Below are 57,671 nucleotides of genomic sequence, written 5' to 3' on the forward strand. Positions count from 1 at the left end.
GCCTTTGCCGAGTTATGCTCGCGTCACCAATCTTGCGAATGGCAGCTCGGTCATTGTGCGCGTGAATGATCGTGGTCCGTATGAATTCGACCGCGTTATCGATCTTTCCCAGAAAGCAGCCGAGATGCTCGATTATCAGCACCATGGTACGGCTAATGTGAAGGTCGAATATGTCGGCAGAGCGCCATTGGATGGCAATGACGACGCATTCCTCATGGCGTCTTACCGCCCGGCTGGTGGCGATACGATCGGCCAGCCTGCAACTGGCGTCATGATGGCTATGAACGGGCCGACGCCGACTTCGCCGAAGTCGCGTGTTCCGATGCCGGTAATGGATGCCGTTCCAGCTTCTGCGCCTATGCCGGAAAACTCGCCTTTTGCCGTTGATCCTGCATATAGCGATCCGTCCGGTGCCGCAGCTCCGTTGTTGCCGGCGAATGTGCCTGTGCCGTCGCAACGCCCCGGCTCAAGCTTCGGGGTAGCGAATGCTGCCGGTGTGAGTGGATTGGCTGGTTATGCTACGGACCGGCTGGCTGTAGCGGCTTATGCCGAGGAGCGCGCCTATAGCAGCATCCTGACCAAGGATGCGATTTCGAGCGCCTGGAAACGTCGTGAGGCCGAGGAACATGGCGAATATGTCGAGCTTGGCACGTTCAGTACGCTCGAAGAGGTGAAGCAGCTTCAAGCCTCATTGCCTCGAGCGACCAGATTTACGCTTACCAAAATTCCGACCGAAACTGTCGAAACCTACGAGCTGATAGCTGTGGCGGAGAAGGGCGGAAACGACGCCCTCCTACGCGCGGCCTGGAAGGCGGGCGCAGTGAATGCGTTTGTCGTTCGTCTCGATTGAACGCTCACGATAGGGTGATAAACGCTGGCATATTGATTTTGGGCGGATTCGTTGCGTAAGCTCTATTTCTCTGCTCACGTAACGGGATTTGCATGGGGCTGATTTCAAAAACAACGGTACTTGCGCGCGCCGCGTCCGTCGGCGTTTCTCTGGCTGTATTCGTGCCGGTTATAAGTCTGGCGGCCCCTGTAGAAACGGCGTTTGTTTCAAAGGCTCCACAGGTCTTGTTGGTCGACGAGCGAAGCGGAACGGTGCTTCTCTCCAAGAGTGCCAATGTTCCTATTCCGCCCGCATCTCTCGCCAAGCTGATGACGGCCGAAGTGGTTTTCGAAGCCCTCGATAAAGGTGCTACGACGCTCGATACATCTTACATCGTCAGCGAGAATGCATGGAGAACCGGTGGCGCGCCCTCGGGCACATCAACGATGTTCGCGCGCATCAAGTCTGCGCCAACGGTCGCCGATCTGTTGCAGGGTATGATTGTTCAGTCGGCGAATGACGGCGCTATCGTACTGGCCGAAGGCCTGGCAGGCAGCGAACAGGCTTTTGCAAAGCGCATGAATGATCGTGCGCACGAGCTGGGCTTGACCGCCTCCAAATTCGTCAACTCCACAGGGTTACCTGCTGAAGGGCAGACGGTTTCTCTGCAAGATTTGGTCAGACTGGCGCAGCATATCCGAACCGCCCATCCGGAATACTATAAATTCTATTCCCAGCCGGCTTTTACCTGGAACAACATCATGCAACGCAACCGCAATCCATTGCTGCGGCTTGATGTCGGGGCTGACGGCATGGGAACTGGGTTTACGGAAGCGTCCGGCTTTGCCCTGGTCGTGTCGGCAGAACAGAACGGCCGCAGGCTTTATCTGGCGATGAGCGGCCTTGCCACCATCAAGGAGCGTGAAGAAGAAGCAAGGCGTCTCCTACAATGGGGGATGACGGCGTTTGACGATGTGCAGCTTTATCCGGCAGATGAAATCGTGGGGGAGGCGCAAGTTTTCGGCGGTGCGCTCACGCATGTACCGTTGAAGGTCAAGGACCGTGTTGAGTTGTTGCTGCCAAAGGACGGTCGCGACAAGCTGAAAGCTCGCATTATCTATAATGGACCGCTTGATGCCCCTGTCGCCGACAACCAACGGGTCGGTGTTCTTCAGTTAAAGCTTAATGGCAGTATTCTTCGTGATGTCCCTGTTTTCACAGCCCAATCTGTTGATGAGGGAAGTCTTTCAAAGCGTGCCTTAGGTGCGGCGATGGAGCTATCCACCGGTTGGCTGAGGAAATATCTTTAGATTGCGCGACGCGTAATGCAGGCTCGACCTGTTGACCAAAGGCCGATATTAACTTTCACAGAAGTCCGTTCGGGCATCGATTCAAACATTTGGAAGTTGGTTTGTCGGGATTGTTCATCACATTCGAAGGCGGCGAAGGAGCGGGCAAGTCGACGCAAATCGCGTTGCTGGCCAAGCACCTGCGGGCAAGCGGCTTCGATCCGGTCATCACGCGAGAACCGGGCGGTTCTCCTGGTGCGGAAGCAATTCGCCATGTCATACTGAGCGGCAATGCAGAGAATTACGGCCCAGCGATGGAAGCCCTGCTGTTCGCAGCTGCGCGGGCAGACCATGTGGACCAGCTTATCCGTCCGGCCTTGAACGAGGGGCGGGTGGTGCTTTGCGACCGTTTCATAGATTCAAGCCGTGCTTATCAAGGTGTTACTGGCAATCTCGACGGCGTCTATATGTCGGCGGTGGAACGCATTGCCATAGACGGCACCATGCCTGACATGACGATCATTCTCGATATTCCTGCGCAGAAGGGGTTGTCTCGCGCCGGAAAACGGCGTGGCAGTGAAACTGCAGACCGGTTCGAAAAGGAAGATATTGCGGTGCATGAGGCGCGACGGCAGGCTTTTCTGGCAATTGCCGAAGCGGAGCCTGAGCGCTGCAAGGTCATTGATGCTGACCGCCCGCAAAACACGATTGCGAATGATATCGCTAAAGAAGTTGACCGTGTACTGACGAAAAGGGGGCTGTTGTGATCGAGGAGCTCGACGTCCCTAAAGCCCACGATTCCATTGAGGGTGTGCCAGAGCCATCGGCAAGCGATTATGTTGCCGGGCACCGGGAGATCAGTCATTTTCTGGCACAAGCCTATCGTGAGGGGCGCATGCATCACGCGCTGCTCTTTGAAGGTGCGCAGGGCATCGGCAAGGCAACGCTCGCCTTTCATCTGGCGGGCCATATGCTGGCGCATGGCAACAATGGCGAAGCGCCGGAACATATTGCCGCTCCGGATTTCGCGCGACCGCTTTGGCGGCAGATTGCGGGCGGCATGCATCCCGCCGTTCTGCATATCAACCGCCCGTTCGATCAGAAGACGGGAAAATTCAAAACGGGTATTCCGGTAGAGGAAATCCGCCGGGTTACGCATTTTCTGTCCCGGACGGCCTCGGATCACGCTTGGCGCATCGTTATTGTCGATCCTGCCGACGATATGAACCGCAATGCGGCCAATGCATTGTTGAAGACACTGGAAGAGCCCCCCGCACGGGCGCTCTTTATCCTGATTTCCCACTCGGCGGGGCGTTTGCTCCCGACAATCCGGTCTCGCTGCCAGAGTATCGGTTTCAAGCCGCTTGACGATAATGCACTTACGGACGCCTTGTCCCATGTCGGTGCCGGTATCGGAATGGGGGCTGATGCAGTAACGGAAACGCTGCTCAAACGTTCAGAAGGCAGTGTGCGCAAGGCACTTCTGCTGGTGGCGAATGGCGGTATTGAAATCGCCGACACAGCCGATTCCCTTCTTGAAGGGCAGGCTTTCGATTTGCCGAAGGCACAGGCGCTTGCTGGCATATTGAACGGACGTGAGTCGGAGATTCAGTATGAGCTGTTCCGCGACCATCTGCTGGGGCGGGTTGCGACGGAAGCTCGGCGTCGAGCCGAGGCAGGGCAACTGCGTGATGCAGACCGCTGGTCGCGATTCTGGAGCGATCTGTCACGCGAAACCGTGGATGCCGAAACCTACAATCTCGACCGCCGCCAGGCTGTGGTAATCCTTTTGGAAAAAACGCATCGCGCTTTTCGGTCCGGTCAGCCTCCGCTTGCGTGACATGGCCGCTGACATGCGTTATGTCAGCGCTGATAATTTTCTCCTCGTGTGTCTGCTAGTCATTCAGGCGCGCTTTCAAACTTCGAAAGACCGGGTCCCTAATGAGCCGCGAAAAATATTACATCACCACCGCGATTGCTTATCCGAACGGAAAGCCGCACATCGGTCATGCGTATGAACTGATCGCGACCGATGCGATGGCACGTTTTCAGCGACTGAACGGCAAGGATGTTTACTTTCTGACCGGTACGGACGAACACGGCATCAAAATGCTGCAGAGCGCGCGCAAGGAAGGCATCACGCCGCGGGAGCTTGCAGACCGCAATACGGCTGCGTTCCGGCAGATGGCAGACGTGCTGAACAGTTCGAATGACGATTATATTCGCACCTCGGAAGAGCGCCATTACAAGGCCAGCCAGGCTATCTGGAAAGCGATGGCCGACAATGGCGATATCTACAAGGGTGGATATGCCGGTTGGTACTCCGTGCGTGACGAAGCCTACTACGGCGAAGAGGAAACGGAAGTCCGCGACGATGGCGTCCGCTACGGCCCGCAGGGCACACCCGTCGAATGGGTCGAGGAGGAAAGCTATTTCTTCCGTCTCTCAGCCTATCAGGACAAGCTGCTTGACCTTTATGAGAAGAATCCGGGCTTCATCATGCCTGCGGAGCGCCGCAACGAGATCGTGAGCTTCGTCAAGTCCGGTCTGAAGGATCTGTCGATTTCGCGCACGACCTTCGACTGGGGCATTCCGGTGCCGGGCGACGAGAAACATGTCATGTATGTCTGGGTCGACGCCCTGACCAACTACATTACCGCTCTCGGCTATCCCGACACTTCGGATGAGAAATGGAGCTATTGGCCCGCCGATGCGCATATCATCGGCAAGGATATCTCGCGCTTCCACGCTGTCTACTGGCCCGCATTCCTGATGTCGGCTGGTATTCCGCTGCCGAAGCGGGTTTTCGCACACGGCTTTCTGTTCAACCGCGGCGAGAAAATGTCGAAGTCCCTCGGCAATGTGATCGATCCGTTCGGTCTCGTTGAGCGTTATGGGCTCGATCAGTTGCGCTATTTCCTGATGCGCGAAGTGCCATTCGGTCAGGATGGCAGCTACAGCCATGACGCTATCGTCAACCGCACCAACGCCGATCTGGCGAACGATCTCGGCAATCTTGCCCAGCGCTCACTGTCAATGATCGCCAAGAATTGCGAAGGCAAGGTTCCGGTTCCGGGCGAGTTTTCGGACGCGGATAAGACTATTCTCGATCAGGCCGATGCGGCGCTCGATACCGCGCGTAAGGCAATGGACGATCAGGCGTTGCATCTTGCGCTCGGAGCGATTTTTGCTGTTGTTGCCGAAGCCAACCGTTATTTCGCGGGGCAGGAGCCTTGGGCGTTGCGCAAGACTGATCCAGCACGCATGGGCACTGTCCTTTATGTGACGGCCGAGGTGATCCGGCGCGTTGGCATCATGGTGCAGCCGTTCATTCCGCAGTCGGCGGAAAAACTACTCGATATACTGGCTATCCCTGCCGACAACCGCCAGTTCTCTGACGTTGCGGCAAGCCAGCTTGTCGGTGGCACCGATCTGCCAGCCCCGCAGCCGGTGTTCCCGCGCTATGTGGAAACAGAAGAGTAGAACTGAGTTCGATGATGCTTGTCGATAGTCATTGTCACCTCGACTTTGCCGACTTCGAGCCGGAGCGCGACGATATCGTTCGCCGCGCTCTGGATGCCGGAGTCAGGCGCATGGTGACGATTTCCACGCGGGTCAGGAAATTCGACGCGATCCGCGCACTCGCTGAAACCTATGATTCCGTTTATTGTTCGGTTGGAACCCATCCGAACAATGCGCATGAAGAACTGGACGTGACCGCCGATGATCTCGTGCGTCTGGCCGAACACCCGAAAGTGGTGGCCATTGGCGAGGCGGGGCTCGACTATCACTATGATTATGCGCCACCGGAAGCGCAAAGGCAGGGCTTTCTCGTCCACATCGAGGCAGCGCGCCGTACCCAATTGCCGCTGGTCATTCATGCCCGCAGTGCGGATGAAGACATGGCCGATATTCTGGAGCGAGAAACGGAGAAGGGCGCTTTTCCGTTTATCCTGCACTGCTTCTCTTCCGGTCGTGCGCTGGCCGAAAAAGGCATCGCGCTCGGTGGCTACGTTTCTTTCTCGGGAATTCTGACTTTCAAGAATTCAGCCGAAATTCGTGAAGTTGCCTCCATCGTTCCACGCGATCGTTTACTCGTTGAGACGGATGCTCCTTATCTGGCGCCGGTTCCTTATCGTGGCAAGCGCAATGAGCCTGCATTTGTTCAGCACACTGCTGCCGTGCTTGCCGAAACGATCGGCGTGAGCAGGGAAGAGATTGCGCAAATCACCAGCGAGAATGTCTTCCGACTGTTCACCAAGATGCCCATGCCAGATGACTTGGCTGCAAAAGGAAGCTGATCGTGTCAGTGCCGCGTAACTGCCTGCGTTTTACGCTTCTGGGCTGCGGGTCGTCTCCCGGCGTGCCGCGTATCAACGGTGATTGGGGCAAATGCGATCCGCAAAACCCAAAAAATCGGCGTCGCCGGGCATCGCTTCTGGTGGAGCGGTTTGACGATGCGGGTCACAGCACAACGGTTGTGATTGATACGGGGCCGGATTTCCGCGCCCAGATGATTGATGCCGGAGCGCATAGCCTCGACGCGGCTGTCTATACCCATCCGCATGCGGACCATATTCACGGTATCGACGATCTTCGTACCTATGTAGTCGAAAATCGCCGCCTCATGGATGTTTACGCCAATCGGCTAACGCGTAACCGGCTTTTCGAGGCATTCGGCTATTGTTTCGAAACGCCTGCCGGGTCGAGCTATCCGCCGATCCTCAGCATGCACGACATTGCTCCCGAGACGCCGTTTTCCATATCGGGAGCAGGAGGAGAAATCCGTTTCGAGCCATTCAGTCAGGTGCATGGCGACATTGAGTCGTTGGGCTTTCGCATCGGTTCCGTCGTTTACTGCACCGACGTGAGCGCTTTTCCTGAGCAAAGTCTCAAGTATTTGGGCGGTGCCGATGTGCTTATCATCGATGCGTTGCAATATCGTCCGCATCCCAGCCATTTCTCGCTCGGCGAGGCGCTTGAATGGATAGAAAAACTGGCGCCCAAACGCGCCATTCTCACGCATATGCATGTTCCGCTTGATTATGAAACCGTCTTGCGTGAGACACCCGACAATGTTGAGCCCGCTTATGACGGGTTGCGTTTCTGTGTTTAGGGAAAATAATATCAATCCTGATTGTTCTCACAGTTTTATATAAATATATTCCTTATAATATTTCCTAGCATTGTGTAAAAAAGGATTGCACTTATGGAAATATCAGATTTTATTCGATATAAAGGAAATGCAGAAATACAATCGTTTCATGATGTTAAGTATGGCCCTATTGTTTTTTCTGCTGGTGATTCATTAATTGTCTCTGCGCCTAATATAGGAGTATCTACTTTATACATGGCAAATACTGATTTGAGGGCAAGTTGTCGGGGAGAGTTGCACTTATTTAATCCAGAGATTGATCATAGCGGCTTTATCAGCGCTTCTAACAATACGTCTGTAAATTTTACTGCTAAATCAATTCGTATTGATGATGGCTCACGTATCGCTATTAATTCTTCTAGCAGAGTTTTTTTGGATGGAATTGACAGTGGAGTTTTCTTTAAGGAGGCTAAATTCCATTTTGATTTCGGATCTCAAGTGTATGAGGAAGGTGTGCATTCTGCACTCACATTGACGAATATGAATGAGGTTTATTTTTCTGCTCTAAAGTCCAATGGGTATATTAAACTTGACGGCGTTAGCGTTAGTGATGTTGATTTTGATACATACTTTACCGCCGATGCTAACTATCCAGAACTTACAATTCGTGTAAAATAATGAAAGCATCCTGAAATATTGGGGAGAGTTTCGCTTACCTGCGAGACCCTCCTTTGAATGTCAAGCGCGGGCCGGGAAAGGCATTACGTTGCTGCCCTCCACGACTTTGGCTGCCTTATCTTCCAGTTTGAGGCCACCGGCGCGCAGAAGGTCTGTAAAACGACCGCCGCGTGCGGCAAGCTCGTCGAAGCTGCCGCTTTCGACCAGATGCCCCTTATCCATGAACAGGACCAGATCGGCAGAACGGACCGTCGAAAGACGGTGCGCAATGATGAAGGTGGTGCGGTTGTGGCTCAGATCGTCCACCGCCTGTTTCACCTTCTCCTCGGTTTCGACGTCGAGCGCACTGGTGGCTTCGTCAAGAACGAGGATAGGCGAATCCTTCAGGATTGCTCGTGCAATCGCAAGGCGCTGGCGTTCGCCGCCTGAAAGCTGCGAGCCGCGTTCACCGACAACCGTATCGTAGCCATCGCTTTTGGCCAGAATGAAGTCGTGGGCAGCAGCAGCACGAGCTGCCGCGTGCACTTCTTCGGATGTGGCGTCGTCACGACCGACACGAATATTCTCTTCCACAGAGCGATTGAACAGTCCGGCGTCCTGAAAGACGGTTGCAATAGCATGGCGCAAGGAGCGGCGGCTGACGGTACGGGTATCGGTTCCATCGATTGTGATGCGACCCGCTGCCGGATCGAAAACACGCTGCAACAAATTGATGAGCGTAGTCTTGCCTGCACCGGTCGGGCCGACAATAGCTACAGTCTGTCCCGGCTTGATCTCGAAAGACACGTCATAGACGCCCTGACCGGAGTTCGGAAACTCGAAGGTGACGTTGTCGAAAACGATGTCGCCCTTGACGTCGTTCAGGTCCGAAACGTCTTGCGGTTCCTGACGGTCAGCAGTGGCGTCTTCCATCTGGAAGAATTCTTCCAGCTTGGCGCGTGCGGTGACAGTCTGGTTGATGAACGCGCTAATCTGGTCGAGGCGACCGATCATCAGTTGGGCGAAGCCGATAAAGGCAATCACGTCGCCCACGCGCATCTGGCCCTTGGTGACAAAATAGGCGCCCAGAACGAGAACTACGACCATTGAGAAGGTAGACGCCATGCGGTTCAGGCCGCTGGCCAGCGCCCACCAGTTGAGAACCGGAAACTGTGCTTTCTCAAGGTTCTTCGCATAATCGCGCAGGGACTGGGTTTCCGAGGCAATGCGATTGTAGCTTTGGACAACTGAGACATTGCTGATCGTGTCGCTGACATGTTCGAACAGTTTGTGATGGTGCTTTTCGACTGCGGTCTGACCGTCCTTTGTCTTGCGCATCACGAGCTGGCCGATCATCACATAGATGACGCCTAGTACGATGAGCACCAGCGACATGCGCATATCCATGTTCATCGCAACCGGGATCAGCGTTGATAGCGCCACGATTGTCGTCAAATGCTGGCGCATGAATTCGAGCCAGAGCGTGAAGAGCGAATCTGTTGCGCGGATCAGCGTGTGGAGTGCGTTGGATGTGCCGCGCTTCTGGTGCCACGAAAGCGGCATGGTGATGAGACGCTCATAGGAATCGATCATCACGCCCAGACGACGACGGTGCGCGAGACGGTCTGCTCCGCGCGCCACAAAGACAGCAGCAATGATATTGAAGCCGCCTAGCGCTGCCCACATTGCAAGTGGCGAGAAAATATCGCCCTTGTCGGAGATGGCCTGAATGACCCGGCCGAACAGGATTGGTTCGGCAAGGGTAACGAGGGCAACCAGCACGCTGGCGACGCACATGGTTATCGTCGCGGTCTTTTCAACCGCAAGATATTCCATGGCTCGCCAGTAGATTTTGAGCAATGACACTTTCGCACTCCCGCTCGCTCTATTTCACGGGACTAAATGGTATAGGCCCGTTCTTCTATCAATATCTGATGGCGTCAAGAAGTGGCGATTGGGTGTCAAGATCGACCATAAATTAAAAACGCATGTAACCGAGTGTGAAGATTCCCCCGTCGAAATCAAACTCATTGGAGGAGGGTGGGCCGAATATACGTCAAGCACCCAAATTGCAGTTTTGCGGATTTCTGCCTAGCAATCCTCGGAACTCGCGTCTATTGACAGGAACAAGCAATCGGTGCGCGCATGCGTACCGCATCAGGATGCATTGATCGGGTTTCTCCATGGCAGGCGTAGAGCAGAAGATTGTGGATACAAGCGAGGCGGGCATGCGGCTCGATCGCTGGTTCAAGGTCCATTATCCGGGACTGGGTTTCGGCCACCTGCAGAAACTCCTCCGATCGGGCCAAATACGTATCGATGGTTCCCGGGCGAAGGCCGATACACGTATTCAGGCCGGTCAGACTGTGCGCATTCCGCCTCTCGGTGTCGACGAAAAGGCAACTGGCCCGGTTACAGCGCGGACAATCCGCAGTCAGCAGGACGGTGACGTGCTTTCGCAGATGCTTCTCTATGAAGATCCGAAAGTGTTTGTTTTCAACAAACCCGCAGGTCTCGCGGTACAAGGTGGTTCAGGCGTGTCAAGACACGTGGATGGCATGCTGGAAGCATGGCGGAACAAGAAGGGCGAAAAGCCGCGTCTTGTGCATCGTATCGACCGCGACACATCAGGTGTGCTGGTTGTGGCGCGTACGCGCGGCGCGGCACAGGCTTTGACCGCCGCTTTTCGTGAACGCGATACCAAGAAGACTTACTGGGCCTTGGTTAAGGGCGTTCCGCGCAAGCGCGAGGACAAGATTTCCACGTGGCTTGTCCGGGAGCAGACACCGGACGGCGACAAGATGCGTGTTTGCCAGCATGGCGAACCGGATTCCGACCATGCTGTCTCCTACTATCGCATCATCGAGAAGGCGGGGAACAACCTGACCTGGCTTGAAATGGAACCTTATACCGGCAGAACCCACCAGCTGCGCGTTCATGCGGCCTATATTGGCCATCCAATTATCGGTGATCCCAAATATTTTGAAGCTGACCAGAATTGGGAGTTTCCGGGCGGGATACAAAAAAGGCTGCATCTTCACGCGCGCCGTATTCGCATTCCGAATCCGTCGGGCGGCATTATAGATGTGACGGCGCCTTTGCCGCCGCACATGGTGCAGTCGTGGAATCTGCTAGGCTTCGACGAGGAAAGCGCGGAAGAATAAAAATGTCAGGCGAAGCGGGGGGATCGTCCGAAGGACGAGTTTCGTTCAATGGGCTGGCCATCATGCTGGTCATGTTCATCATGTTCAGTTGGGGGCTTAATCAGGTTGCCATCAAGATCGGCAATCAAGGATTCAATCCCATGCTGATGGCAGCAGGGCGCTCCGCGCTCGGCGGCATGTGCGTCTTTCTCTGGTGTTATTGGCGTCGCATTCCGCTTTTCAAGCGGGATGGCACGCTGGCAGCTGGAATAGCTGCCGGATTGCTGTTCGGTACCGAGTTTGTCCTGATTTTTCTGGCGATGGAGCTGACGAGCGTGGGACGTGTAACGCTCATGATGAATGTCATGCCGTTCTGGGTCGCTATCGGCAGTCATTTTCTTCTAGGCGAACGCATGTCGGTTCGTGCTTTCATCGGCATGTGCATCGCCTTTCTGGGCGTGTTTCTGGTCTTTTCCGATCATGTCAGCCGTCCGGGGCCGCACGCTATCTATGGCGATACGCTGGCGCTTGTGTCTGGTGTGTTGTGGGGGCTAACCACGCTGGTTATCAAGCGGACCCGGCTGGCCTATACAGCGCCGGAAAAGACACTCCTTTACCAGTTGGTGATTGCAACTTTGGTGCCGTTGCCGTTCATTTCGTTGAGTGGCCCGTTGCTTCGCAGTCCGGATGTCCTGTCCATATCAGCCTTCCTGTTTCAGGCCGTATTCGTGGTGGCATTTACCTATCCGCTCTGGTTCTGGATGGTGCGCCGATACCCCGCGTCGAAACTTTCTAATTTCGCCTTCCTCACGCCCGCTTTTGGCGTGTTATTGAGCGGCCTCATTCTGAACGAGCCTTTGAGCTGGAAAATCTTTGCGGCTCTTGCGCTGATCGGTTGCGGACTGATGATTATCAATAAGCCGGTAAAGGTATCCAACGCCCGATGAAACTTGTACTGTTCGATTGCGACGGAACGCTGGTCGATAGCGGTGATTTGATTCACAGATGTATGGCGACCAGTTTTGCCGACGCTGGTTTGGAACCTCCCGCAATCGAGGAAACGCATTCGATCATCGGCCTGTCGTTGCATCTTGCTATTGCTAAGCTGTTGAATCGCGAGCCGGACGAGCAGGTTCACTGGCTGACGCAACGTTACAAGGAAAACTTTGTGATGTTGAGGCAGGCTCCAGACTTCGCAGAGCCGCTCTATGATGGAATTCTGCCGCTTCTGACAGAGCTTGGGGCGAGGGACGATCTTTTGCTGGGTATCGTAACCGGAAAGTCCCAACGTGGCGTTCGCTCTGTTTTCGAACGGCACGGCATCGGGCATCATTTCGTAGTGACACGGACCGCCGATGATTGCCCGTCAAAGCCGCATCCGGCCATGGTGCTTGAATCCTGCGCGGAAATGGGGATAGAGCCCAGCCGAACGATTGTCATTGGCGATGCCGTTTATGATATGCAGATGGCCCGTTCGGCAGGCGCTATGGCCGCCGGTGTCTCCTGGGGTTATCATAACAGGCAGGGACTGATAGAAGCTGGCGCCCATCACATTCTGGAAGCGCCATGCGAACTCCATGCATTGCTGCAGACTATGGACGAACGGGTCGTCTAGTTGTTGAGCCTTGCACCGAGTTAGCGATATAGAACTGGATAAATCTATGCGTGATATTTTGAGTGATCTTGAAGCAGGAAAGCAGCTTTCCGACGAGAACCCTATCGTGCGTGCGCAAAAGCAGATGCTGGCACAGCTGCCCAAACGCTTTTATGAAAAAGCAGAAGTAGCGGAAGTTGAAGGCGGTTTTGCCGTCCATCTGGATGGTCGCCCCGTCAAGACGCCAGCGCGCAGTCTGCTGCGGTTACCGACGAAGGCGGCTGCACAGATTGTGGCAGACGAATTCGCCGCTCAGGAAAAGGTCATCGATCCAGGTAAAATGCCCGCGACGCGGCTCGTCAATACGGCGATCGACGGAATTGCGCAGGACCCGCAAGCGGTATTCGAGGATATCCTCCGTTTTGCCGGTACGGATATGCTTTGCTATCGCGCCGATAGTCCGCAAGAACTGGTTTCCCGCCAAACCCGGCAGTGGGACCCGCTGATCGACTGGATGGAAGGGCTTGGAGCCCGTTTTTCGCTCGCCGAAGGTGTGATGCATATCGAACAGCCTCGGGAGGCAATAGCTGCATTCGGCGTTCATTTGGCTGCTTTCAAAGACCCGATCGCGCTGGCTTCGCTGCATACGATGACGACACTGACCGGATCAGCAATTATTGCATTGGCTATCGCAAAAGGCGAGGTGACCGCAGAACAAGGCTGGCAGCTCGCACATATCGATGAGGATTGGACCATCGAGCATTGGGGATCTGATGCTGAAGCGGTAGAGCGGCGCAAGAATCGCGAAATCGAAATGATGATGGCTGCCCGCGTGCTCCAGGCACTTTAAATATCAAGCCTATCATTTTGATCTAATAAAAAAATCCCGGCAATGCCGGGATTTCTTTTGCGCGCGCAATCAAATGTTGCGCGTCGTTCCCCTCGGCAAAGGCAAAAGAAATCGCGCGAACGGATTGCGCGTCCGCGCAGTGTTCTTAAACCGAGTAGTACATGTCGTACTCGATCGGATGCGGCGTCGTTTCGTAACGCATCACTTCGGCCATCTTGAGTTCGATGAAGCTGTCGATCTGATCGTCGTCGAACACGCCGCCAGCCTTGAGGAACTCACGATCCTTGTCGAGCGACTGCAGGGCTTCACGCAGCGAGCCGCAGACAGTCGGAATCTTCTTCAGTTCCTTGGCTGGCAGATCGTAAAGATCCTTGTCCATAGCCTGGCCCGGATGAATCTTGTTCTTGATACCGTCAAGACCAGCCATCAACAGGGCGGCGAAGCAAAGATACGGGTTCGCAGCCGGATCAGGGAAGCGAACTTCAAGACGCTTGGACTTCGGCGAATTACCGAACGGAATACGGCAGGAAGCCGAACGGTTGCGAGCCGAGTAGGCAAGCAAAACCGGGGCTTCATAACCCGGAACCAGGCGCTTGTAGGAGTTGGTCGACGGATTGGTAAAGGCGTTCACGGCCTTGGCGTGCTTGATGACGCCGCCGATGAAATAGAGGCAGTTCTCCGATAGACCGGCATACTCGTTACCGGCGAAAGTCGGCTTGCCTTCCTTCCAGATCGAGAAGTGAACGTGCATCCCGGAGCCGTTATCGCCGAAGATCGGCTTCGGCATGAAGGTTGCCGTTTTACCGTAAGCATTGGCGACCTGATGCACGACATACTTGAAAATCTGCATCTTGTCGGCATTGCGTACCAGCGTGTCGAATTTGACGCCAAGTTCGTGCTGGGCAGCGGCGACTTCGTGATGGTGCTTTTCGACCGTGACGCCCATTTCGGTGAGAACAGTCAGCATTTCCGAGCGCATGTCCTGCGCGCTATCGATCGGCGGAACCGGGAAATAGCCACCCTTGACGCGTGGACGGTGACCGAGGTTGCCCGTTTCATAATCAGTGTCGTCATTCGACGGAAGTTCGGTCGAATCGAGCTTGAAACCGGTATTGTACGGGTCAGCCTTGTACTTCACGTCGTCAAAGACAAAGAATTCGGCTTCCGGGCCGACATAGACGGTGTCGCCGATTCCGAGCGATTTCATGTAGGCTTCGGCCTTCTTTGCGGTCGTGCGCGGATCGCGGCCATAGGCTTCGCCCGAAATGGGATCGAGAATGTCGCAAAGGATGACGAGGGTAGACTGAGCGAAGAACGGATCAATATGGGCCGTAGTTGGGTCCGGCATCAGAACCATGTCGGATTCATTGATTGCCTTCCAGCCGGCAATGGAAGAGCCGTCGAACATCACGCCGTCGACAAACATGTCTTCGTCAACGAGGCCGATATCCATCGTAACGTGCTGCAGCTTACCCTTCGGATCGGTGAAGCGAAGGTCGACAAACTTGATGTCGTTGTCTTTGATTTGTTTGAGAATATCGTTGGCAGTCGTCATTTTAATTCCCTGTTTGCGCGACGATGGATTGTACGCAGGTCTTGTCAGATGGCATCCACGCCGGATTCACCGGTACGGATACGGATAACTTCTTCGATGTTGGAGACGAAAATCTTGCCATCGCCGATGCGTCCCGTCTGGGCAGCCTTGCGGATGGCTTCGATAGCGCTGTCCACGGTTTCGTCTGCGACGATAACCTCAACTTTCACCTTGGGCAGAAAGTCGACGACATATTCGGCGCCGCGGTAAAGCTCGGTATGACCTTTCTGTCGTCCAAAGCCCTTGGCTTCGATGACAGTGATCCCCTGCAAGCCGACTTCCTGAAGGGCTTCCTTCACTTCATCCAGCTTGAAAGGCTTTATGATGGCTTCGATCTTTTTCATCAGAGAATGGTCTCCGCTCTTCTTCGGAAATGGGCGTCGTGCCCGCTTCACCAGTACAGAAGCATGAAGTGTGCCAGTTTGAAGTCTTGTATGAATTTTCTTTGTTTTCATTCATCCGCAGGCACAGTGGCACTATTAACAACGCTTGTGCAAGCTGCAGTCTGCAGGTCGGCAATGAAATAGGGTCTATTGCCGCAATGCAACTGGCTAAAAATTAGTCATATTGCATCAAAACAGGGCAGGCTTGCATAAAGTCCGGTGCCGCGTATTTAATCATGGCCGTTAGCTGTGTTGAAAAGGGACGCGATGTACGAGTTGCTGACACCGCAGGAAATGGCAGAAGCTGACCAATATGCCATCGAGAGTGGAATCAAGGATGGTTTCTCGCTGATGCTTGCAGCAGGACGTGCTGTCGCAGATGTGGCACAACGGATGTTTCCGCGCAACGCACCTGTCGCGGTTCTGTGCGGGCCAGGCAATAATGGCGGCGATGGCTATATTGCGGCGCAGTTCCTTCTGGAGGCAGGTTTTGAAGTTGTATGCTTTACATCCGCTTCGCCTCGCAACGGTTCGGACGCCATGCGCGCATCGCTTTTCTACAAGGGGCCTGTTTCCAATTTGGGTGAATTTTCAGCCGCGAGTTTTGGCGGCGTGATCGATGCCTTGTTCGGCGCAGGGTTGGCTCGCGGTATTCATGGAGCCGAAGCCGTGGCAATTGACGCTGTCAATGCATCGGACTTACCGATTGTGGCGGTTGATCTGCCCAGCGGCATATCCGGCGCAAGTGGAGAAATTCTGGGTACGGCAATCCGCGCGCGTGCAACGGTCACCTTCTTTCGTAAAAAGCCGGGGCATCTTTTGCAGCCGGGAAGGGCTCATTGCGGCGTTCTTCATGTCGCGGATATTGGAATTCCTGATCACGTACTGACAAAGATCGAACCGTTTTTTTTTGAAAACACTCCTGACCTCTGGGAAAACGCTCTGCCAGTTTTAGGAGCCGAGGCATATAAATATAGTCGTGGCCATGCTGTGGTGTTTTCAGGTGGCGCTCATTCGACAGGCGCGGCGCGCCTGTCGGCTCTCGCCGCAGCTCGCATGGGTGCAGGGGCGGTAACACTTCTCTCTCCGCCTGATGCGATGGCGGTTAATGCCGCTCATCTCACCAGTATCATGGTTCGTGAAACGCGCGGTTTGAGAGATGTTCGTCAATTTTGTGCGGAACGCAAGGTCGCAGCAGCGGTTCTCGGCCCCGGTTATGGCAACCCCTTATTGGCGCGTGAGCATGCTCTGTATCTGGCGGGCGACGAACTGGAGGGATTTCATGGTCTCGTTCTGGATGCTGACGGGATCACGGCTTTTGAACAGAATCCAGCAGAGTTTTTTGACAAGCGCCAAGGATGCAGGACCGCGCTCGTATTGACGCCGCATGAAGGAGAGTTCCGGCGGCTCTTTCCGGATATAGCAAGGAGCAACGGCTCGAAAGTTGACAAGACCCGTGAGGCTGCAAAACGCGCCAATGCTGTCGTTATTTACAAGGGGCCCGATACTGTAATCGCGCATCCAGATGGACTTGCGGTCATCAATGCCAATGGAACACCCTTGCTGGCGACAGCAGGATCAGGGGATGTTCTGGCTGGTATTGTGTGCGGCCTGCTTGCGCAGGGCATGCCCGCATTTGCGGCTGCCTGCGCCTCTGTATGGATGCACGCCGATGCCGCCCGTCGTTTTGGCCATGGGCTTCTCGCCGAAGATCTGCCAGCTCAGCTACCTGCCGTCCTGTCGACGCTGGCCCGCGCCAGCCGAAATTAGCGGCGGGACGTGCGACTATTCCCGGTGCCGACATCGACGGTTATGCTGCCCGAAATCGACACGTCGGTATTGCCGATACGAAAATTCTTCCAATCGCCATTCGGTTTCTGATCTGGTTCCGGGGCAGGCGGTGGAGCGGCTACGATGGGCCTTTGAGGCTGGACTCCGGGCAGGCCCGGCGATCCGTCATTCGCAGACGCCGTTGATGTGATGGCTAAAAGAACGATGCTAAATATTAGAAAATGCTTCGTGATCATTTACCATTCTCCCTATACGGGATCGGCCACCGCATCAATCAGTTGCCCAGCCATTTCGAGAGTGAACTCGTCGAAATGCGAGATAACACGGCTTGGACCGTAATGTTGGACAGGAAGGTCGGTATATCCGAAATCAACGGCAACAACGGGGATGCCAGCTGCCTTCGCTGTGTCGATGTCGGTTCGGCTATCGCCAACCATGATTGCCCGTTCGCGATTGCCGCCTGCGCGTGCGATGGTGTCGGTAAGGTGACGTGGATCGGGTTTGCGATAGGCAAAAGTGTCGGAGCCGCAAATTGCCGCAAACCGTCCCGCTTCACCCATTGAGGTCAGCAGCTTGACCGACAGGGATTCGAATTTGTTGGTGCAGACGGCCAGCTCGTAACCGTGTGCCGTGAAACGGTCCATTGCTTCAAGGACGCCGGGAAAGAAAGTCGAATGTCCCGGCATATGATTGGCATAATGTTCGCGGAATTCTTCCACGAGATTATCGAGTTGGGCTTCGTCAGGCTGTTTCTGCTGGGCGGCAAAGGCACGCTCGATCATGACGCGTCCGCCTTGGCCGACGAATCTCCGCAACGATTCACGATCCGCTGTATTCAAACCTGAGATGGCGAGGCAGTGGTTGAGGCTGTCGAGAAGGTCGGGTGCTGTATCGACAAGAGTTCCGTCGAGATCAAAAACGATGATGGGCTTGGGATTAGCAGCAGACATTAGCTTCTCGTGTTTGAAGTAGGGACAAGAAGTTCCTATCTGATTGTCGCCTCGGGCTCAACCTCGCGATCAGATTTGCTTAAAAGTCGAAATTCTGCGTCATAGTTCGATTAGGCGCTTTGTTGTGCCGCGCCCGCATGCTAGAGGCGAACCAGGTGACAATGAGAATCCGCAGGGACCATCGGGAATTTGGGTATGGACGAAGCTCGCAAGCTGAAAATCGCTGCCGCCGCAGAAGCTCTTACGCACGTCAAGGATGGAATGCGTCTGGGGATCGGTACAGGTTCAACGGCCGAGGAGTTCGTACGCCTGCTCGCCGAAAAGGTAAATAACGGCTTCAAGGTAATTGGAGTGCCCACTTCCGAACGCACTGCGAAACTTTGCGAGGAACTCGGGGTTCCGCTTACGACGCTTGACGAAACGCCTCATCTTGATCTTACCGTGGATGGTGCCGATGAAGTTGATGCCGATCTTTCACTCATCAAGGGCGGTGGCGGAGCTCTTCTTCGTGAAAAGATCGTGGCTGCTGCCTCTGACGCGATGATCGTTATTGCTGACAGTTCAAAGGTGGTTGAAACGCTTGGACGTTTTCCTTTGCCTGTGGAAGTCAATCGCTTCGGTCTCGGCGCAACGATGCGCGCGATTGAAGAAGCAGCTGCAAAGTGTGGTCTTGCAGGCCCGCTGGTGCTGCGTTTAAAAGATGGCTCACCCTTCATAACAGATGGTGGGCATTATATCGTGGATGCATCTTTTGGCCGCATTCCCGATCCAAAGACACTATCTGACGCTCTCTTCGCAATTCCAGGCGTTGTCGAGCACGGACTTTTCATCGGACTGGCGCGTGCGGCAGTGATTGCTGGCAACGACGGCATCCGCACCATGAACCGATCCTGAACTGATTGAACGGAGTACTGACCATATGATCCCGGCAACTGGCTTTCGCCGTCTGATTGCACCGTTTTCCGCACTCGTACTGATGTCGGGCATTCATGCGGCATCTGCACAGGAAATCACTGAAGCTCATCTGGAAGCGGCCCGCGCTGCTATTTCCGCGATCAATGCTACCGAGCAGTTCGACGAAATTCTGCCGAATGCTGCCCGTGCACTAAAGGGTGAGCTGATCCAGAAAGATCCGAACCTGGAAGCCCTCATTACCAAGACGGTCGATGACAAGGCTCTTGCTCTCGCTTCGCGTCGTTCTGATCTCGAAACCGAATCCGCTCGCGCTTACGCCAAAGCCTTTTCGGAAGACGAATTGAAGGCTATCGCAGCGTTTTATACGTCGCCTGCGGGCAAGAAGCTTCTGTCGGAAGGCCCGATTGTGACGCGTGAAGTCGTGAAGGCCGCAAATATTTGGCAGAACGGCATCGCGCGCGATCTCGCAACCAGCGTGGCTGAGGTTCTGGCAGCACAGGCTGGCGCTGCTGCGGCTCCGGCGCAGCCCGCACAGCAGTAATTTCTGACGGTAACGCGGAATTTAAAAGCCCGGTCACTTGGCCGGGCTTTTTGTTTTGCCTACATATCGGCCAATGTAATATGGATTGGAGACTCCCATGACCGGCTTCGACTATGATCTTTTTGTTATCGGCGGCGGTTCCGGTGGTGTCAGGGCTGGGCGCCTGGCCGGAGCGATGGGGAAAAAGGTCGGTCTTGCGGAAGAATACCGTATGGGCGGAACCTGCGTTATTCGTGGCTGTGTGCCCAAGAAGCTTTTCGTCTATGCTTCCCAGTTTCCGGAACATTTTGAGGATGCAGCCGGTTATGGCTGGGAGGTTGGTGCTTCCGCATTCAACTGGAAAAAGCTGATAGATGCCAAGGATAAGGAGATCGCCCGGTTGGAGGGCCTTTATACCAAAGGCCTTCAGAACTCGCATGTCGAGATTTTCGCCAGCCGTGCCGAACTGATTGATGAACATACGATCGAACTGAAGGCCGACGGTCGCCGGGTCACGGCAGACCAGATACTGATTGCGACGGGCGGTCATCCAAGCATGCCTGAAACCATGCCGGGGCATGAATATTGCATCAGTTCCAACGAAGCGTTTCATCTCGCTGAACTGCCGAAGGCAATCGCGATCGCGGGTGGCGGGTATATCGCCGTTGAATTCGCGAACATATTCCACGGCCTCGGTGTCGAGACGACACTGGTTTATCGCGGCCAGGAAATCCTCTCCCGTTTCGACCCTGACCTGCGCCATCTTTTGCATGAAACGATGGAGGCAAAGGGCATCCGCATCATCTGCGGCGCAGTTTTCGAGAAAATTGAGAAGCAACCCGATGGCGATTTGAAAATTTCGCTAAACAATGGTGACACACTCGAAGTCGGCCAAGCAATGATGGCCATCGGGCGCAAGGCCAATACGGCCGGTCTCGGACTTGAGAGGGCTGGCGTGGAGATGGATGAACTGGGTGCCATCCTTGTCGATGATTATTCGCGCACCAATGTCGCGAATATCTGGGCGGTAGGCGATGTCACCAATCGTGTTCAATTGACGCCGGTGGCAATTCATGAAGCCATGTGCTTCCTGGAAACTGCTTTCAAGGACAATCCGACGAAGCCTGATCACGAACTGATTGCGACCGCCGTGTTTTCGCAGCCAGAGATCGGCACGGTTGGTTTGCCGGAAGATGAGGCGGCGAAGAAGTATCCTGAAATCGAGGTTTACAGGGCGCTTTTCCGCCCGATGAAGAACACGCTTTCCGGCCGCAATGAAAAAATGCTCATGAAACTCATCGTCGATGCGGCGAGCCGTCAGGTCATCGGCGCCCATATTATGGGGCCGGATGCCGGAGAAATGGCCCAGCTTCTGGGTATTTCGCTCAAGGCTGGTGCCACCAAGGATGACTTCGATCGCACCATGGCCGTGCATCCGACGGCAGCCGAAGAGCTGGTCACGATGTACAAGCCGACCTATCGTGTCGTGAATGGTAAGAAAGTTGATGACTGAATCTTTCGCAGCCGGTTTCTCCGGTTAACGAATATTGCTGGCATAAAATCTCAGCGTGCATTATATCAGCGCGACCACGCACGCCGGTTTTCCGGGGCAGGCTGTCATCTGTGTCAGATTCGGGCTGCCGCTCAAGGAATTCCGGCTTTCGTGTAAGGAGGATATAATCCGAGAGAAATCGAGCGGATAGAAGCAAACAGGTGCTCAAATGACGAAGAACTGGACCCCGCATTCCTGGAGAAACAAACCGATCAAGCAAGTGCCGTTTTATCCAGACGCACAGGCTTTGAACGACGTTGAGGCCCGTCTTCGTACCTATCCGCCGCTGGTTTTTGCAGGTGAGGCGCGCAAGCTGAAGCAGCAACTGGCCGAAGTGGCGGAAGGCAAGGCATTTCTGCTCCAGGGTGGCGATTGCGCGGAGAGCTTCGCGGAACACGGCGCGGACAATATTCGCGACTTTTTCCGCGTCTTTCTTCAGATGGCTGTCGTACTCACATTCGGTGCTTCGAAGCCGGTTGTGAAGGTCGGTCGAATTGCCGGTCAGTTTGCCAAGCCACGCTCGTCGGATATGGAAACGCTGAACGGGGTGGAGCTGCCGTCCTACCGCGGTGACATCATCAACGGTATCGAGTTCGACGCGGCGTCGCGTATTCCGGATCCACAGCGCCAGGATATGGCATACCGCCAGTCGGCGGCGACGCTTAACCTGTTGCGTGCATTCGCTCAGGGCGGCTACGCCAATCTTGAGAACGTTCATCAGTGGATGCTCGGCTTTGTCGGCAAGAGCCCTCAGGCGGAACGCTATGCAGCTTTGGCGCAGCGTATCTCCGAGACCATGAACTTCATGCGTGCTATCGGAATTACGGCGGATAGCAATCACTCGCTACGCGAAACCGATTTCTACACCAGCCACGAAGCGCTGCTTCTTGGCTATGAAGAAGCGCTGACCCGCGTGGATTCGACCTCCGGTGATTGGTATGGCACGTCCGGCCATATGATCTGGATTGGTGATCGCACACGTCAGGCTGACCATGCGCATATTGAATATTGCCGGGGCATTAAGAACCCGCTTGGTCTCAAGTGCGGTCCGTCCTTGCAGCCGGATGATCTCATCCGCCTGATCGATCTGCTGAATCCGGAAAACGAAGCCGGGCGTCTGACATTGATTGCGCGCTTTGGCTACGACAAGGTTGGCGATCATCTGCCGCAGTTGATCCGGGCTGTCGAGAAGGAAGGTCGTAAGGTCGTATGGTCTTGCGATCCGATGCATGGCAACACGATTACCGCCGGTGGATACAAGACGCGTCCGTTCGACCGTATTCTCAAGGAAGTGGAGTCCTTTTTCGCGATCCATCGCGCCGAAGGTACGCATCCAGGCGGCATCCATGTTGAGATGACCGGCAAGAATGTGACCGAATGCACGGGCGGCGCGCGTGCGATCTCGGCAGAAGACCTGCATGATCGTTACCACACGCATTGCGATCCGCGTCTCAACGCGGATCAAGCGCTGGAACTGGCGTTCTTGCTGGCTGAACTGCTGAAGAAGGAACGCGACGCTGGTGTCGACAAGCAGGTCGTAAGCGCCTGACCAGATTCGCATATAATGGAGCTTGCAGGGCGGGAGGCGATCCCGCCCTGTTGCTTTTCAGCAAAACTCACCTATTGATTGCGTTGGTGTGTCATACGTCCGAACAGACGTATCAGGACGCTCTAACCTATTGAATCTACGCATCGTGTTTTCCAAAATCGAATCCGATCTGCGGGCTGATGACGTAACCAGTTTGATTGAGGGTAATGATGCAGCGCATTTTCCTGGCTTTTCTCAACTCGATGCGGGCACTGAAATACCTCGCAGGACATGAAAAGGCAGTTCAACAGGAACTGGTGCTGCTTCTTCTATCACTTCCGGTGGCGTTCTTCTTCGCGCCGACCTGGCTTACTTTCCTCTTGATGACCGGATCGATCCTGTTTCTCATCCTTGTGGAAGTGCTGAACACCGGTATTGAGGCGACATGCGATGCCGTCTCGCGGGATTTTCATAAGGAAATTCAGATTGCAAAGGACTGCGGATCGCTCGCCGTTCTTATTTCCATCCTGTTCGTCGTCGCGGTCTGGGGCTATATCCTAGCCAGCACGTATCTCGCCTGACAAACAAAGTGGTCGACTGATTGCATCCGTTGCATTTGTTTGCGCAAGCGCGCTAAACCTTGAACATGTTAGCCTCTTACGAGAATCTTGCCATGCTCCGTATTGCCGTTGCGCAGCTCAATCCCGTCATGGGCGATATCGCCGGAAACCTGGCCAAGGCACGCGCGGCGCGCGCTGAAGCCGCCAGGATGCAGGCCGATCTCATTTTGTTTACAGAACTGTTCATCTCCGGATACCCACCGGAAGATCTGGTTTTAAAACCGTCCTTTCTGGCGGCGTGCGAAAAGGCCGTGCGGGAACTCGCAAGTGATACCGCCGATGGCGGTCCAGGTGTTATCATCGGTACGCCCCTTAAGCGTGAGAGCGGACTGCACAACTCTATCGCGGTTCTGGACGCGGGGGAGGTGATTGCCGAACGGTTTAAGGTTGATCTGCCGAATTATGGCGAGTTTGATGAGAAGCGCGTATTTGAGGCAGGCCCAATGCCGGGACCGATCAATTTCCGCGGTGTCCGCATCGGCATTCCCATCTGTGAGGATATTTGGGGCGATCTCGGTGTCGCCGAAACGCTGGCGGAGAGTGGCGCAGAAATTTTACTCGTGCCGAATGGTTCGCCCTATCACCGTGCGAAGATGGACCGACGGCATCAGGTTGTTCTGAAACAGGTAATCGAAACCGAATTGCCGATGGTTTATGCCAATCAGGTTGGCGGACAGGATGAACTGGTATTCGATGGCGGTTCGTTCGCGTTCAATGCCGACCGCTCGCTCTGTCTGCAAATGCCGCAGTTCGCGGAACAGATTTCGCTGACCATTTGGAACAAAGACAATGATGGCTGGCGCTGCGAAGAAGGGGAGAAGGCCATTCTTCCAGAAGGGCTCGAAGCCGATTATTCAGCCTGCATGCTGGGCTTGCGTGACTATGTGAACAAGAACGGTTTCAAGGATGTCGTGCTCGGCCTCTCGGGCGGCATTGATTCGGCAATCTGTGCGGCCTTGGGCGTCGACGCCTTGGGCAAGGACCGCGTTCGCTGCATCATGCTGCCTTACCGCTACACCTCCGACGAATCGCTGAAAGATGCCGCTGACTGTGCAAAGGCGCTCGGTGTTCGATACGATATTGTTCCAATCGCCGCACCGGTTGAGGGCTTTCTTGAAGCGCTGCATCCGCTGTTTTCGGGAACCGAGAGTGGTGTTACCGAAGAAAACCTGCAGAGCCGTGCACGCGGAACCATTCTGATGGCGGTTTCGAACAAGTTTGGTTCGATGGTTGTCACCACAGGCAATAAGTCTGAAATGTCGGTGGGCTATGCGACGCTTTACGGCGACATGAATGGCGGATTCAACCCGATCAAGGATGTCTACAAGATGCAGGTCTATGCGATGTCCGAATGGCGTAACAGCCATGTACCGAATGGCGCGCTTGGCCCATCGGGTGAAGTAATCCCCCACAACATCATTTCCAAGGCTCCATCCGCTGAGCTGCGCGAAAACCAAACGGATCAGGACAGCTTGCCTCCCTATCCGGTTCTGGACGATATCCTTGAATGCCTCGTCGAGAATGAAATGAGCAACACCGAGATTGCTGCTCGCGGTCACCCGCTCGAAACGGTTCAACGGATAGAGCATCTGCTTTATCTGGCTGAATATAAGCGCCGACAATCGGCACCCGGTGTCAAAATTACCAAGAAGAATTTCGGACGCGATCGCCGCTACCCTATAACGAACCGCTTCCGCGACCGCTGAAAGACATTGAAATGACCGTAATCGTTCGTTTTGCTCCGTCGCCGACGGGCTATATTCATATTGGCAATACGCGCACGGCGCTTTCAAATTGGCTTTTCGCTCAAAAGAATGGCGGCAAGTTCATACTGCGCTATGACGATACCGATGTTGAGCGATCCAGGGAAGAGTACGCACAGGCAATTGCCGTCGATCTCGATTGGCTCGGTGTCAAACCTGATCGTGTCGAATATCAATCGAAGCGTTTCGATGTTTATGCCAAGGCCGTGGAGAAGCTCAAACAGGCTGGCCTGCTCTATGCTTGTTATGAAACGGCTGAAGAACTGGAGCGGCGCCGCAAGTTGCGTCTCGCACGCCGGCTTCCGCCGGTATATGGCCGTGAAGGCTTAAAACTGACTGAGGAAGAGAAAGCAGCCTTTGAAGCCGAAGGGCGCAAGCCCCACTGGCGTTTCCTGCTGCCCAATTTTGATGTCGATCCCTTTAACACCAAGCGTACCGAGGTACATTGGGACGATCTGGTCCGCGGCCCGCAAACTGTTGATCTGGCTTCAATGTCCGATCCGGTGCTGGTGCGTGAGGATGGCACATATCTCTATACCCTGCCGTCTGTGGTGGACGATATAGATCTCGGTATTACGCATATTATTCGTGGCGACGATCATGTGACGAATACAGGTGTACAGATCGCGATTTTCGAAGCGTTAGGAGCCAAGGCGCCGGTTTTTGGGCACCATAATCTGCTGACGACGATTTCGGGCGAGGGGCTTTCAAAGCGGACCGGCGCTCTATCTGTTGGTTCACTACGCGAAGCAGGTTTTGAGCCTATGGCAGTCGCCTCACTGGCGATTCTGATCGGTACGTCGGAAAGTGTTTCGGCAGAACCCAATATGGCAAGTCTTGCCGAGCATTTTGATCTGGCCTCGATATCCAAGTCTTCTGCAAAATTTGATCCCGCAGAGCTGGATACGCTCAACCGCGCCCTGCTGCACGCGATGCAATTTTCAGAAGCCGAGCCGCGCCTGGCAGCCTTGGGCATTTCTGGCGACAAGGCGGAACCATTCTGGATGGCGGTACGGGGAAATCTCGACCGTTTCAAGGATGTGGTTCACTGGTGGTCTATCGTTGACGGTGAACTACCTGAAATGCCGGACCTGTCTGAAGAAGATCGTGCTTTCCTGCGCGAAGCATTCACCCTTCTGCCACCTGCTCCCTGGGATCATCAAACCTGGAAAAGCTGGACGGAGACTGTAAAGGCTGCAACGGGACGCAAGGGCAAGAACCTTTTCATGCCCCTGCGGTTGGCGCTTACGGGGCAGGTGCATGGGCCGGAACTGGCTGACCTGCTAGTGCTGATTGGTCCGGAAAGAAGTCTGAGCCGACGACCCTGACTTTTGTGTTTTCCGTATAAGGGCGCTCAACGGGTGGTGTCGATGTGACGGGGGCGACATAGGCCGGAGTGTTTGATGTTTGCACCGTTGAGGCGGGGATATAGTCAACCTTCTCGGCTTTGATGGGGGCGGAATTTCATAGACAGGCAATGCTATGGCGCTGGCTATTTTGGCCTTGGGCCGGGTTATGGTTTTTGACTTCTGCTGCGGTATGAGCACAGTTTTTGATCGCGGCTTCTTGGGAGTTACGATCCAAGAAGCGCGGCACGATTTGACATGCCTGGATGGTGACGGACGTCCAGCAAGCGCCATATTCAATTCGTGAATGCGCTCGCGTAGAGTTTGCGTTTCAGTTTTCAGTCTATCTGTTTTTGTGAGCAGTTTGACGCACTGCACTGATTTGACGGCCGGTGTAAACAAACTTCCCATGCAGCGATCCTGAGTTGCAGTCGCTCTCAAACGAGAAAGACTGGCTTCCCTTTGGTCAAGAAGCGACTGGGTCGAGAGAAGATGCTTCTTCAGTTGTTTCTGCTCGGCTGGCGTACACAAATCTCTGGGGGCTGTCGTCGTGCAGCCAGCCAGCGCTGCCGAGGCTATCAAAAGTACTGAATAAAACAGCTTTCTATTAGAACAGAATGAAATAATAGACATGATGACCCCGCAAGAAATAACTATGCCATCATGTTTGAAAAATATAGTTAATTAAACATTAATGGCGAGTATATTTAAGTATACTCGCCATCTAATGTCATTATTTTAAATAAAGCTAACTTAGCTCTTCTTAATAATTCGCTTGTTACGCAGGGTTTCTCCCGATTTTTGCAATGCTTCAACCACTGCCAGCGCAGTCATGTTGACGACGCCGCGCGAGGTAACGGAAGGAGTCAGAATGTGTGCAGGTCGCGCCGCACCGAGCAGAATCGGCCCCACGTGCAAAGCATCCGTTACCATTTTGACCACATTCAGCGTAATATTTGCAGCGTCGAGGTTCGGGAAGACAAGAAGATTGGCCTCACCTTTCAGCCGCGAATTCGGGAATACGCGGTCGCGCAACGCTTGGGAGAGAGCAGAGTCTCCATGCATTTCACCATCGGATTCGAGTTCCGGTGCTTTCTCGGCGAGAATTGCGGCTGCTTCGCGCATTTTTTCTGCGCTGGCTGACTCTTTCGATCCGAAATTGGAATGCGATACCAAGGCCGCTTTTGGCTCAATACCGAAGCGGCTGATTTCCTTTGCGGCGAGAATTGCCATTTCGGCGACTTCGTTTGCGCTTGGTTCGACGTTGACATAAGTGTCTGTAAGGAAGAGGGCGCCACGCTGCGAGATCAGCAGGCTCAATGCAGAATAGTCTCGGATGCCTGGAACCTTTCCGATGATCTGGCGCACGACGCGGAGGTGGCGTTCGAACCGGCCTTCAAGACCACAGATCATGGCGTCAGCTTCATCACGCATAACGGCCAGAGCGGCAATTGCGGTCGAGTTTGTACGCACGATAGTACGTGCGGCTTCCGGTGTGACGCCCTGTCTGCCGGTATAGGACAGATAGAGGTCGACATAGTCGCGATAACGCGGATCGTCTTCGGGATTGATGAGTTCGAAATCCGTCCCCGGACGGATTTTCAAACCATAGCGACGCAGGCGTGTTTCGATGACCTGTGGGCGGCCTACGAGAATCGGTGCGGCAATCCGCTCCTCGATCACGACCTGAGCAGCACGCAGCACGCGCTCATCTTCACCGTCAGCATAAATAACGCGTTTCGGCTTTTCTTGAGCGCGAGCAGCAGCGAACACCGGCTTCATGATGAGACCGGAACGGAAGACGAAACGATTCAGGCGATCGAGATAGGCTTCCATGTCTTCGATCGGCCGCGTGGCCACGCCTGTTTCCATGGCGGCTTTCGCCACTGCCGGGGCGATGCGCAGAATCAGGCGCTGATCAAATGGCGACGGTATGATGTAGTCCGGCCCGAAAGTGGGCGTATCGCCCGAATAGGCACGCGCGGCGACATCCGAAGGCTCTTCGCGGGCGAGGGCAGCGATGGCGCGCACAGCAGCCAGCTTCATTTCCTCGTTGATTGCTGTTGCTCCGACGTCGAGCGCGCCACGAAAGATATAAGGAAAGCACAGAACGTTGTTGACCTGGTTCGGATAATCCGAACGACCGGTACAAATCATGGCATCGGCGCGAGCCGCACGTGCCTCTTCCGGCATGATTTCCGGCTTTGGATTGGCCAGCGCCATGATCAGCGGGTTTTCGGCCATTTGCTTCAGAAGTTCGGGCTTCAGAACACCGGCAGCGGAAAGGCCGAGGAAGACGTCAGCACCACCAATAACGTCGGCCAGAGTGCGGGCGTCCGTCTTCTGCGCGTAAACTTCCTTCCAACGATCCATCAGCGTGTTACGGCCTTCGTAGACAACACCTTCGAGATCGCAGACCCAGATATTTTCGCGCTTTGCGCCGAGGTTGACCAGAAGATTAAGGCAGGCAAGAGCCGCTGCACCTGCACCGGAGGTGACAATCTTGGCATCACTGATTTTCTTGCCGGCCAGTTCCAGGCCGTTCAGCACTGCGGAAGCAACAATAATCGCCGTGCCGTGCTGGTCGTCATGGAAGACAGGGATGTTCATTTTTGCGCGAAGCTGCTCTTCGACTTCGAAGCACTCAGGTGCCTTGATATCTTCGAGATTTATACCGCCGAAAGTTGGTTCCAAAGCGGCAACAACGTCGACAATGCGGTCGATTTCATGCGCATCAATTTCGATGTCGAACACGTCGATATCGGCGAATTTCTTGAAGAGAACAGCCTTTCCTTCCATCACCGGTTTGGAAGCAAGCGCACCGATATTGCCAAGGCCAAGAACTGCAGTGCCGTTAGACACCACGGCAACGAGATTGCCCCGCGCCGTGTATTCGGCGGCGGTTGCGGGGTCTTCGTGGATTGCGAGGCATGGCGCAGCGACGCCAGGCGAGTAGGCCAGCGCCAGATCTCGCTGGTTGCCAAGGGGCTTTGTCGCCTGAATTTCCAGCTTTCCGGGCTTCGGATAACGATGGAAGAACAGAGCTGCTTCATCAAAATCCGAACGGGAAGTGGAAGGTGTTTTCTTGGTCATGGTCGCATCGCTTTCCAAAATCTTTCGCGCAGGGCTGGAGCCATTTGCACGGGAGGGCGCGGATTCGCATACAGGTTGTGCATGACGCTTCCGCACACCGGGCCATTATTGTTCTTAGTCTATCGGCTCAAATCTCAGTAGGCCCGTTTTCGAGAATGAGTTTTTCCAAATTTGCAGTTCTATCGTTTGGTGCTGCTAAAATGCACTCTGATAGGCGCCGCCATCGATAACGAGATTCTGCCCGGTAATGAACCCGGAATGTTCCGAGCAAAGGAAGGCGCAGGCCTGACCGAACTCTTTCGGCTGGCCTATCCGCTTGGCGGGAATTGTCGAGGCCCGCTTTGCGGCTTCTTCTTCCGGTGTTGTACCATTCTTCTGGGCCGAGAACGCAAAACCGTTGCGAAGACGATCTGTGTCGAACGCGCCGGGAAGGATGTTGTTGATGGTCACATTGGATGCCGCGACCGTACGTGCGACGCCAGCAAGAAACGCAGTCAGGCCAGCGCGGGCACCGGAGGAGAGGTCAAGGCCGGGAATGGGAGCATATACCGATGTCGATGTGATGTTGACGATACGCCCAAATCGGCGTGCGACCATCCCGTCGATCACGGCTTTGATCAGCTCTATCGGCGTAACCATATTCTGTGTCACGCCTTGAAGAATGGCATCTCGATCAAGAAGCCGAAAATCCTTGAATGCCGGGCCGCCATTATTGTTCACGAGAATATCAGGTGCGGGGCAGGCGGATAGCAGTTCAGCCTGTCCTTCGGGGCTTGATATGTCTGCCGCAACCGCATCAACCTTCACGCCAAACGTCTTGTGAATTGTATCCGCCGTTGCAGCGAGGGTTTCTTCATTTCGTCCATTCAGAACGAGATCGCATCCGGCTTCGGCGAGCGCCTCGGCACAAGCTCGTCCGAGCCCTTTACTGGAAGCGCACACAATTGCTTTTCGACCCTTCAGGCCCAAGTCCACGGCTCGATCCTCGCATTCTGTTCAAGTTTTAGAGACATGCCACCAAGCAAGCGGTCCAATCAACCAGATTCTGGTTTACAGGAGCATGTGTCCACTTTTTAGAGCCAGAAGGCGCAATATTCACGAACAATATTTGGTGAACGTCGTTATTCGTGAGGCGGAGTGAATTCCGCTCTCGGTCGTATCAGCGATCCATTGTCCACCTGTTCCAGCGCGTGGGCAAGCCAACCTGCGATGCGCGCGAGCGCAAACAGAAGCAGTGGTGCCTCGGCTGGCAGCTCATATAGTTCAGTCACTGCGGCGAGCGCGAAATCAATATTCGGTTTCTCTCCCAGGATGTCCGCAGCGCTTCGTTCCAAATCACGATAGATGGTGGGCAACTCCAGTTGTTCCAGCAATGCGGAAGCGCGAACGTCCCCTGCTTCCCGGTAAAGGGGATGACCGAACAAATGGATTTGAGTACCTTGTCTGAGCTGGTCTTTGATGGTGGCTTCGGGACCTATTTCCCGAGCCTGGGCAATAATAGCCGTTGCGGCCGTGGCTGCCCTGCCATGTCTGGGGCCGATCAATGTTGATAATCCGGCCAGTGTTGCTGCAGACAATGGAGCGCCTGTGGAGGCGGCGACGCGGGTTGCGAATGCCGACGCATTGAGTTCGTGGTCTGCCAGAAGCACCAGAATACGCCGAATAATATCGCTTGCCTGCGGCTTTTGCCAGACAGAAGCAATACGCTCATGCATGGGCATATCGGATATAGATACGCCAAGAGCAGTATTGTGGAACAATTGTAGCAGACCGAAAGCCTCTTGCTGCAGGATTGCTGCGGAACGTCCGGAACTGGGCAGGTCGTTCGCTGCTCGAACGGCAAAGGTGGTGAACAGGCGTTCCAACGGCGCAGAGCATGGCTGCTGTCGACATAGCGGCATTTCTCCGCAGGCACCGCCGCTATTGTCGAAATTCATCTGCCATAGCAGGGCGGCCACTTGTTCCAACGTTGCCGTTTCCGACAGCTCAGCCGCATCGCAGCCGCGATAGAGCAAACGGCCATCAATAATGGTCGAAATGCCGGAGCGCATGATCGGAAGCCCCCAGCGAATAGTGTCAGCAGCAACAGTACTATCTCTATTGCGACCCGGACGTCTGCCGGCCAGACGATGAACGTCTTCTGATCGATAGAGGCTGCGTCTGGGATCATCGGGCTGCGGCTTGGAACGGATGCGACCACGACTGACATTGGCATAAAGCGTCTGAGGCTTTGTCTGAAGAATGGATAGCGCTTCTTCCGCTGTAAGCCAGTTCATTATTGCTCCCTACATTGATCGATTTCATCAAGATTGACGTCAACTATACTTGGATAGAATGTCGAAAGGCAAACAAGGAGAATTACTATGAATAGCGGACTTGAAGACGTGATCGCTGCCGAAACCGTGCTGTCAGACGTCGATGGGCTTGCAGGCAGGCTGGTTATTCGCGGTCGATCGCTGGACGATCTGGTTCCGCACAGCAGCGTCGAAGACGGAATAGAACTTCTATGGGACGGTTTTTTTGAAGGCCTCCCCACAGGAGCAGAACTTCAGCAGGCTCTGGGCGAAGCCCGTTTGCAGGTATTTCACCATACCGATGCGCTTGACGATGCATTGATGGAAATGTCTCCAATAGAAGCGTTGCGCGCATTGATGGCGCGCATTCCAGATGAAGACGACGTGACCGCCGCTCTGCATCTGATGGCCGCACCGGCGGTTTTCACAACAGCCATTCTGCGCGCCCACAAGGGACGGCGGCCTATCCGTCCTGATCCGACGCTTCCGCACAGTGCGGACATTCTTCGCATGATGAATGCGGCAATGCCCGATGAAGCAGAAGTTGCCGGGCTGGATACTTACCTTGTGACAGTTTGCGATCATGGATTGAATGCGTCGACCTTCGCCGCCCGCGTCGTGGCATCGACACGGGCTGGCCTGACCTCGTCTCTGCTTGCTGCGATCAGCGCATTAAAGGGACCGCTCCACGGTGGTGCTCCGGGACCGGTACTCGATATGCTCGATGCCATCGGCAGGCCCGCGAACGCCGAATGGTGGCTTGAATCAGCAATTGCCGATGGGGAACGGCTGATGGGGTTCGGTCATCGGGTTTATCGGGTACGTGATCCACGTGCCGATGCCCTGAAAGGTGCTTTGAAGCGTATCGAATCCCTTGGGCATGAACGTGGAAAACACCGGGTTGAATTGGCTGAGGCAGTTGAGAAAGCTGCCATAGCAGTTCTCAAGCGCCACAAGCCGGATCGGCCCCTCGAAACCAATGTCGAGTTCTATACCGCTCTTTTGCTTGAGCAACTGGGTTTCCCGCGTGAGGCCTTCACGTGTGTCTTTGCCATGGGTAGAACCATGGGGTGGATAGCTCACTGCCGGGAGCAGGCTGCAACGAACAAGCTCATTCGCCCGCAGTCGCGTTATGTTGGCCCAAAGGTCGAACTCGTTGCTTGACGCATAGTCCACGAGACCAACACTTAGCTCTAGAAAGAACAGCCTGGAGCGCGGATTTGATTTATTCAGGTCGGCGCTCCTGGCGTATTCGAAGCTACGTGAAGTTGCTTTTCGCACTACAAAAACAGCTGTCATATCGCTGTGACAGGAATCGGGTTTTCTGCGCCCAGATCAGGTTGCCATTGAAGGGGACAACCAAATGAGCGCAGATGCTCCGCAGGCCAGAAAACTCCGAACGCTTTTCATTTCGGATGTGCATCTCGGTTCAAAAGCAGCACAGGCCGAATTGCTTCTGGATTTTCTCCGTTATCATGACGCGGAGACAATCTATCTTGTGGGCGATATTGTTGATGGCTGGCGTCTCCGGCGCAATTGGCATTGGCCGCAAGAGCACAACGACGTGGTCCAGAAACTGCTTCGCAAAAGCCGCAAGGGCGCCAATATCATCTACATCGCTGGCAATCATGACGAGTTTCTGCGGAATTTCCAAGGGACGCATTTCGGCGGCATCGAGGTGATGAACCGGGCGATTCATGAAACGGCGGACGGTCGAAAATTTTTGGTTATCCACGGTGATCAGTTCGATGTGATTGTTCGAAATGCCCGCTTCATCGCCTATCTGGGCGACTGGGCATATGACACCGCCATCTGGATAAACACGATAATGAGCCGTGTCCGCTCGCTTTTTGGGCTGCGCTATTGGTCGTTTTCGGCCTGGGCGAAATTTCGCGTCAAAAAGGCGGTCAATTTCATCGGCCAATTCGAGAATGTGGTTTCAGAGGAGGCACAGCGTATCGGCGTCGATGGAGTAATCTGCGGCCATATCCACCACGCGACGATCGAAAGCATGAACGGCGTCGAATATATAAATACGGGCGACTGGGTGGAAAGCTGCACGGCTGTAATCGAACATTTTGATGGTCGAATGGAGTTGATCGAATGGACGGAGCGTCGTGACCGCCGCCCAATGACAGGAAACGTTAACTCCGGCAGCGAAGAGTACGACGAGGCGCAGGTAATCCATCTTCCGCGTCCCGCTCGCGAATTGGTAAACCTCAGCCGATGAAGAAAATCGTCATCGTCACAGACGCCTGGCATCCACAAGTCAACGGCGTTGTGCGCACGCTGACGAAATGCCGTGATTTGATGATCGACCGGGGATATGATGTCACAGTCATATCTCCGCTTGATTATCGATCAGTACCCTGTCCGACCTACCCGGAAATCCGGCTCGCCTTGACCGCGACAAGCGCGCTTAAACGCCGCCTGAGAGCCTTGCAACCCGATTATGTGCATATCGCAACCGAAGGCCCGCTTGGATTCATGGCACGGCGCGCTTGTGTGAAAATGGGCTGGTCGTTCACGACAAGTTTTCACACACGTTTTCCCGAATATCTGCGGGAACGCTTTCCTGTCCCAACCAGATGGACTTACGCATTCCTGCGGCGTTTCCATAACGCGGCCCAGCATACGCTGGTACCGACGCAGTCCATTCTGGACTATCTCAAGGCCCGTGGCTTTACGCAGTTGACCCTTTGGACGCGCGGTGTCGATCAGACGCTGTTTTATCCCCGGCCTGAAGTGCAAAAGGACTTGCCACGGCCGGTGTTTCTCTGCGTGGGACGCGTCGCTGCGGAAAAGAACCTGCCAGCGTTTCTGGAACTGGATCTTCCCGGCACGAAACTGATCGTAGGAGATGGTCCATCCCTCAACGATCTTCGGACCCGGTTTCCCAAAGCGGTGTTTGTTGGGAAACGCGAAGGGGAAGCGCTCGCCAAAACTTACGCTGTAGCGGACGTCTTTGTCTTTCCCAGCCGGACGGACACGTTCGGTCTTGTTTTGCTTGAAGCGATAGCTTCCGGCCTGCCTGTTGCAGCCTATCCCGTGCCCGGATCACGCGATGTTGTCGGAATAACTGGCGCAGGTGTTCTTTCGGAAAATCTTGGGGAGGCTTGTCTGGCGGCTCTGGAAATGGAGCCGTTCGAGCCAGCGCACGTGCTCCGCCAATTCACCTGGGATGTTTGTGCCGACATATTCGAAGGAGCTCTCGCTCCGATCAATGGAATCGCAAGCGAGAGTTATCGACGTTCTGATCAGCCCCAAACTGCAGCTTCCGGCGGATAAACCAGAGCGCCTTCGTAACGCAGCCCAGGGGCGCGGTCATGGGCAAGCAGCAGTGGTCCATCAAGGTCGACCACGTTGGCTTTCTGGGCAAGCAGCACCGCAGGCGCCATACCGAGCGACGTCCCAACCATGCAGCCGACCATGATCTGAAGGCCGAGGTCGATTGCCTTGTCTCGCATGAGAAGACCTTCGGTCAGCCCGCCCGCTTTGTCGAGCTTGATATTGACGGCATCGTAGCGCTTGGCCAGTTCCTCAAGGCCAATCGACGTGTGAACGCTTTCATCAGCGCAGATAATGACAGGCCGTTCGATTTCACTGAGAATATGATCGTTATTTGCGGGAAGGGGCTGTTCGATAAGAACAACACCTGCGTCCGCTGCCGCACGCATGTTCTGGGCAATATTGTCGGCTGTCCACCCCTCGTTCGCATCGATAATGATGCGGCTGTTCGGCGCCGCGCGGGTGACCGCGTGGATTTTTTCGATATCGTTATCTCCGCCCATTTTCACTTTGATGAGAGGGTAATGAGCGACTTTCGCAGCCGATTCCGCCATTTCGGAAGGTGTGCCGAGCGAGACGGTGATTGCAGTTTCAAGCGGGTGGGTTGGTGTCCCCAGCATCTCGGCAACACTTTTCCCCGCTTCCTTGGCTTCAAGGTCCCATAAAGCGCAATCGACCGCATTGCGGGCGGCACCCGCGGGCATCAGATTCTGAATATCCTGTCGGGTCGCGCCGTTCTCGATTGCGGAGCGGGCAGCCTCGATCTGTGCGCTCACGCTTTCGATGCTCTCGCCGTAGCGTGCATAGGGAACGCATTCGCCGCGCCCCTGATGGGGACCGTTGCCGATCACACACACAACAACGGCAGCTTCCGTCTTGGATCCTCTGGAGATTGTGAATTTTCCGGCGATGGGATAGCGTTCGACAATGATATTCAAGGTATTGTGCATAGAGATGCCCTCTGGGACGCAGTATTTCGGTCGTTCAACGACTCGTATATGAGGTAGGCCATGTTGACCGACACTGCCGACAAAGCAAGAGCTACCAATAATTCTGCGCCGAAGATTGATCTGGTGGAGGAGGATGGCGCGCGTCGTATCCAACTGAGTGGTCGCTGGGTGTCGCAAAGTGTCAATCTTGTCGACGACAGGATGCGCAATCTCGAGAAAACAGAAGGTCACAAAGCAACGATCATTGATGTTTCTGGCGTATCCAGTCTCGATACGGCAGGCGCTTGGCTGCTTGAACGCCTGCGGCAGCGCCTCGCCGCACAGAAAGTGGAAGTTGAGTTGGAAGGCATACGACAGTCCTGGCTTCCTCTGATGGAGGAAGTGGGGCAGGCCGTCGAGCGCACCCTGGATATCCAACGCCAGAAGAAGCCGTTCTTCTTAATTTCATTTCTGGCCGCGCTTGGCGGCGGCGTTGTTTCCGTGGGTAGTGACTTCAAGATGGCGATGCACATTCTTGGGGCCACCATCCGCGGAGCTCAATTGAAATATGGGCGCGGTAGCGGCATTCCCTTCGCCGCGATTGTCACGCAGATGGATCGCATGGGCGTGGGTGCGATTCCCATCATCATCCTGATGTCGACGATTGTTGGAGCGATCATTGCCCAGCAGGGTGCGTTTCAGCTGCGTTATTTCGGCGCCGAGATCTTCGTTGTCGATCTGGTGGGCATTCTGGTCTTGCGTGAACTCGGAGTGCTTCTGACGGCTATTATGATTGCCGGTCGTTCCGGCAGTGCGATCACGGCTGAAATCGGTTCCATGAAAATGCGCGAGGAAACCGATGCTCTCACCGTGATCGGTCTCAATCCGGTGGGCGTTCTGGTCTTTCCACGTCTTGTGGCGTTGGTTCTGATCCTGCCATTGCTTACCATCATTTCCGATCTCGCCGCGTTAATCGGGGCAGGCGGCGTCGCCTGGTTTTATTCCAATATTTCACCTGATGCTTTCATCAGCCGTTTGCACGATGCAGTCGCGTTGAACACTTACTTTGCAGGGCTTATCAAGGCTCCTTTCATGGCCATGATCATTGGGATTCTCGCTTCGGTAGAAGGCATGAAGGTAGGCGGAAGTGCGGAATCATTGGGCCGCCGCGTTACCGCTTCCGTTGTGAAGGCAATTTTCGTAGTTATTGTCGTGGATGGTTTGTTTGCCATGTTCTATGCGGCAATTGATTTTTAGATATTGCTTATGCTCCTTGTTTTTAATGGGCTCTTTGAGACACAGTTGCACAGAAAATTGACCCTAAGATTGTGTTCGGCGGTTCAGTCGGAAGCCAAGCTCGGTTAAAGAATGATTATGGAGAACGGCATCGACCATCAGCTGCAACCGCAGGGCGAAGTTACTCAAACGGCCGTGCCGATGATCTCGGTGCGCGACGTGACGGTGTCGTTCGGACGTCAAACGGTGCTCGATAAGTTGTCTCTTGAGATTTACCGGGGTGAGGTTCTCGGTTTTATCGGCCCTTCGGGTTCGGGTAAATCTGTTCTGATGCGAACCATTCTTGGTCTCAATAAAAAGCAGTCCGGCGAGATCGAGATATTAGGTCGCAATATCGATCAGTTGAATGAGCTGGAAAAGATGGCCATCGATATGCGTATGGGTGTTCTGTTCCAGCACGGAGCTTTGTTTTCCGCGTTGAATGTTCTTGAAAACATTCAGGTTCCGATGCGCGAATATCTCGATCTGTCGCCTAAACTGATGGACGAGCTGGCGCGATTGAAGATTGATTTGGTCGGCCTGAAGCCGGATACGGCAGAAAAATTTCCGTCCGAACTCTCCGGCGGCATGATCAAGCGCGCTGCGCTGGCACGTGCGCTGGCCTTGGACCCCGATATTCTTTTTCTTGATGAACCGACCTCGGGACTCGATCCGATCGGCGCAGCGGAGTTCGATGACCTGATCGCCAACCTGCGGGATACGATGGGGTTGACCGTTTATATGGTCACCCATGATCTCGATAGTCTTTTTGCGATTTGCGACCGGATCGCTGTTCTTGGAGGCAAGAAAGTGCTCGTCAGCGGCACCATTGAAGACATGCTGACGGTGGACGATCCGTGGGTTAAATCCTATTTTCGGGGCAAGCGGGCGCGCCAGGTCGACCCGTCAGCGCCTACGCGACGGCGGCCAGGCAGCCGCTTGCAGACTGGATAAAATATGGAAACTAAAGCCAATTACGTACTGGTGGGTGTCTTCACGCTGATCGTCAGCCTCTTGGCTTTCGCTTTCGTGTTCTGGATCGCCCGTTTCGGAGAAGCACGCGATTCTCTGGAACTCGATGTTCGTATCCCAGGCTCCGTTACGGGTCTTTCAATTGGAAGTCAGGTCCTGTTCAACGGCATCAAGGTTGGTGATGTTCGGGCGCTGCGTCTCGATCCCACCAATCCGGAAATGGTGATCGTAAAAACGCGGGTCAACGCGACAACACCGATTACTCGTTCGACCACGGCAACCCTTGGGTTTCAAGGGCTGACGGGGCTCGCTTATATCGAGCTGAAGGGCGGCCGCCTTGATGAACCCAATCTGCTGACAGAAGCCGAGAAGGGCGAGACAGTTGCCCGTATTGATGCCGATCCGTCTTCAATCAACAATCTTCTCGCCACCGCGCAGGACATTGCGGCGCGCGCGAATTCGGTACTCAGTCAGCTGGAAGGCTTCGTGAAAGATGCTCGTGGACCGCTGACGGATACGATCAATAATACGAAGACTTTCACTGACGCGCTGGCGAAGAACGCCAACATCGTTGAGGAGCTTGGCAAGAACACTGGGAATATCAATCAGATTGTCACGGATGCGAAGGACATGATGGCTCGTCTGAATGCCGCTTCCGGGCGCGTCGATGCTATCCTGGCAAAAACAGACAGGCTTCTGTCGAGTGACGATAAGGACGGCGTTGTCGCGCAGGCAAAGGCAACATTGGAGTCCATCCGCCAGACATCTGACAATCTCGATAAACGACTGGGTCCGATCGCGGACAATCTTCAGCGTTTCTCCGGGCAGGGTTTGCGTGATGTGCAATCCGTGGTGGTGGATAGCCGCCGGTCCATTCAACGTATAGAACAGGCAATTACCGATCTTGAGCGCAATCCTCAACGCCTCATTTTTGGTGGCAAGGGGAATGTACCCCAGTATGACGGGAGGACGCGTCATTGATTTCCAAAGCCAGCTTTATTGACATGAAATCATATCGCACTCTTCGTCGTACAGCTTCAGCTTCTATCCTCCTCGGCATATTTCTTGCGGGTTGTGGGACAACAACGCCGCTCGATACTTTCAATCTCTCAGCACCGCAGCCCGGCGTGTCAGCGCCGAGCCGAAAGAATACGCAGTTGCTGGTTCCGACACCAAGCGCACTCAAGGCCCTTGATAGCGAGAATATCGTGGTAAGCTCTGCTCCGGGTTCCATTGAGTATCTGAAGGGTGCTCAATGGGGCGACAGGCTGACCAATATCGTGCAGTCACGTCTGGTACAGGCTTATGAGAATACCGGTGTGTTCGGCGGCATTGGCCGTCCCGGAGATGGGTTGGCAATCAATTATCAGATACTCACCGATCTGCGTATGTTCGGCATTCAGGCCTATGCCTCACCAAAGCTGGCAGTGGTCGAACTGGCCGTCAGGCTGATGAACGACAAGACTGGGGAGGTACGTGCGACCCGCGTGTTCCGGACAGCCATTCCTGTGAGCGGCGCGACAAACGCTGCCTATGTGAAGGCGCTTAATGCGGCTTTTGAACGGACTGCCAGCGAAATCGTGAGCTGGACTGTGGCGACGCTCTAAACTGAGGCAAATGGAATGATGAAAGGTCGGTGTGTTTCGCCGGCCTTTTTTATTGGGCAGAATAAACCGTTTTGATCTCTGCGAGACAAACAAAACGCGACCCGAGGGCTGCGTCAGACTGCTGACAAATCTTCGATAGCGGCAAATGATCTTAGACACACGGGTCGTGACAAATCCAAACCGCAGACCGGAATCAAAACCCCTCGATTTTTGACTGATGCCAAAAACGAGGGGTTTGTAATCAATCTGACGCGGCCCGAAGGCCGCGTTTCTTTGAATTCAGCTTTTAGCGGAGGCGACCGCTTGCATGTGCAAGCATGGTGTAAACCTTGCCGGTATCCGACGTGAGATAGGTACGCGTCACCATGTTGTCACGGTCGTTGCGGGCCACATCTTCCAGCAAACGCTGGAAGTCATCCATGTAACGGTCAACCGCGCGGCGGAATTCACCATCCGTCTGATACTTGCGCTTGATATCGTCAAAGGTCTGCTGTCCCTTCAGCGTGTAGAGACGACGGGTAAAGACATTCCGTTCGCCACGGCGATAACGATCCCACAACTCTACCGAAGCTTCGTGGTCGATCGCACGCGCAATATCGACAGAAAGCGAGTTCAGAGATTCTACAACATGGCTTGGCGAGCGGGGCGTTGCGGTCGGTTGAACCTTCGGCTGCGCCGCTTCTTCTTCTTCGCGGGATGCGCGGGCAAGAAGATCGGATACCCATCCACGTGGCTTTTCGGCCTGGGTAGTTGTCTGCGCAGGCTGAGCCTTCGGTGCCTCGAAGGTGCGCTGACGCACTGCAACATCTGCCGGTGCCTGAACAGGCGTCGGGCGAACTGCTGCCGGTGCCGGACGCGAAACCGGACGGTCCGCACGGCTTTCACCGACATCCACCAGTCGGCCTGACTTGTTGACGATTTCCGCGAGTTCCTTGAGCGCGTTGATCTGTTCGCTCACGGCCTTGCGCATTGCTGTTGTCGTTTCCTTGGCTTCAGCAGGCATGTCGAGAACGCCGCGCTTCAGTTCGCCGCGGGTCGTGTTGAGTTCGTTGCGAATTTCGCTTGCGGTGCGGCGGATATCGTCGGTCGCAGCAGAGAACTTCTGTGCGGCCTGTTCCACGATTTCCGAAACGCTTTCGCGCATTTTCTCGGCAGACGTCCTTGTCTGGCCCTCGGCGCGCTGGAAGGCGGACGTCACCAATTCCTCGAAGGACTGCATCAGCTTTTCCACGCCTTCCGACTTCTCGACCAGACCGGATGCCAGCTTGTCGAGCGCCTGATGGCGATCTTCAAGCGTACTGACGAGGCCGTTCTGAGCCGTGTTGATCATGTCGGAAGCTGAGGAGAGAACCTTTCCATGCTCTTCGAAACGGTCGGCAATGTCTGCGATCTGCGACAGGGTGCTGTCGGAGAGTGCGCGCAACGTGCCGATATTGCTGTCGATCAGGCCCGTGGAAGCCTGGAACATCTGCGCGGCACGATTGGTGTTCTCAACGAAGCTCGAAGTTGAGTCTACGAGGCGACCGTCAATATCAGTGAGATTGCGCGTTGCGGCATCAATCAGCTTGCCCAGTTCGCCGTTCGACGCAGCAAGGCGGTCGATCAGCTCGCTGACATTATCGGAAAGACCCGTCTTGGCCTGCTGAACAGCGGCAATGGTTTCTGCCGTGCGGCTTGCAAGCGCGTTGACCAGAGCGGCATTTTCCGAGCGCAGCCTGTCGGTTGCGGCGTGGGTTGCTTCTTCAAGCTGTTGCGCCAGTCCGCGACCGCTGTCGGCAAGCCGCTGTACGAGCGGTTCTGCCGTATCGTTGAGGATCTTGGTGATTTCCTGCGAACGGGCCGCGAGGACAGCATTGAGTTCGCGGGTACGCTCTTCCAGCGTAACCGCGGTCGTATCGGTGACCTGGGCGATGCGTGCCTCGACAGAACCCAGTTCCATCGTGATGCGCGAGCCAATGTCGCCCAGACGCGTTGCAATCGCATCGGCACGTTCCGCGAGGCGGGCTTCCGTGCCAGCGAGATTGTCGGCAACGCTGGCCGAGAAGGATTCGCTGTGACCTGCAAGCGTTTCGCTCGTCTTGGAGGCTGTATCCGCGATACGAGACTCGATGGTGCTGAGTTCACCGGTGAGGCGGCTTTCGATTGCCTCAAGACCGCTTGCGATGGCGCTGGCGCGTTCATTGAGGCGGGCTTCTGTGCCAGCCAGATTGTCGGCAACGCTGGCCGCAAAGGCTTCGCTATGACCGGCAAGCGTTTCGCTGGTTCTGCTCGCCGTGTTGGCAATACGGGCTTCGATCGAGCCAAGCTCGCCGGTGAGGCGGCTTTCGATCTCGCCAAGACGACCGGCAATTGCGTCGGCGCGGTCACCAAGGCGTGCTTCCGTGCCGGACAGGTTGTCTATCAGGCGGGCGCTGAATGCCTCGCCAAAACCGTCCAGAGCTTCGCCAGCCTTAGCGGCTTCAGCCGAAAGCGTGCTTGCTGCCTCGCCAATCTTCTCACGCAGCGTGCCTGCAACGACGCCAGCACTTTGTTCGAGCGCCCGACGGACATTGTCGACGCCGATAGCGAGCGCCTTCTCCATCGTTTGCGTGCGCTCTTCGATAATGCCGGTCTGGCCTTCGAATGCGCGGCTGATGGTTGAGCTGCTGTCGGCAATCGCATTGTGCAGATTGGACGTGCGCTGTTCAAGAATATCGCCGTGATCCTGCAGTGTCTGGCTGAGCGAGGCGGTGCTTTCGCTCAGGGTTGCGCGGATTTCCGCTGCACGGGTTTCTATCGTGCGCTCATGACCGTCCAGAATGCCGGCGAGGGCATTGTTGTGATCGTTCAAGACGGTGTGGAGGCCGTTGGTGCGTTCTTCGACCTGGCGAACATGTTCACCCAGAGCGGCGACGAAGGCATCGCGACCGGCACCGATGGATTCGGTCATGCTGCTTGCGCGTTCGTCAAGAATGCGTGCAAGCGTCTCCTGGTTGTCGGCAATGAGTGCCTGCAATGCATTAACGCGTTCATCGAAAGTGCGCGCCAGAACTTCACGATTTTCGTTGAAGCTATCGCGCATTGCGGCTGCGCGCTCATCCATAAGCTGAGCGAGCATGGCCTGATTGCCTGCGATGACCCCGTGAAGTGCGGTCGCGCGCTCTTCCAAGGAGTTGGCGTGGTCTGCGAAGCTCGCATTGAGCAATGCGGAGTGACTTTCCATTGTCTGGCGGAGCGCGTTTGTCCGCTCTGCCAGAATTGCCGCATGGTTATCGGCAACCGAGTTGAGCGCCGATGCGCTGGCATTCACGGCATTTTCAATGTCGCTCGTGCGGGCGGCAAGCGTATCGGCATGGCCGCGGATAACAGCAGAAACACGCTCGGTCTCGCCTTCCAGCGAAGCAGCCAGAGTATCGCGGCTTTCGGCCAGCTTGCCTGCGAAAGCATCAGCCTTTTCGCCAAGAATGTTGCCGACGCTTTCACCGATGGACGTCAGGTCTTCGCCGATCTTTGTCTTGGTTTCATCGATCATCGCGCTCAAGGACGTGCGGCCGCTGGAGAAGGTCTCAGCGATTTCACGGGTGCGAGCGATGAGATTTTCGTTGATCTGACGCGAGCGGGTCTCAAGGGCAGCATTGAGTTTTTCAGTGCTGCTGTCGAGGGCATGTGCACGGGCTTCGAACTCGGACAGAAGCGAGCGGCCACGTTCGGAGAGCGTGCTTTCGAGATTGGCGAGGCGGGCGTCGAATTCGCCGACCATGGATTGGGTTGCATTGCCAAGCAGGCTGGCGATGCCAGTCGTACGCTCGTCAAGAGCTTCTGCGAGACGATCGGATACCGTGCGCGACTGTTCATCAAGCGTCGCGATCCGCGTATCGAGCAGATTCGCGAAAGCTTCGCCCGATGTCGTGATGCGCGAGCCGATGTCGCCCGTGCGGGTCTCGATGGCTTCGGCAATGGCGCCGCCGCTTTCATTGATGCTGCCGATCAGGCGTTCGCCCGATTCGGTGAGCAGGGTGCTCAACTGCTGCGAAGCCGACAGAACATTGTCGCGGATGATGTTGGAAGCGCTCGAAAGCTCTTCCTTCAACTGTTCATGTGCTCCGGAGATGGACGAGCGCACACGCTCGGCGTGGCTGACCACGGCTTCGCGTTCGTTGCCCAGATCGCTGACGAGCGAACGAATGCGAACCTCGTTGTCGCTGTAGGCGCGCTCAAGCTGGTTGACTTCCGATTGAACGAGCGTTTCCAGCTCGACTGCTCGCGCCAGGGTGCGTTCGATGCCTTCGTTCATGGCAGCGACTTCGCGGCGCACGGCTTGGCCAAGCGTCGAAACACGGTCGCCGGATACAGCTTCCGGCTGGAGCAGCCGCATGGCTGCTTCCGACATGCTGCGCGCGGCCATATGCATTTCCTGCGCACGCTTAACGAGTTGCGCGAAACCCCAGAACATGGCAACCGGAAGAGCTACACCCGCAACCACACCGAGACCAGCAGGCGAGGTGAAGAAGTCCTTCGTGGCCTGCAGGCTCGAAAAGACATCAGGATTGATGGCCTTGCTGAGAGCAACGCCGCCAGCAGCCCAGAGCACGCTAATCGCGGTCGTGGTCCAGAACAGCTTCGACGAGTTTTCCGTCACGCGGCGTGGAGCTGCGATGATTGCTTTTTCACTGCGGGAATCGTCGTTTGCAGGCGTGAAGGTAGAGGAGGCGACATTGGCAGCGGTCGCAACAGGCGCAGCGGAAACAGGCTTGCTGACAGGTTCTGGCGCTGGCGTTGCGGCCTTGGAGGTATTGGCAGGCTTGTGCTGAGTATTGGCCGTTGCTTGCGCAATAGGTCCGGCGGCTTTCACAACAGGCGGGACTGGCGGTGCTGCAGGCGTCGCTATTACCGAGGCAGTGGTGATGGTGGCCACTTTCGTAGCCGCTTCCACTGGCGAAACAGCGACCGGTTCGGCCGTTTTCGTCTTCTGCTCGGCAACCAGCTCTTCAGCCGCGCGCGAAATCTGCTCTTCCAGATCATCGACGGAGAAGCCTTCATCGAAGGCACTCAAGTCCATGTCGATATCAAGATCATCGCCGAAATCGATGTCGAGCGCTTGTTCCAGTGCCTTTTCAACCTCAAGGTCGAGCTTCTGTGCCTTGGATTTGGAAGCCATTGTTTGCCTACCTCGTACTCATTACTGTGACGGCCGGACCACAAAAATAGCCGTTACAAACTTTCTCCGCCATTTTGCATCGTATCGGCTAGCGTCTGTTAAGGAAATAGGCGTCTTTTGCCGATACCTAAAACTTTAAATACAAGGTTAACGGAAGCCGTATCAATTCGTGAAAATTCGACATTTCCGGGCTTCGGGACTTTACCAGCAAGTTGTGGAAATCGATCGTTGCTGTTTCCCTGATCCGAAAAGTCTCTGCAAGATTCTTAACAAAATTACCCGCATTGCGTGTATACAGTACATTATCGAAAGTCTGGATTGTGGAGGGGCGACCAAGAGATTCTATCCCTTATCCCTACTCTCCCTTACGGCATATCATATGATGCACTTTCGGCTGACGGCAAGGAAGAGTTTTCCTGTTGTGAAGACAACTGTCGGATTTCTCAGGCAGGGTATCCAACACATGATGCATGACATAAAAGCGCAATTCTAGCCTTGGTTGGGAGGAAGGTTGAAACTATTTGCAGAACGCCGTATCTGCCATTCCGAGTTTATTTGCGTTTTCCGCCGAACCACTGATGGATGCTCAAATTAAGGATCGCGGAATTTGCGTATTTCAAGGAATGAAGATGACGAAGATCGTATTCGTATCAGCTGATGGCGCGACACGGACCGAGGTTGAAGCCGATAACGGGTCAAGCGTGATGGAAGCTGCCATTCGCAATGGCATTCCCGGTATCGATGCGGAATGCGGCGGGGCCTGCGCCTGCGCAACCTGCCATGTCTATGTAGACGGCGACTGGGCCGACACTGTCGGTGGTCCCGATGCGATGGAAGAGGACATGTTGGATTTCGCCTATGAAGTTCGCCCTACCTCGCGCCTCTCATGTCAGATCCGCGTCTCGGATGATCTTGAAGGTCTTGTCGTGCAGGTGCCAGAGCGCCAGAACTAATGCATGTCTCCCAAAAGTGGGAACCGATTTTGGGACATGCATGAAAACAAAAACTTAAAGCGCGTCATATGCGTAAGATAAAATGCAACGCGCTTTAAGCCCAAAGAAAAGGTGATAGGTTGGGCGTTGAACCGCAGATCGACGTTGCAATTGTCGGTGCTGCGGACCTATCGCACATAATTTCAGGCCCGTTCTATTTGGATGCCTGCTGGGCGCGTTCAAGGCGGTAAGTCAACAAACGCGTGAAACGATTTTCGAAATTGATCGTTTCGACCCGGTCAAACTGCTGCTGCTGCTTGTCATGCGCCTCCATGAGACGCGCGGTCACTTTATCTATGTCGGCCCGCAAAACCGCACAATCCGGGCGAGTACGCAAACCGCGTATTTTTCGTTCCATCTCGCTTGCGAAGCTGCGTGCGATGACGATATGGCTTTCTTCGTGACGGCGAATATCCTGCAACAGCGTATCCCAGATCAAAGCCAATTCCGGCGTTGCCTTGCGACGTTGTTTCCAGCGGGGCAGGGATACCTTCGCGTGAACATTTACATAGACATCCTGCACCTTGCACGCCGTTCCTGGCGCGCGACCATAGCGCACTTTGGCATCGAAACGGATTTCGGCAGCACCCGGATGATGTTGACCAGTTTTTTTTAGGAAAGGCCCGTTACGGGAAAGAGCCTTGTCGAGGTCGGCTGCTGTTTTACCGCTCACGGTATAATAGTTGAATTTGCGAAAAATCGCTGCTGCTTCTGCCTGCGGGGTCAAGAGAGAAAGAATTGCACTGAGAGCCAGAACCTTCTTCTTTAAATTCATGTCCTGACACCTCTTTCTAAAACCGGTAAGAAATTCGCTTTTTTCTGCCGCGAGCATGGCATGCAATCGTCAAGAGAACTATAACGCCTCCGACAAAATGACTTTAGGCGAGGTTGGTTGCAACCTCGCCACGATCTAATGCCCGAAGAATTGGCACAGGAACATTTCGCTATGACGAAAGAATGGCATCTTGCTCACGGACGAAGTCTCCGATTAGGCGACAAGTCAGTGATCATGGGCATATTGAATGTCACGCCAGATTCTTTTTCTGATGGCGGCCATCATAACGATCTGGAGAAGGCCGTTGAAGCGGCGGGGCAGATGCTCGCTGATGGCGCGACAATCATCGACGTGGGAGGGGAATCGACCCGCCCCGGAGCCGCTGCCGTTGATGCCGAAACGGAAATCTCTCGTGTCGTTCCTGTCATCGAGGCATTGGCAAAGAAATACGATTGCATCATTTCCGTCGATACTTACCGCGCGGCGACCGCGCAGGCTGCGGTCAATGCCGGAGCACATATCGTCAATGACGTCTGGGGACTCCAGCGTGAACCGGAAATTGCCCATGTGGCCAAAAAGAGCAGCGCAGGATTGGTCATCATGCACACCAGCAGGGACCGGCTGGTTCTCGCCGATGTCATCGAAGATCAGTTCTCGTTCCTGAATATTTCTCTGGACATAGCGCGAAAGGCCGGCATCGACCCGTCCCATATCGTGCTCGATCCCGGTTTCGGTTTCGGCAAGAACAAGGATGAGGATGTTGCGCTGTTGGCCAGAGCGGATGAACTACAGAAACTCGAATTTCCGTTGCTGGTCGGCACATCGCGCAAACGTTTCATCGGCGGCATGACGGGCAGGGAAAATCCACTCGACCGTGACATAGGAACAGCGGCAACGTCGGTCGCATTGCGTTTGGCCGGTGCCGACATCTTCCGTGTTCACAATGTCGCTTTTAATAGAGATGCACTTGCCGTTGCAGATGATATCCTGCAATCCCGACGCAGTGAAAACAGAAAGTGAAGCCGTGTACACGATCCGAATGATGAATTGCGCGTTTTTCGCGCACCACGGCGTTTTCGATGAAGAGCACAAGCTGGGACAGCGCTTTTACGTCGACGCCATTCTGGATGTCGATCCGGGAAACGCGCTGGAAAATGACGATATCGAGGGAACCGTACATTACGGTATCGCTTTCGCCGTCATTCAGGATATCGTCACAGGCCGTCAGCGCTATTTGATCGAGACGCTGGCTCTTGATGTCGCCAAGGCACTGGCTGCCCGGTTCCCGCAGGTAAAGCGCGCTGAAATTACTGTACGCAAGCCGAACGCACCGGTTCCGGGTGTGCTGGATCATGTTGAAGTGACCGTGGTTTATCCGCAGTGACCACAGACAGACATTATCGCGCCTGGCTGGGACTGGGCGGAAATATCGACGACCCGGTTGCTTCGATGGGTAAGGCCCTGCGCATCCTGAACGAACGAGCAGACACGAATATCGTCGCCGTTTCGCCGGTTTATCGCACGCCGCCTTGGGGAAAGACGGACCAGGCGTGGTTTCACAATGCCTGCGCTGAAATCGAAACTGCGTTGCAACCTTTGGATCTGATTGCGATCTGCCTCGACGTTGAGCGTTCCTTAAAGCGTGTGAGGCTGGAGCGATGGGGGCCACGCATTATCGATATCGACATATTGGCAATGCAGGACGATGCCGGACAAGTCATTAACATGGCAGACGCCAAGCTTGAGTTACCGCATCCGCGCATGCACGAACGGGCTTTCGTTCTGGTGCCTTTGAACGATATTGCACCGAGCCTTGAAATTGCGGGCCAGTCTGTCGCGGCCTGGAAAGCGAGGATCGAACAATCCGGAATAGAAAAAGCCCGCACGGATGCGGGCTGGTGGCACGAATAGACTTCTTGTCAGTTCTTGGCGATGCTGCCGACAGCGATATTATCGACGCGCTTCAGATTCATGCCGATGACGGGAACCAGTTCCTTGTCGACGCGAACGGAAACCGTCACATTCATCGTGTTCGGATCGGAGATGCGCGCCAGCATTGCGCCATTGAGCTGCTTGCGGTTCAGGCCGAAGACCACCTTGTTGCCGCTGACAGACCCAGATGTAACGTCCAGCCCTTTGCCTTCCGCGCCATCATTGAACTTGCCGGAATAAGCCGAGCCAACACGCGTTACAGTAGCTTTCATTGGCTGCGAGAAGACGCCGACGCGGCAAGTGCCATCCAGTGTCATTCCGATGTTTTCATCCGGTGTCGAGCCAGCAAGATTGCAGACAAACTTCGTGCCCTTGTATTTTCCAGCGACGATTTCACCCGGACCTGACCATTGGCCTTCGATCGATTGAAAAAACTGCTTGTCCTTGTCAGCGGCCAGAACCGGCGCGGCGGAAAATGACACGGGCAGCAGCGTCAGGCAGGCGGCGATGCAATTCTTCATATTCAGCTCTGTCCCGGATTCACGACCTCAATCGGACGTCATTCCTAATCGTTGTTTTTCAGCATGTCACGACCAAAAGCCGGTCGTGCCTCGCAAACTGTCGGAAATTCCGACGCTGCCATAAGCCGGTCGATGGGGAAGGGCACGATTAGGAGAGTGTGCCGATACACCGGATCGCTCGATTCTGGCGCAGATTTCTATCTATCCATAATCGTCGCGAATGGTTAATGCTTCGGAAAGATGGCGCTATTTTCCAGAATGCTTTTTATCGGTCCGTTCGCCGCTTAATCTTGCAAGATCACCGATAAAGTCGCCGATGCCAGGGCGTTTTTCCGCATTGAACGGAAATGGGCGCACGACATCCATCGCCGCTATTCCGATACGGGCGGTCATGAGACCGTTGACGACGCCTTCGCCCAGCTTGGCAGAAAGCCGGGAGGCGAGGCCATGACCGACAAGCTGTTGTATGACGCTGTCGCCCATGGCCAGCGTTCCCGTTACGGCCAGATGAGCGATGACCCGGCGGGCCAGTTTCACGAAGCCAAGCGTGCCGGGGCGCCCGCCATAGAGTTGCGAGAGCCGACGGATCAGTCGCGCCGATTCGAAAATGACATAGCCAATGTCGACCAATGCACGCGGGCTGATTGCGGTGACGATTGAAACACGTTTTGAGGCATTCAGAATAAGCGCGCGCGCCTCGCGGTCGAGGGGGCGGAGAATTTCCGTTTCGGCGAGCTGGATCAAGTTCCGCCCATCAATAATATCGTCAGTCAGGCCATCCAGAAGCTGTCGTCCGCGCGCAGTTTCCGGCAAGCCCGCCGCAATCGAGCGCAGCGCATCCACGGCTTTTCTGGCTGCCGCCATATCGTCACGTTCCGCCGCATCTGCCGCATTTTTACGAAGATGCTGCACGGAAGCGAGACGACGGAGCGCGAATAATTCGCGAACGACGATAGCAATAAAGGCGGCGAGCGCGATCATGGCGACACCCAAGGCCGTCCAACCGAGCCAGTCCGCACGGGCAAACAGCGCCCGGATAAGGTCTTCGGTCCAGATGCCGACAGCGAATGAAACAAGGATGCCGAGTGCCCCGAAAAGTATTCTGCCGAGCGACCAGCCCTTGCGTTCAGGCACTTCCAATGACGGATCGAGAATTTCCAGTTCCGCGGCTTCCTCATCACTCAATGCAAAGACATCCGGTTGTGACACTACCGCGTCAAGGTCGCGCACTGCACGAGGACGGCGAGGTGTTTCTTCCACTGCTTCAGGGCGGGCCGAAGGCTGGTTTACCGCAAAGGATGCTGGTTTGCGCGGCGTCTTATCAGTCATGCGAGACGGTCCCCAATCAGAAACTGCAAGGCGCGATCCAGCCTTATATGCGGAAGGGAAAGCGTTATGCCTTCGGCCGTACGCTCAAGCCGGGGCGGACGAAAACGCACGAAGCGAATGGTCGGCTCGTTTTCAGCAAAGGACTGCTCGAAGATTGCATTGGGATTTTTTGGCAAGTCACCGGGAAATATGGCGGTTTCACTTTCACCATCGAATAGCTGGCCGTCGATCTTTTCGCCTTTCAGCGGTGTGCCGACGATGACAGGTAGGGTTTCCTTGCCTTGCGTCACCGTTGCCTCGCGGGTGGCGCGAACTGCCGCCATGGCGAGAACATCAATATCCGCGCCGGAAAAATCGGCACGTTCGATGGCTCGTTCCACCAGTCGTCGCACGATAGCTTGCAGGCGGTCGTGACTTTCATGATGCAGGTGGTCGGCTTTGGTTGCGGCGACAAGAATGCGCCCGATCCGGCGCTGGATCAGGCCAGTCAGCAGGTTCGAACGGCCGGGCCGGAAGCAGGACAGAATATCGGTAAGGGCGCGTTCCAGATCGGCAACGACCGCGCCGCCCGCATTCATCGCCTGCATGGCATCGATAAGCACGATTTGCCGGTCGAGCCGCGCAATATGTTCGCGAAAAAACGGCTTGATGACATAGGTTTTATAGGCTTCGTAGCGCCGTTCCATCATGGCGCCCAAGGAACCCGGCTTCAGATCGTCGGGTTTCAGGTTTGGAAGTGGAGCAAATGTCAGGGCAGGTGAGCCCTCAAGGTCGCCCGGCATCAGGAAACGCCCGGGCGGCAGGGTGGATAGTGCACGCTCATCAGCTTTGCCTGCACGCAAGTAAGCTGTGAAGCTTCTGGCAAGGCGCTGTGCGGTCAGTTCATCTGCTTTTTCAGACGCTTTGACGAGGGAAGCTTCAGCGATCCATTCCCGAGCCAAATCCTTGTGCGTCGGCTCGTGAGCCAGAGCAAAGGAGTCCGCACTGAATTCGGCATAGGATTTGCCAAGCAGGGGCAGGTCGAGCAGCCACTCACCGGGATAGTCGACAATATCGACAGAGAGTTTGCCGGGCGACAACCATCGTCCCCAGGCAGAGGCGGATTCATATTCGATTGTCAGGCGCAATTGGGAAATTGCACGAGTGGAGTCTGGCCAGATGCGCTCATCGATCAATGCCGACAGATGCTCTTCATATTGAAAGCGAGGGACCGCATCGTCCGGCTGCGGTTCGAGCAATGCACGCGAAATGCGGCCTGATTTATAGGCTTCGAACATCGGGAGTCTGCCGCCGTGCAGCATATTATGGACGAGGGCTGTGATGAAAACCGTCTTTCCCGCGCGAGACAATCCAGTGACGCCAAGCCGCAATGACGGAGATAGAAGTCCGGTCGCACGATCTGCCAGCGTATCCAGTGCGATCTTTGCTTCGTCGCCAATACTCGTCAGCTTAGCCAATTATCCCTCGCCGAATTCGGTGCTCTGTCAGAGCTATAGATAGGGGCGAGCCAGTCGTCTTGGCAAGGAAGGTCACTGCAGTTACGGAAAATCTATTGGGGCAGGATGAAGCTTTCGAGATAGCCCGTGCCGCGCTCAAGCTCGCCCAACGACGCGGGGAATGTGATGTTCGCCAGTGCTGCTGTTGGAAAACCTGCGCGAAGTTTCAGAAGACCGTCCTTGTCGCCATCGCTACACAAGGCGAGCGCGAGATCTTCAATGCTGGGATTGTGCCCGACGAGCAGGAGGGTGGGCACATCGCCATATCTGCGTATTGATTGCATATAGTCGGCCGCCCCGCCGCTATAGATCGCGTCATCAATGATGGGTTCCGCCTCGATCTTCAGCTGTTCCATGATCCCGTAAGCAGTTTCTCTGGTTCGACGCGAACCGGAAAGAACAACCATATCAGGATAGAGGCCGACAGACTTCATAGTCCTTGCAAGCCGGTCGAGTGATGTTTTTCCTTCCTCATCCAGCGGGCGGTCGAAATCCTTCATTCCAGGTTTTGCCCACATGGCTCTGGCATGCCTTAGGAGAAGCAAACGACTCATCTGTAACGTTCCAATTTGTGTGATTGCGAATTTTCTTGCCGCATTTTGAGCGCAAATGGGCGCTGTTGGCGTTCATTCTCGCGATTTTTTGATGTCTGTCAGCAATATTCACAGCCTCGGTCTGCCTAATTGTTGGGCGGGCCATGCGTCCTAAGGTTGATGTTCGTTTCGTCTGGAATTTATATGCGATTTGCCTGTAATTGTTTGAAGTCATTTCCAAAGTCTAACCAATGAATTTTTCCGGAGAATTTTGAATTGCTTAATTTTCATGCAAAATCATACAAAACTGATGCACTAAAAAGTAGTGAGATACGCTTGTTTGATGTTGTGTCCTTGTTGCTATGGAACTATATAACCGCTCGCGTCTCCTAGATGTGGGGTGATTCAGAATGAGTGAATTGATCGACCTTGACTATAGGCCCACTGAAGACGAGCCGTTCATGAATGAGCGGCAGAAGTCTTACTTTCGCGCGAAACTGATCGCGTGGAAGAATGATATTCTGCGAGAAGCGCGCGAAACGCTTGAGGCGCTACAGCAGGAAAATGCCAACCATCCCGACCTGGCGGACAGGGCATCCTCCGAAACGGATCGGGCAATTGAGCTACGAGCTCGCGACAGACAGCGCAAATTGATATCCAAAATTGACGCAGCCTTGAGCCGCATCGATGAAGGAACATACGGCTTCTGCGAGGAAACGGGAGAACCTATCAGCTTGAAGCGGCTTGATGCGCGTCCGATCGCTACGCTTTCCATCGAAGCGCAGGAGCGTCATGAGCGTCGTGAGAAAGTCTATCGCGACGATTAGAGCCTTAAGGCTGCATCCTCGCGTCTTACCTTTCAAGAATCTGATCTGATTTTTGGGTAGATGCGGCTGGGGCGTTTCCGGTTAAAACAGAATAGTTGGAAACCGGTTCCCATTTTGAGGGACATGCTTCAGTTTCGAGACGGTTTGAAAAATTTTAGGCTGCGGTTTCCGCAGCCTATTTTCTTAGTATCGAGATAAGCTTTAACGGAAACATCAGTTTCTGCGAATTTCATCCTTGGTCAATTCACCGAGAAGCTTTTCCATTTCATCCTCGATATCATTCCCGGTTTTCTCTTCAGCGGCGTCATCCGCTGCGGAAATATCAAGCGAACTGAGAAGCTCATTTTCGAAGAATTCAGTATCGAACGAAGCCTCTTCCTTGGTGGTCTCGTTGGTAGTGCTCTGCGATCGGATGTCTGCCGTGATTGCGTCATGCAATGCGTCGCCGAGATCGAGCAGATCGTCGTCTGCCGTTTCTGTCGAGGCAGCCTCTGGTTCCAATGAAGCGGGGGCTGCCCCCGCAATTTCCGGCTCGATCCGCTGGGGTTCGGCGGAGGGAGTGAAGGCTGGCGTGGCAGTCGAGGAGACTGTCGGGCCCGTTACGTCAAGCGTTGTGGATTTGTCGGCAACAGTCGTTTCGCGTTCTGGAACGATGCTGCCGAGATTTGCAGAAGCGACCGAAGCCGTCGTCGCAACGCTGGCTGCGGCGGTGGCCGTGCCCGATGAGGTTGAGCTCAGAACGCCGCGGGAAACCTGGCTCAACGGATAAGCAGGATGGGCGCGGGTTGATTGCGGTTGGGATTGTGCGGGGCGGGGCGGTAATACCGTCCGTGGCTGCGGCGGATAGTTCGGTGCCGGGCGCGGTTGTGGACGCTGCTGGACCGGTTGGCTGGATTTCGGCTCTGCAGCTGGCCGCGGCGGGACAGGTGTGGTTGGGGCCTGCGGAGTAACACGAACAGGCGAGGCGGCTTGCTGCACGGGCGCCTCCGGCTGTGCTTCAGGCTTGCGATAAACCGGCGTTTCGATTGCCGAAGTCAGCTGGATTGCTTCATCATTCCCTTCAGCCTGTGGTGTGTGCAGCGAAAGAGCAGGGCGCTCCGCCTTTTCGTTCGTCAGGGTCGCCTCATGCTGCTTGAAGCGCTCGATGTGTTCGGGTTCTATACGTGAGGTCTGGATGCGGGCATGGGCGCGCGATTCCATGATGATGTTTTGCTCGACCACCACATCGGTGGGGCCGCCAATAAGCAACAGGTGTTCCACATCATCACGACGGATCAGAACAAGCTTGCGCTTGCTGTCGACTGCTGCGGCGTCCATCACCGAAAGACGCGGCTGGCGCGTGCGCCCGTTAGCGACGAAAGTTCCACGGCTGAAACGACGAATGATACTGAGAACAACGAAAATTCCGCCAAGAATGATCGCAAATATCAGGACGAAGCCAACAATATTAGCCGTGCTCTCTCCAACGATGCCGGTGAGCCATTCCTTCATGCGGATACCCTCTTATACAATAAACGAAAAACTTGCGATGAGCGGAGACTGCGTTTCCCCTACACTCCGCGTCATCACGTGGGTGGTACAGTAGTTGAATTTTTCTGGCTTGGGAATGTTTGTTCGAATTGCGGGAAATATATGATCCCCAGGCAAAACAGTGCAAAAAAGTCCAATTTGCGCTGTTTCGGTGTACCAATGCTTGTGCTGCTCGCCAATTAAAGCATTCTGCGAATCGGATATACCCAGACATATTGGCTGCGCCGCGCCACGCGGCAGCTGAATTGCGCAGAAAAGTGCATTCGAGAAAATCGGATATGCGGATGATTGAAATGACGTCCTGGCTGATCGAAAAAACAAATGGCTTGCAGCAGCCATTTGATACCCAGCCACGCAACATGAAAGGGCAACTGGCTTGATGTCGCGACAGACGGACAACGCCTATCCGAAACCCCTTGTAATGCCAAAGCGCAACCGCAGCGGAGCCCTTCGACTGCTGATCGTCGGCGTCCTCCTGACTGTCGCAGCAATCGCCTATTTTCTGTTTCGCGATCAAGTTGGAGATGGATTTGCTCTTGTCCTTATGGGCATTCTGTCCATGGTTGGCGTCTTTTATCTCTTCGGCGCGGCAACAGGCCTGATCCAGTTCAGCCAGAAGAACGGCGAGCAGGATCTCGCTCATTCCTTCATGGATTCGCAGCCGGAAGGAACGGTCATTTCCGATGCGCGGGGGCAGATCGTTTACGCCAATCAGGCTTATGCAGTGATGACCGGCGTTGCGAATGCGGAAGGCGTTCGCTCGCTCGATAATGTGCTGACGGCAGAACCGGCGGCATCGGATGCCATTTATCGCCTGACCAATGCAGTTCGCGATGGCCTGTCGGCACAGGAAGAAGTGCGTCTTTCCGGCGGTCTTTCCCGAGAAGGGCATGGTTCGCTGGCACCAGTCTGGTATCGCATCAAGGCGCGCCCCATCGAGGCGGGACAGGAGTTTAAAAGTCCGCTCGTCGCCTGGCAGATTGCGGATATTTCCGACGAGCGTGCGGAGCAGGAGCGTTTCTTTCAGGAACTTCAGGAAGCCATCAATCATCTGGACCACGCGCCAGCCGGCTTTTTCTCCGCTGATCCTTCGGGCCGGATCATCTACCTCAATGCGACGCTTGCCGAATGGCTTGGCGTTGATCTGACCCAGTTCACGCCCGGATCACTGACGCTCAACGATATCGTGGCGGGCAGTGGAATGGCGCTCATCAAGGCGGTGAAAGCCGAACCGGGTACAAGCCGCAACACGGTCATCGATCTCGACCTCATCAAGCGCAACGGACAGAGCCTCGCCGTTCGCTTCTATCACCGTGTTCAGGCTGCACGCGATGGTACACGCGGGACGAGCCGCACCATCGTTCTGGATCGTGCGGAGGGTGAAGATTCGTCAATGGCGCTGCGCTCCGCCGAAGTGCGCTTCACGCGGTTCTTCAATTCGGCTCCGATGGCCATCGCGGCAGTTGATGCGGGCGGGCATATTTTGCGCACCAATGCACGCTTCCTCGATATTTTCGCGCCCGTTGTCGATCGCGATGCGATTGACGGCAATGCGAAACTTGAAATCGTCGTGCATGAACGCGACCGCGAAACTTTCAACAGGGCGCTGGCTGCCGCCTTTGCAGGGCAAGCCAGCATTTCCCCCGTCGATACGGTGTTGCCGGGCAATGAAGAGCGGCACATCCGCTTTTATATGAGCCCCGTTACCGACCTGGGTGGCGAGCGCGCCGAAGAGGCGGCGATTATCTCCGCCGTCGAGACGACCGAGCAGAAAGCTCTCGAAAACCAGATGGCGCAAAGCCAGAAGATGCAGGCTGTCGGTCAGCTCGCAGGCGGTATTGCGCATGACTTCAACAATGTCTTGACTGCGATCATCATGTCGTCGGACCTTCTGTTGACCAATCATCGTGCGTCCGATCCGTCTTTCCCGGACATCATGAACATTAAGCAGAACGCCAATCGCGCCGCCTCTCTTGTGCGCCAGTTGCTGGCGTTCTCGCGCCGTCAGACGTTGCGTCCGGAAGTCCTCGACCTGACTGACGTTCTGGCCGATCTGCGCATGCTTCTCGCGCGCCTGGTGGGCAAGGATATCGAGCTGAAGATCGATCACGGACGCGATCTGTGGCCGGTCAAGGCCGATCTCGGACAGTTCGAACAGGTTGCCGTCAATCTGGCGGTCAACGCGCGCGATGCCATGCCGGAGGGCGGTGAAATCACGCTTCGTACCCGCAACGTGCCGATGCAGGAAGCTGCAAAGCTTCAATATCGCGATCTGCCGGAAGCGGATTATGTTGTGTTTGAAGTCGAAGACACCGGCACAGGCATACCCGCAGACGTGCTTGAAAAGATTTTTGAGCCATTCTTCACGACGAAGGAAGTAGGCAAGGGCACTGGCCTCGGTTTGTCGATGGTCTATGGTATCATCAAGCAGACCGGCGGCTTCATCTATTGTGATTCCGAAGTCGGAAAAGGCACGACCTTCAAGATATTCCTGCCGCGCCTCATCGAGGAAAAGCGCGCCGACGATGCGCCTGTCGTCGTGAAGGAAAAGAAGGTCGAGAAAGCAACCGATCTTTCCGGTTCCGCAACAGTGCTTCTTGTGGAAGACGAGGATGCAGTCCGCATGGGCGGGGTACGCGCGCTCCAGTCGCGGGGTTACACGGTCCACGAAGCGGCTTCCGGCGTCGAAGCGCTTGAGGTGATGGCTGAACTTGGCGGCGAG

49 protein-coding genes (2 of these 49 running past the window's edge) are annotated in these 57,671 nt (G+C 55.1%); 34 read left to right on the top strand and 15 right to left on the bottom strand.

Annotation, left to right across the window (positions count from 1 at the left end; genetic code table 11):
* The 8 genes from AC0TOF_RS16480 to AC0TOF_RS16515 form a co-directional block, all read left to right on the top strand.
* Positions 1–850, top strand: partial view of a septal ring lytic transglycosylase RlpA family protein gene (locus tag AC0TOF_RS16480; protein WP_473769031.1) — the 3' portion only. It extends 425 nt beyond the left edge of the window; the window shows 850 of its 1,275 coding nt (coding positions 426–1,275); its start codon lies beyond the left edge, outside the window; its stop codon occupies positions 848–850.
* Between the two features lie 92 nt (positions 851–942).
* Complete coding sequence (locus tag AC0TOF_RS16485; RefSeq protein ID WP_473769032.1) at positions 943–2,139, top strand: D-alanyl-D-alanine carboxypeptidase family protein; 1,197 nt, start codon at positions 943–945, stop codon at positions 2,137–2,139.
* A gap of 101 nt (positions 2,140–2,240) precedes the next feature.
* Entirely contained in the window at positions 2,241–2,885 is a 645-nt protein-coding gene (tmk, locus tag AC0TOF_RS16490) for a dTMP kinase (protein WP_473769033.1), read from the top strand.
* Positions 2,882–3,958, top strand: coding sequence for a DNA polymerase III subunit delta' (locus AC0TOF_RS16495; protein WP_473769034.1), 1,077 nt, complete (start codon positions 2,882–2,884; stop codon positions 3,956–3,958). The genes tmk and AC0TOF_RS16495 overlap by 4 nt, the downstream gene beginning before the upstream one ends.
* 101 nt (positions 3,959–4,059) lie before the next feature.
* On the top strand, positions 4,060–5,601 hold the full coding sequence (gene metG, locus AC0TOF_RS16500) for a methionine--tRNA ligase (protein WP_473769035.1): 1,542 nt from the start codon (positions 4,060–4,062) through the stop codon (positions 5,599–5,601).
* A 14-nt stretch (positions 5,602–5,615) separates the two neighbouring features.
* Positions 5,616–6,419 carry a TatD family hydrolase gene (locus tag AC0TOF_RS16505; RefSeq protein WP_473769135.1) on the top strand — a complete coding sequence of 268 codons (804 nt, stop codon included), beginning with the start codon at positions 5,616–5,618 and terminating at the stop codon, positions 6,417–6,419.
* A gap of 2 nt (positions 6,420–6,421) precedes the next feature.
* Positions 6,422–7,234, top strand: coding sequence for an MBL fold metallo-hydrolase (locus tag AC0TOF_RS16510; RefSeq protein WP_473769036.1), 813 nt, complete (start codon positions 6,422–6,424; stop codon positions 7,232–7,234).
* Positions 7,235–7,327: 93 nt separating this feature from the next.
* Positions 7,328–7,891: a hypothetical protein gene (locus AC0TOF_RS16515; protein WP_473769037.1), complete on the top strand. Its 564-nt coding sequence runs from the start codon at positions 7,328–7,330 to the stop codon at positions 7,889–7,891.
* A gap of 60 nt (positions 7,892–7,951) precedes the next feature.
* Here AC0TOF_RS16515 and AC0TOF_RS16520 read toward each other — a convergent pair whose 3' ends face one another.
* Complete coding sequence (locus AC0TOF_RS16520; RefSeq protein WP_473769038.1) at positions 7,952–9,736, bottom strand: glucan ABC transporter ATP-binding protein/ permease; 1,785 nt, start codon at positions 9,734–9,736, stop codon at positions 7,952–7,954.
* 317 nt (positions 9,737–10,053) lie between these two features.
* Here AC0TOF_RS16520 and AC0TOF_RS16525 point away from each other — a divergent pair, with 317 nt between their 5' ends.
* The 4 genes from AC0TOF_RS16525 to AC0TOF_RS16540 are packed head-to-tail and all read left to right on the top strand — an operon-like array spanning position 10,054 to position 13,457.
* Complete coding sequence (locus AC0TOF_RS16525) at positions 10,054–11,034, top strand: RluA family pseudouridine synthase (protein WP_473769039.1); 981 nt, start codon at positions 10,054–10,056, stop codon at positions 11,032–11,034.
* 2 nt (positions 11,035–11,036) lie between these two features.
* Entirely contained in the window at positions 11,037–11,960 is a 924-nt protein-coding gene (locus AC0TOF_RS16530; RefSeq protein ID WP_473769040.1) for a DMT family transporter, read from the top strand.
* The gene (locus AC0TOF_RS16535; protein WP_122001679.1) at positions 11,957–12,628 is read left to right on the top strand and encodes an HAD-IA family hydrolase; all 672 of its coding nucleotides are present in this window, start codon (positions 11,957–11,959) and stop codon (positions 12,626–12,628) included. Before AC0TOF_RS16530 ends, AC0TOF_RS16535 begins: the two co-directional genes overlap by 4 nt.
* 46 nt (positions 12,629–12,674) lie before the next feature.
* On the top strand, positions 12,675–13,457 hold the full coding sequence (locus tag AC0TOF_RS16540; RefSeq protein WP_473769041.1) for an ATP12 family chaperone protein: 783 nt from the start codon (positions 12,675–12,677) through the stop codon (positions 13,455–13,457).
* A 145-nt stretch (positions 13,458–13,602) separates the two neighbouring features.
* On the opposite strand, the gene glnA is transcribed toward AC0TOF_RS16540, so the two are convergent.
* Complete coding sequence (gene glnA / locus AC0TOF_RS16545) at positions 13,603–15,012, bottom strand: type I glutamate--ammonia ligase (RefSeq protein ID WP_473769042.1); 1,410 nt, start codon at positions 15,010–15,012, stop codon at positions 13,603–13,605.
* A gap of 44 nt (positions 15,013–15,056) precedes the next feature.
* The gene (locus tag AC0TOF_RS16550) at positions 15,057–15,395 is read right to left on the bottom strand and encodes a P-II family nitrogen regulator (RefSeq protein WP_002964122.1); all 339 of its coding nucleotides are present in this window, start codon (positions 15,393–15,395) and stop codon (positions 15,057–15,059) included.
* A gap of 306 nt (positions 15,396–15,701) precedes the next feature.
* Here AC0TOF_RS16550 and AC0TOF_RS16555 point away from each other — a divergent pair, with 306 nt between their 5' ends.
* Positions 15,702–17,204, top strand: coding sequence for an NAD(P)H-hydrate dehydratase (locus AC0TOF_RS16555; RefSeq protein ID WP_473769043.1), 1,503 nt, complete (start codon positions 15,702–15,704; stop codon positions 17,202–17,204).
* 269 nt (positions 17,205–17,473) lie between these two features.
* Here the strand turns inward: AC0TOF_RS16555 and AC0TOF_RS16560 are convergent, their stop codons facing one another.
* Positions 17,474–18,175 (bottom strand): HAD family hydrolase, encoded by a 702-nt coding sequence (locus AC0TOF_RS16560; RefSeq protein WP_473769044.1) that lies wholly within the window; start codon positions 18,173–18,175, stop codon positions 17,474–17,476.
* A 195-nt stretch (positions 18,176–18,370) separates the two neighbouring features.
* Between AC0TOF_RS16560 and rpiA the strand changes: the two genes are divergently transcribed.
* The 7 genes from rpiA (at position 18,371) to gltX (ending at position 26,401) form a co-directional block, all read left to right on the top strand.
* Entirely contained in the window at positions 18,371–19,069 is a 699-nt protein-coding gene (gene rpiA, locus AC0TOF_RS16565; protein WP_122001686.1) for a ribose-5-phosphate isomerase RpiA, read from the top strand.
* A 25-nt stretch (positions 19,070–19,094) separates the two neighbouring features.
* On the top strand, positions 19,095–19,631 hold the full coding sequence (locus tag AC0TOF_RS16570; RefSeq protein WP_122001687.1) for a DUF2059 domain-containing protein: 537 nt from the start codon (positions 19,095–19,097) through the stop codon (positions 19,629–19,631).
* A 97-nt stretch (positions 19,632–19,728) separates the two neighbouring features.
* Positions 19,729–21,123, top strand: coding sequence for a glutathione-disulfide reductase (gene gor / locus AC0TOF_RS16575; RefSeq protein ID WP_473769045.1), 1,395 nt, complete (start codon positions 19,729–19,731; stop codon positions 21,121–21,123).
* 208 nt (positions 21,124–21,331) lie between these two features.
* Positions 21,332–22,711, top strand: coding sequence for a class II 3-deoxy-7-phosphoheptulonate synthase (locus AC0TOF_RS16580; protein WP_473769046.1), 1,380 nt, complete (start codon positions 21,332–21,334; stop codon positions 22,709–22,711).
* A gap of 209 nt (positions 22,712–22,920) precedes the next feature.
* Positions 22,921–23,271, top strand: a complete 351-nt coding sequence (locus tag AC0TOF_RS16585) for a diacylglycerol kinase (protein WP_473769136.1) — start codon at positions 22,921–22,923, stop codon at positions 23,269–23,271.
* A 65-nt stretch (positions 23,272–23,336) separates the two neighbouring features.
* Positions 23,337–25,016, top strand: coding sequence for an NAD+ synthase (locus AC0TOF_RS16590; RefSeq protein ID WP_473769137.1), 1,680 nt, complete (start codon positions 23,337–23,339; stop codon positions 25,014–25,016).
* A gap of 11 nt (positions 25,017–25,027) precedes the next feature.
* On the top strand, positions 25,028–26,401 hold the full coding sequence (gltX, locus tag AC0TOF_RS16595; protein ID WP_473769047.1) for a glutamate--tRNA ligase: 1,374 nt from the start codon (positions 25,028–25,030) through the stop codon (positions 26,399–26,401).
* Between the two features lie 771 nt (positions 26,402–27,172).
* Here the strand turns inward: gltX and AC0TOF_RS16600 are convergent.
* The 3 genes from AC0TOF_RS16600 to AC0TOF_RS16610 form a co-directional block, all read right to left on the bottom strand.
* Entirely contained in the window at positions 27,173–29,512 is a 2,340-nt protein-coding gene (locus AC0TOF_RS16600; RefSeq protein ID WP_473769048.1) for an NADP-dependent malic enzyme, read from the bottom strand.
* A gap of 195 nt (positions 29,513–29,707) precedes the next feature.
* Positions 29,708–30,487, bottom strand: coding sequence for an SDR family oxidoreductase (locus AC0TOF_RS16605; protein WP_473769049.1), 780 nt, complete (start codon positions 30,485–30,487; stop codon positions 29,708–29,710).
* A 146-nt stretch (positions 30,488–30,633) separates the two neighbouring features.
* Positions 30,634–31,788, bottom strand: coding sequence for a citrate synthase (locus tag AC0TOF_RS16610; RefSeq protein ID WP_473769050.1), 1,155 nt, complete (start codon positions 31,786–31,788; stop codon positions 30,634–30,636).
* An 87-nt stretch (positions 31,789–31,875) separates the two neighbouring features.
* Between AC0TOF_RS16610 and AC0TOF_RS16615 the strand changes: the two genes are divergently transcribed.
* The 3 genes from AC0TOF_RS16615 (at position 31,876) to AC0TOF_RS16625 (ending at position 35,094) form a co-directional block, all read left to right on the top strand.
* Complete coding sequence (locus tag AC0TOF_RS16615) at positions 31,876–32,970, top strand: citrate synthase/methylcitrate synthase (protein WP_122001695.1); 1,095 nt, start codon at positions 31,876–31,878, stop codon at positions 32,968–32,970.
* Between the two features lie 199 nt (positions 32,971–33,169).
* Positions 33,170–34,036 carry a UDP-2,3-diacylglucosamine diphosphatase gene (locus AC0TOF_RS16620; protein WP_473769051.1) on the top strand — a complete coding sequence of 289 codons (867 nt, stop codon included), beginning with the start codon at positions 33,170–33,172 and terminating at the stop codon, positions 34,034–34,036.
* Positions 34,033–35,094, top strand: a complete 1,062-nt coding sequence (locus AC0TOF_RS16625; protein ID WP_473769052.1) for a glycosyltransferase family 4 protein — start codon at positions 34,033–34,035, stop codon at positions 35,092–35,094. The genes AC0TOF_RS16620 and AC0TOF_RS16625 overlap by 4 nt, the downstream gene beginning before the upstream one ends.
* Here the strand turns inward: AC0TOF_RS16625 and dgcA are convergent.
* Positions 35,064–36,044 carry an N-acetyl-D-Glu racemase DgcA gene (dgcA, locus tag AC0TOF_RS16630; protein WP_473769053.1) on the bottom strand — a complete coding sequence of 327 codons (981 nt, stop codon included), beginning with the start codon at positions 36,042–36,044 and terminating at the stop codon, positions 35,064–35,066. The genes AC0TOF_RS16625 and dgcA overlap by 31 nt on opposite strands.
* Before the next feature lie 60 nt (positions 36,045–36,104).
* On the opposite strand from dgcA, the gene AC0TOF_RS16635 reads away from it, so the two are divergent.
* The 4 genes from AC0TOF_RS16635 (at position 36,105) to AC0TOF_RS16650 (ending at position 39,877) form a co-directional block, all read left to right on the top strand.
* Positions 36,105–37,280: an ABC transporter permease gene (locus AC0TOF_RS16635; protein ID WP_473769054.1), complete on the top strand. Its 1,176-nt coding sequence runs from the start codon at positions 36,105–36,107 to the stop codon at positions 37,278–37,280.
* A gap of 111 nt (positions 37,281–37,391) precedes the next feature.
* Positions 37,392–38,252, top strand: coding sequence for an ABC transporter ATP-binding protein (locus AC0TOF_RS16640; RefSeq protein ID WP_473769055.1), 861 nt, complete (start codon positions 37,392–37,394; stop codon positions 38,250–38,252).
* A 3-nt stretch (positions 38,253–38,255) separates the two neighbouring features.
* Positions 38,256–39,251: an MlaD family protein gene (locus tag AC0TOF_RS16645; RefSeq protein WP_122001701.1), complete on the top strand. Its 996-nt coding sequence runs from the start codon at positions 38,256–38,258 to the stop codon at positions 39,249–39,251.
* 23 nt (positions 39,252–39,274) lie between these two features.
* A complete protein-coding gene (locus AC0TOF_RS16650; protein WP_473769056.1) occupies positions 39,275–39,877 on the top strand; it encodes an ABC-type transport auxiliary lipoprotein family protein in 603 nt (200 codons plus the stop codon).
* 286 nt (positions 39,878–40,163) lie between these two features.
* Here AC0TOF_RS16650 and AC0TOF_RS16655 read toward each other — a convergent pair whose 3' ends face one another.
* Positions 40,164–45,014 (bottom strand): apolipoprotein A-IV repeat region-like domain-containing protein, encoded by a 4,851-nt coding sequence (locus AC0TOF_RS16655; RefSeq protein WP_473769057.1) that lies wholly within the window; start codon positions 45,012–45,014, stop codon positions 40,164–40,166.
* A 629-nt stretch (positions 45,015–45,643) separates the two neighbouring features.
* Between AC0TOF_RS16655 and AC0TOF_RS16660 the strand changes: the two genes are divergently transcribed.
* Complete coding sequence (locus AC0TOF_RS16660) at positions 45,644–45,967, top strand: 2Fe-2S iron-sulfur cluster-binding protein (RefSeq protein ID WP_122001742.1); 324 nt, start codon at positions 45,644–45,646, stop codon at positions 45,965–45,967.
* A 193-nt stretch (positions 45,968–46,160) separates the two neighbouring features.
* Here the strand turns inward: AC0TOF_RS16660 and AC0TOF_RS16665 are convergent, their stop codons facing one another.
* On the bottom strand, positions 46,161–46,781 hold the full coding sequence (locus tag AC0TOF_RS16665; protein ID WP_122001743.1) for a DUF922 domain-containing protein: 621 nt from the start codon (positions 46,779–46,781) through the stop codon (positions 46,161–46,163).
* A 171-nt stretch (positions 46,782–46,952) separates the two neighbouring features.
* Between AC0TOF_RS16665 and folP the strand changes: the two genes are divergently transcribed.
* The 3 genes from folP to folK are packed head-to-tail and all read left to right on the top strand — an operon-like array spanning position 46,953 to position 48,692.
* The gene (gene folP, locus AC0TOF_RS16670) at positions 46,953–47,801 is read left to right on the top strand and encodes a dihydropteroate synthase (RefSeq protein ID WP_473769058.1); all 849 of its coding nucleotides are present in this window, start codon (positions 46,953–46,955) and stop codon (positions 47,799–47,801) included.
* 4 nt (positions 47,802–47,805) lie between these two features.
* Positions 47,806–48,165, top strand: coding sequence for a dihydroneopterin aldolase (folB, locus tag AC0TOF_RS16675; protein WP_122001704.1), 360 nt, complete (start codon positions 47,806–47,808; stop codon positions 48,163–48,165).
* Complete coding sequence (folK, locus tag AC0TOF_RS16680) at positions 48,162–48,692, top strand: 2-amino-4-hydroxy-6-hydroxymethyldihydropteridine diphosphokinase (RefSeq protein WP_473769059.1); 531 nt, start codon at positions 48,162–48,164, stop codon at positions 48,690–48,692. The genes folB and folK overlap by 4 nt, the downstream gene beginning before the upstream one ends.
* A gap of 8 nt (positions 48,693–48,700) precedes the next feature.
* Here the strand turns inward: folK and AC0TOF_RS16685 are convergent, their stop codons facing one another.
* The 4 genes from AC0TOF_RS16685 to AC0TOF_RS16700 form a co-directional block, all read right to left on the bottom strand.
* The gene (locus AC0TOF_RS16685) at positions 48,701–49,234 is read right to left on the bottom strand and encodes a hypothetical protein (protein ID WP_122001706.1); all 534 of its coding nucleotides are present in this window, start codon (positions 49,232–49,234) and stop codon (positions 48,701–48,703) included.
* 246 nt (positions 49,235–49,480) lie between these two features.
* A complete protein-coding gene (locus tag AC0TOF_RS16690) occupies positions 49,481–50,563 on the bottom strand; it encodes a YcjF family protein (protein ID WP_473769060.1) in 1,083 nt (360 codons plus the stop codon).
* Positions 50,560–52,020 carry a YcjX family GTP-binding protein gene (locus AC0TOF_RS16695; protein ID WP_473769061.1) on the bottom strand — a complete coding sequence of 487 codons (1,461 nt, stop codon included), beginning with the start codon at positions 52,018–52,020 and terminating at the stop codon, positions 50,560–50,562. The genes AC0TOF_RS16690 and AC0TOF_RS16695 overlap by 4 nt, the downstream gene beginning before the upstream one ends.
* A gap of 92 nt (positions 52,021–52,112) precedes the next feature.
* Positions 52,113–52,613, bottom strand: coding sequence for a SixA phosphatase family protein (locus tag AC0TOF_RS16700; RefSeq protein ID WP_473769062.1), 501 nt, complete (start codon positions 52,611–52,613; stop codon positions 52,113–52,115).
* A 389-nt stretch (positions 52,614–53,002) separates the two neighbouring features.
* Here AC0TOF_RS16700 and dksA point away from each other — a divergent pair, with 389 nt between their 5' ends.
* Entirely contained in the window at positions 53,003–53,419 is a 417-nt protein-coding gene (dksA, locus tag AC0TOF_RS16705) for an RNA polymerase-binding protein DksA (RefSeq protein WP_006466858.1), read from the top strand.
* Positions 53,420–53,632: 213 nt separating this feature from the next.
* On the opposite strand, the gene AC0TOF_RS16710 is transcribed toward dksA, so the two are convergent.
* A complete protein-coding gene (locus AC0TOF_RS16710) occupies positions 53,633–54,910 on the bottom strand; it encodes a flagellar biosynthetic protein FliO (RefSeq protein ID WP_473769063.1) in 1,278 nt (425 codons plus the stop codon).
* Positions 54,911–55,164: 254 nt separating this feature from the next.
* On the opposite strand from AC0TOF_RS16710, the gene AC0TOF_RS16715 reads away from it, so the two are divergent.
* A complete protein-coding gene (locus tag AC0TOF_RS16715; protein ID WP_473769064.1) occupies positions 55,165–55,329 on the top strand; it encodes a hypothetical protein in 165 nt (54 codons plus the stop codon).
* Positions 55,329–57,671, top strand: the 5' portion of a protein-coding gene (gene cckA / locus AC0TOF_RS16720; RefSeq protein WP_473769065.1) for a cell cycle histidine kinase CckA. It continues 231 nt past the right edge of the window; 2,343 of the gene's 2,574 nt are visible here — the first part of the coding sequence; its start codon is at positions 55,329–55,331; the stop codon falls past the right edge of the window. The genes AC0TOF_RS16715 and cckA overlap by 1 nt, the downstream gene beginning before the upstream one ends.

Source organism: Ochrobactrum sp. PL_is501 (assembly GCF_055816895.1).

Excerpts from the sequence above, each read along its gene's own strand:
- AC0TOF_RS16610 (WP_473769050.1), bottom strand. The coding sequence starts at position 31,788 with ATGAACTGGCTTACAGCGGAAGAAGCGCTATCCATTCTTCAGACAAAG.
- glnA (WP_473769042.1), bottom strand. The coding sequence starts at position 15,012 with ATGACGACTGCCAACGATATTCTCAAACAAATCAAAGACAACGACATC.
- AC0TOF_RS16640 (WP_473769055.1), top strand. The coding sequence starts at position 37,392 with ATGATTATGGAGAACGGCATCGACCATCAGCTGCAACCGCAGGGCGAA.
- AC0TOF_RS16710 (WP_473769063.1), bottom strand. The coding sequence starts at position 54,910 with ATGAAGGAATGGCTCACCGGCATCGTTGGAGAGAGCACGGCTAATATT.
- AC0TOF_RS16645 (WP_122001701.1), top strand. The coding sequence starts at position 38,256 with ATGGAAACTAAAGCCAATTACGTACTGGTGGGTGTCTTCACGCTGATC.
- AC0TOF_RS16550 (WP_002964122.1), bottom strand. The coding sequence starts at position 15,395 with ATGAAAAAGATCGAAGCCATCATAAAGCCTTTCAAGCTGGATGAAGTG.
- AC0TOF_RS16585 (WP_473769136.1), top strand. The coding sequence starts at position 22,921 with ATGCAGCGCATTTTCCTGGCTTTTCTCAACTCGATGCGGGCACTGAAA.
- AC0TOF_RS16535 (WP_122001679.1), top strand. The coding sequence starts at position 11,957 with ATGAAACTTGTACTGTTCGATTGCGACGGAACGCTGGTCGATAGCGGT.
- dgcA (WP_473769053.1), bottom strand. The coding sequence starts at position 36,044 with ATGCACAATACCTTGAATATCATTGTCGAACGCTATCCCATCGCCGGA.
- AC0TOF_RS16555 (WP_473769043.1), top strand. The coding sequence starts at position 15,702 with ATGTACGAGTTGCTGACACCGCAGGAAATGGCAGAAGCTGACCAATAT.
- rpiA (WP_122001686.1), top strand. The coding sequence starts at position 18,371 with ATGGACGAAGCTCGCAAGCTGAAAATCGCTGCCGCCGCAGAAGCTCTT.
- AC0TOF_RS16620 (WP_473769051.1), top strand. The coding sequence starts at position 33,170 with ATGAGCGCAGATGCTCCGCAGGCCAGAAAACTCCGAACGCTTTTCATT.
- AC0TOF_RS16515 (WP_473769037.1), top strand. The coding sequence starts at position 7,328 with ATGGAAATATCAGATTTTATTCGATATAAAGGAAATGCAGAAATACAA.
- AC0TOF_RS16690 (WP_473769060.1), bottom strand. The coding sequence starts at position 50,563 with ATGACTGATAAGACGCCGCGCAAACCAGCATCCTTTGCGGTAAACCAG.
- gor (WP_473769045.1), top strand. The coding sequence starts at position 19,729 with ATGACCGGCTTCGACTATGATCTTTTTGTTATCGGCGGCGGTTCCGGT.
- AC0TOF_RS16660 (WP_122001742.1), top strand. The coding sequence starts at position 45,644 with ATGACGAAGATCGTATTCGTATCAGCTGATGGCGCGACACGGACCGAG.
- dksA (WP_006466858.1), top strand. The coding sequence starts at position 53,003 with ATGAGTGAATTGATCGACCTTGACTATAGGCCCACTGAAGACGAGCCG.
- AC0TOF_RS16560 (WP_473769044.1), bottom strand. The coding sequence starts at position 18,175 with ATGTCTGCTGCTAATCCCAAGCCCATCATCGTTTTTGATCTCGACGGA.
- AC0TOF_RS16615 (WP_122001695.1), top strand. The coding sequence starts at position 31,876 with ATGAATAGCGGACTTGAAGACGTGATCGCTGCCGAAACCGTGCTGTCA.
- AC0TOF_RS16570 (WP_122001687.1), top strand. The coding sequence starts at position 19,095 with ATGATCCCGGCAACTGGCTTTCGCCGTCTGATTGCACCGTTTTCCGCA.
- gltX (WP_473769047.1), top strand. The coding sequence starts at position 25,028 with ATGACCGTAATCGTTCGTTTTGCTCCGTCGCCGACGGGCTATATTCAT.
- AC0TOF_RS16635 (WP_473769054.1), top strand. The coding sequence starts at position 36,105 with ATGTTGACCGACACTGCCGACAAAGCAAGAGCTACCAATAATTCTGCG.
- AC0TOF_RS16580 (WP_473769046.1), top strand. The coding sequence starts at position 21,332 with ATGACGAAGAACTGGACCCCGCATTCCTGGAGAAACAAACCGATCAAG.
- AC0TOF_RS16665 (WP_122001743.1), bottom strand. The coding sequence starts at position 46,781 with ATGAATTTAAAGAAGAAGGTTCTGGCTCTCAGTGCAATTCTTTCTCTC.
- AC0TOF_RS16600 (WP_473769048.1), bottom strand. The coding sequence starts at position 29,512 with ATGACCAAGAAAACACCTTCCACTTCCCGTTCGGATTTTGATGAAGCA.
- AC0TOF_RS16655 (WP_473769057.1), bottom strand. The coding sequence starts at position 45,014 with ATGGCTTCCAAATCCAAGGCACAGAAGCTCGACCTTGAGGTTGAAAAG.
- metG (WP_473769035.1), top strand. The coding sequence starts at position 4,060 with ATGAGCCGCGAAAAATATTACATCACCACCGCGATTGCTTATCCGAAC.
- AC0TOF_RS16590 (WP_473769137.1), top strand. The coding sequence starts at position 23,337 with ATGTTAGCCTCTTACGAGAATCTTGCCATGCTCCGTATTGCCGTTGCG.
- AC0TOF_RS16540 (WP_473769041.1), top strand. The coding sequence starts at position 12,675 with ATGCGTGATATTTTGAGTGATCTTGAAGCAGGAAAGCAGCTTTCCGAC.
- AC0TOF_RS16505 (WP_473769135.1), top strand. The coding sequence starts at position 5,616 with ATGCTTGTCGATAGTCATTGTCACCTCGACTTTGCCGACTTCGAGCCG.
- AC0TOF_RS16530 (WP_473769040.1), top strand. The coding sequence starts at position 11,037 with ATGTCAGGCGAAGCGGGGGGATCGTCCGAAGGACGAGTTTCGTTCAAT.
- AC0TOF_RS16685 (WP_122001706.1), bottom strand. The coding sequence starts at position 49,234 with ATGAAGAATTGCATCGCCGCCTGCCTGACGCTGCTGCCCGTGTCATTT.
- AC0TOF_RS16650 (WP_473769056.1), top strand. The coding sequence starts at position 39,275 with ATGAAATCATATCGCACTCTTCGTCGTACAGCTTCAGCTTCTATCCTC.
- AC0TOF_RS16700 (WP_473769062.1), bottom strand. The coding sequence starts at position 52,613 with ATGAGTCGTTTGCTTCTCCTAAGGCATGCCAGAGCCATGTGGGCAAAA.
- AC0TOF_RS16625 (WP_473769052.1), top strand. The coding sequence starts at position 34,033 with ATGAAGAAAATCGTCATCGTCACAGACGCCTGGCATCCACAAGTCAAC.
- AC0TOF_RS16525 (WP_473769039.1), top strand. The coding sequence starts at position 10,054 with ATGGCAGGCGTAGAGCAGAAGATTGTGGATACAAGCGAGGCGGGCATG.
- folP (WP_473769058.1), top strand. The coding sequence starts at position 46,953 with ATGACGAAAGAATGGCATCTTGCTCACGGACGAAGTCTCCGATTAGGC.
- AC0TOF_RS16485 (WP_473769032.1), top strand. The coding sequence starts at position 943 with ATGGGGCTGATTTCAAAAACAACGGTACTTGCGCGCGCCGCGTCCGTC.